Annotated in this window: 52 protein-coding genes and 2 pseudogenes (2 of these 54 cut by a window edge); 28 read left to right on the top strand and 26 right to left on the bottom strand. The window is 57.8% G+C overall.

Annotation, left to right across the window (positions count from 1 at the left end; all coding sequences use genetic code 11):
• The 9 genes from rfbD to KVG95_RS27355 form a co-directional block, all read left to right on the top strand.
• On the top strand, nt 1-367 hold the final stretch of the coding sequence (gene rfbD, locus KVG95_RS27395; protein ID WP_217858633.1) for a dTDP-4-dehydrorhamnose reductase. 527 nt of this gene lie to the left of the window's left edge; only the last 367 of its 894 coding nucleotides appear in the window; its start codon lies off the left edge, out of view; its stop codon occupies nt 365-367.
• A 450-nt stretch (nt 368-817) separates the two neighbouring features.
• Entirely contained in the window at nt 818-1,090 is a 273-nt protein-coding gene (locus KVG95_RS27390) for a hypothetical protein (RefSeq protein WP_217858632.1), read from the top strand.
• A gap of 87 nt (nt 1,091-1,177) precedes the next feature.
• Nucleotides 1,178-2,290 (top strand): polysaccharide biosynthesis/export family protein, encoded by a 1,113-nt coding sequence (locus tag KVG95_RS27385; RefSeq protein ID WP_217858631.1) that lies wholly within the window; start codon nt 1,178-1,180, stop codon nt 2,288-2,290.
• A 14-nt stretch (nt 2,291-2,304) separates the two neighbouring features.
• Nucleotides 2,305-2,964, top strand: a complete 660-nt coding sequence (locus KVG95_RS27380) for a YjbF family lipoprotein (RefSeq protein ID WP_367616797.1) — start codon at nt 2,305-2,307, stop codon at nt 2,962-2,964.
• A complete protein-coding gene (locus KVG95_RS27375; protein ID WP_217858629.1) occupies nt 2,961-3,728 on the top strand; it encodes a capsule biosynthesis GfcC family protein in 768 nt (255 codons plus the stop codon). The genes KVG95_RS27380 and KVG95_RS27375 overlap by 4 nt, the downstream gene beginning before the upstream one ends.
• Nucleotides 3,725-5,827 (top strand): YjbH domain-containing protein, encoded by a 2,103-nt coding sequence (locus KVG95_RS27370; RefSeq protein ID WP_217858628.1) that lies wholly within the window; start codon nt 3,725-3,727, stop codon nt 5,825-5,827. The genes KVG95_RS27375 and KVG95_RS27370 overlap by 4 nt, the downstream gene beginning before the upstream one ends.
• Nucleotides 5,824-6,183, top strand: coding sequence for a VanZ family protein (locus tag KVG95_RS27365; RefSeq protein WP_217858627.1), 360 nt, complete (start codon nt 5,824-5,826; stop codon nt 6,181-6,183). The genes KVG95_RS27370 and KVG95_RS27365 overlap by 4 nt, the downstream gene beginning before the upstream one ends.
• Before the next feature lie 141 nt (nt 6,184-6,324).
• Nucleotides 6,325-7,440, top strand: a complete 1,116-nt coding sequence (locus KVG95_RS27360; RefSeq protein ID WP_225923330.1) for an acyltransferase family protein — start codon at nt 6,325-6,327, stop codon at nt 7,438-7,440.
• Between the two features lie 203 nt (nt 7,441-7,643).
• Nucleotides 7,644-8,408: an SGNH/GDSL hydrolase family protein gene (locus tag KVG95_RS27355; protein WP_217858626.1), complete on the top strand. Its 765-nt coding sequence runs from the start codon at nt 7,644-7,646 to the stop codon at nt 8,406-8,408.
• 124 nt (nt 8,409-8,532) lie between these two features.
• On the opposite strand, the pseudogene KVG95_RS29960 reads toward KVG95_RS27355, so the two are convergent.
• Nucleotides 8,533-8,695: pseudogene (locus KVG95_RS29960) on the bottom strand (IS3 family transposase); the annotation flags it as partial.
• Between the two features lie 270 nt (nt 8,696-8,965).
• On the opposite strand from KVG95_RS29960, the gene KVG95_RS27350 reads away from it, so the two are divergent.
• Nucleotides 8,966-9,226, top strand: a complete 261-nt coding sequence (locus KVG95_RS27350) for a DUF6429 family protein (protein ID WP_008074738.1) — start codon at nt 8,966-8,968, stop codon at nt 9,224-9,226.
• A 245-nt stretch (nt 9,227-9,471) separates the two neighbouring features.
• Here the strand turns inward: KVG95_RS27350 and KVG95_RS27345 are convergent, their stop codons facing one another.
• The 6 genes from KVG95_RS27345 to KVG95_RS27325 form a co-directional block, all read right to left on the bottom strand.
• Nucleotides 9,472-10,866 carry an undecaprenyl-phosphate glucose phosphotransferase gene (locus KVG95_RS27345; RefSeq protein ID WP_217858625.1) on the bottom strand — a complete coding sequence of 465 codons (1,395 nt, stop codon included), beginning with the start codon at nt 10,864-10,866 and terminating at the stop codon, nt 9,472-9,474.
• Nucleotides 10,867-11,355: 489 nt separating this feature from the next.
• On the bottom strand, nt 11,356-12,024 hold the full coding sequence (locus KVG95_RS30255) for a winged helix-turn-helix domain-containing protein (RefSeq protein WP_007900813.1): 669 nt from the start codon (nt 12,022-12,024) through the stop codon (nt 11,356-11,358).
• Nucleotides 12,025-12,062: 38 nt separating this feature from the next.
• Nucleotides 12,063-12,818 carry an EAL domain-containing protein gene (locus tag KVG95_RS27335; RefSeq protein ID WP_217858624.1) on the bottom strand — a complete coding sequence of 252 codons (756 nt, stop codon included), beginning with the start codon at nt 12,816-12,818 and terminating at the stop codon, nt 12,063-12,065.
• Nucleotides 12,819-12,829: 11 nt separating this feature from the next.
• Nucleotides 12,830-13,141: a winged helix-turn-helix domain-containing protein gene (locus KVG95_RS29950; RefSeq protein WP_225923329.1), complete on the bottom strand. Its 312-nt coding sequence runs from the start codon at nt 13,139-13,141 to the stop codon at nt 12,830-12,832.
• 15 nt (nt 13,142-13,156) lie between these two features.
• Nucleotides 13,157-13,561 (bottom strand): response regulator, encoded by a 405-nt coding sequence (locus tag KVG95_RS29945; protein WP_225923328.1) that lies wholly within the window; start codon nt 13,559-13,561, stop codon nt 13,157-13,159.
• A gap of 601 nt (nt 13,562-14,162) precedes the next feature.
• Nucleotides 14,163-14,576, bottom strand: a complete 414-nt coding sequence (locus KVG95_RS27325; protein ID WP_217858623.1) for a VOC family protein — start codon at nt 14,574-14,576, stop codon at nt 14,163-14,165.
• Between the two features lie 246 nt (nt 14,577-14,822).
• Between KVG95_RS27325 and KVG95_RS27320 the strand changes: the two genes are divergently transcribed.
• On the top strand, nt 14,823-16,634 hold the full coding sequence (locus KVG95_RS27320) for an ABC transporter ATP-binding protein (RefSeq protein WP_217858622.1): 1,812 nt from the start codon (nt 14,823-14,825) through the stop codon (nt 16,632-16,634).
• Between the two features lie 14 nt (nt 16,635-16,648).
• Nucleotides 16,649-16,738: pseudogene (locus KVG95_RS30250) on the top strand (metal ABC transporter ATP-binding protein); the annotation flags it as partial.
• A 10-nt stretch (nt 16,739-16,748) separates the two neighbouring features.
• On the opposite strand, the gene KVG95_RS27315 reads toward KVG95_RS30250, so the two are convergent.
• Nucleotides 16,749-17,471, bottom strand: coding sequence for a pirin family protein (locus tag KVG95_RS27315; RefSeq protein WP_217858621.1), 723 nt, complete (start codon nt 17,469-17,471; stop codon nt 16,749-16,751).
• A 233-nt stretch (nt 17,472-17,704) separates the two neighbouring features.
• Here KVG95_RS27315 and KVG95_RS27310 point away from each other — a divergent pair, with 233 nt between their 5' ends.
• Both KVG95_RS27310 and KVG95_RS27305 read left to right on the top strand, forming a co-directional pair.
• Complete coding sequence (locus KVG95_RS27310) at nt 17,705-18,655, top strand: GlxA family transcriptional regulator (RefSeq protein WP_217858620.1); 951 nt, start codon at nt 17,705-17,707, stop codon at nt 18,653-18,655.
• 185 nt (nt 18,656-18,840) lie between these two features.
• Nucleotides 18,841-20,343, top strand: a complete 1,503-nt coding sequence (locus tag KVG95_RS27305; protein ID WP_217858619.1) for an ATP-binding protein — start codon at nt 18,841-18,843, stop codon at nt 20,341-20,343.
• On the opposite strand, the gene KVG95_RS27300 is transcribed toward KVG95_RS27305, so the two are convergent.
• A complete protein-coding gene (locus KVG95_RS27300; protein WP_217858618.1) occupies nt 20,264-23,068 on the bottom strand; it encodes an ATP-binding protein in 2,805 nt (934 codons plus the stop codon). The two genes, KVG95_RS27305 and KVG95_RS27300, sit on opposite strands and share 80 nt — an antisense overlap.
• A 334-nt stretch (nt 23,069-23,402) precedes the next feature.
• Between KVG95_RS27300 and KVG95_RS27295 the strand changes: the two genes are divergently transcribed.
• Both KVG95_RS27295 and KVG95_RS27290 read left to right on the top strand, forming a co-directional pair.
• Complete coding sequence (locus KVG95_RS27295; protein WP_217858617.1) at nt 23,403-23,978, top strand: flavodoxin family protein; 576 nt, start codon at nt 23,403-23,405, stop codon at nt 23,976-23,978.
• Nucleotides 23,979-24,012: 34 nt separating this feature from the next.
• A complete protein-coding gene (locus tag KVG95_RS27290; RefSeq protein ID WP_217858616.1) occupies nt 24,013-24,837 on the top strand; it encodes an alpha/beta fold hydrolase in 825 nt (274 codons plus the stop codon).
• Nucleotides 24,838-24,870: 33 nt separating this feature from the next.
• Here KVG95_RS27290 and KVG95_RS27285 read toward each other — a convergent pair whose 3' ends face one another.
• The gene (locus tag KVG95_RS27285; protein ID WP_217858615.1) at nt 24,871-25,335 is read right to left on the bottom strand and encodes a helix-turn-helix domain-containing protein; all 465 of its coding nucleotides are present in this window, start codon (nt 25,333-25,335) and stop codon (nt 24,871-24,873) included.
• Between the two features lie 274 nt (nt 25,336-25,609).
• On the opposite strand from KVG95_RS27285, the gene KVG95_RS27280 reads away from it, so the two are divergent.
• From KVG95_RS27280 to KVG95_RS27225, 12 genes are all read left to right on the top strand, one after another.
• Complete coding sequence (locus KVG95_RS27280; protein WP_217858614.1) at nt 25,610-26,605, top strand: MBL fold metallo-hydrolase; 996 nt, start codon at nt 25,610-25,612, stop codon at nt 26,603-26,605.
• A 46-nt stretch (nt 26,606-26,651) separates the two neighbouring features.
• Nucleotides 26,652-27,569 carry a LysR family transcriptional regulator gene (locus KVG95_RS27275; RefSeq protein WP_217858613.1) on the top strand — a complete coding sequence of 306 codons (918 nt, stop codon included), beginning with the start codon at nt 26,652-26,654 and terminating at the stop codon, nt 27,567-27,569.
• Between the two features lie 179 nt (nt 27,570-27,748).
• Complete coding sequence (locus tag KVG95_RS27270) at nt 27,749-30,205, top strand: RCC1 domain-containing protein (protein WP_217858612.1); 2,457 nt, start codon at nt 27,749-27,751, stop codon at nt 30,203-30,205.
• A gap of 64 nt (nt 30,206-30,269) precedes the next feature.
• Nucleotides 30,270-32,156 (top strand): RCC1 domain-containing protein, encoded by a 1,887-nt coding sequence (locus tag KVG95_RS27265; RefSeq protein ID WP_217858611.1) that lies wholly within the window; start codon nt 30,270-30,272, stop codon nt 32,154-32,156.
• A gap of 55 nt (nt 32,157-32,211) precedes the next feature.
• Nucleotides 32,212-34,092, top strand: a complete 1,881-nt coding sequence (locus KVG95_RS27260; RefSeq protein WP_217858610.1) for an RCC1 domain-containing protein — start codon at nt 32,212-32,214, stop codon at nt 34,090-34,092.
• 474 nt (nt 34,093-34,566) lie between these two features.
• The gene (locus KVG95_RS27255) at nt 34,567-34,935 is read left to right on the top strand and encodes a DUF6124 family protein (protein ID WP_217858609.1); all 369 of its coding nucleotides are present in this window, start codon (nt 34,567-34,569) and stop codon (nt 34,933-34,935) included.
• Nucleotides 34,936-35,207: 272 nt separating this feature from the next.
• Nucleotides 35,208-35,624 carry a DoxX family protein gene (locus KVG95_RS27250; protein WP_217858608.1) on the top strand — a complete coding sequence of 139 codons (417 nt, stop codon included), beginning with the start codon at nt 35,208-35,210 and terminating at the stop codon, nt 35,622-35,624.
• A complete protein-coding gene (locus KVG95_RS27245) occupies nt 35,617-36,222 on the top strand; it encodes an antibiotic biosynthesis monooxygenase (protein ID WP_217858607.1) in 606 nt (201 codons plus the stop codon). Before KVG95_RS27250 ends, KVG95_RS27245 begins: the two co-directional genes overlap by 8 nt.
• A gap of 9 nt (nt 36,223-36,231) precedes the next feature.
• Nucleotides 36,232-38,070, top strand: a complete 1,839-nt coding sequence (locus KVG95_RS27240; RefSeq protein WP_217858606.1) for an amidohydrolase — start codon at nt 36,232-36,234, stop codon at nt 38,068-38,070.
• 67 nt (nt 38,071-38,137) lie between these two features.
• Entirely contained in the window at nt 38,138-38,764 is a 627-nt protein-coding gene (ycaC, locus tag KVG95_RS27235; protein ID WP_123721083.1) for an isochorismate family cysteine hydrolase YcaC, read from the top strand.
• A 211-nt stretch (nt 38,765-38,975) separates the two neighbouring features.
• Nucleotides 38,976-39,881, top strand: coding sequence for a LysR family transcriptional regulator (locus tag KVG95_RS27230; RefSeq protein ID WP_217858605.1), 906 nt, complete (start codon nt 38,976-38,978; stop codon nt 39,879-39,881).
• A gap of 94 nt (nt 39,882-39,975) precedes the next feature.
• The gene (locus tag KVG95_RS27225) at nt 39,976-40,782 is read left to right on the top strand and encodes a class I SAM-dependent methyltransferase (RefSeq protein ID WP_217858604.1); all 807 of its coding nucleotides are present in this window, start codon (nt 39,976-39,978) and stop codon (nt 40,780-40,782) included.
• Nucleotides 40,783-41,034: 252 nt separating this feature from the next.
• Here KVG95_RS27225 and KVG95_RS27220 read toward each other — a convergent pair whose 3' ends face one another.
• The 16 genes from KVG95_RS27220 to KVG95_RS27145 all read right to left on the bottom strand — a co-directional run.
• Nucleotides 41,035-41,724 carry a hypothetical protein gene (locus KVG95_RS27220; protein ID WP_052965222.1) on the bottom strand — a complete coding sequence of 230 codons (690 nt, stop codon included), beginning with the start codon at nt 41,722-41,724 and terminating at the stop codon, nt 41,035-41,037.
• Between the two features lie 57 nt (nt 41,725-41,781).
• Nucleotides 41,782-42,594 (bottom strand): ChbG/HpnK family deacetylase, encoded by an 813-nt coding sequence (locus tag KVG95_RS27215; RefSeq protein ID WP_217858603.1) that lies wholly within the window; start codon nt 42,592-42,594, stop codon nt 41,782-41,784.
• Nucleotides 42,566-43,804, bottom strand: coding sequence for a GNAT family N-acetyltransferase (locus KVG95_RS27210; protein ID WP_217858602.1), 1,239 nt, complete (start codon nt 43,802-43,804; stop codon nt 42,566-42,568). Before KVG95_RS27210 ends, KVG95_RS27215 begins: the two co-directional genes overlap by 29 nt.
• A gap of 4 nt (nt 43,805-43,808) precedes the next feature.
• Entirely contained in the window at nt 43,809-44,498 is a 690-nt protein-coding gene (locus KVG95_RS27205) for a GNAT family N-acetyltransferase (RefSeq protein ID WP_217858639.1), read from the bottom strand.
• 92 nt (nt 44,499-44,590) lie between these two features.
• Nucleotides 44,591-46,510 (bottom strand): hypothetical protein, encoded by a 1,920-nt coding sequence (locus KVG95_RS27200; protein WP_217858601.1) that lies wholly within the window; start codon nt 46,508-46,510, stop codon nt 44,591-44,593.
• Nucleotides 46,507-47,811 (bottom strand): lipopolysaccharide biosynthesis protein, encoded by a 1,305-nt coding sequence (locus KVG95_RS27195; RefSeq protein WP_217858600.1) that lies wholly within the window; start codon nt 47,809-47,811, stop codon nt 46,507-46,509. Before KVG95_RS27195 ends, KVG95_RS27200 begins: the two co-directional genes overlap by 4 nt.
• Nucleotides 47,808-48,809: a polysaccharide deacetylase family protein gene (locus KVG95_RS27190; protein WP_217858599.1), complete on the bottom strand. Its 1,002-nt coding sequence runs from the start codon at nt 48,807-48,809 to the stop codon at nt 47,808-47,810. Before KVG95_RS27190 ends, KVG95_RS27195 begins: the two co-directional genes overlap by 4 nt.
• 12 nt (nt 48,810-48,821) lie before the next feature.
• A complete protein-coding gene (locus KVG95_RS27185; RefSeq protein ID WP_217858598.1) occupies nt 48,822-49,958 on the bottom strand; it encodes a glycosyltransferase family 2 protein in 1,137 nt (378 codons plus the stop codon).
• Nucleotides 49,951-50,919: a glycosyltransferase family 2 protein gene (locus KVG95_RS27180; protein WP_217858597.1), complete on the bottom strand. Its 969-nt coding sequence runs from the start codon at nt 50,917-50,919 to the stop codon at nt 49,951-49,953. Before KVG95_RS27180 ends, KVG95_RS27185 begins: the two co-directional genes overlap by 8 nt.
• Nucleotides 50,916-52,283, bottom strand: a complete 1,368-nt coding sequence (locus KVG95_RS27175; protein WP_201060078.1) for an O-antigen ligase family protein — start codon at nt 52,281-52,283, stop codon at nt 50,916-50,918. Before KVG95_RS27175 ends, KVG95_RS27180 begins: the two co-directional genes overlap by 4 nt.
• A complete protein-coding gene (locus tag KVG95_RS27170; protein ID WP_408980382.1) occupies nt 52,280-53,335 on the bottom strand; it encodes a glycosyltransferase family 4 protein in 1,056 nt (351 codons plus the stop codon). The genes KVG95_RS27175 and KVG95_RS27170 overlap by 4 nt, the downstream gene beginning before the upstream one ends.
• Nucleotides 53,336-53,367: 32 nt before the next feature.
• Nucleotides 53,368-54,963 (bottom strand): GumC family protein, encoded by a 1,596-nt coding sequence (locus KVG95_RS27165; RefSeq protein WP_217858596.1) that lies wholly within the window; start codon nt 54,961-54,963, stop codon nt 53,368-53,370.
• A 17-nt stretch (nt 54,964-54,980) separates the two neighbouring features.
• Entirely contained in the window at nt 54,981-56,003 is a 1,023-nt protein-coding gene (locus KVG95_RS27160; protein ID WP_217858595.1) for a polysaccharide biosynthesis/export family protein, read from the bottom strand.
• Between the two features lie 23 nt (nt 56,004-56,026).
• Nucleotides 56,027-56,671 (bottom strand): CpsD/CapB family tyrosine-protein kinase, encoded by a 645-nt coding sequence (locus KVG95_RS27155; protein ID WP_217858594.1) that lies wholly within the window; start codon nt 56,669-56,671, stop codon nt 56,027-56,029.
• The gene (locus tag KVG95_RS27150) at nt 56,672-57,418 is read right to left on the bottom strand and encodes a sugar transferase (RefSeq protein ID WP_217858593.1); all 747 of its coding nucleotides are present in this window, start codon (nt 57,416-57,418) and stop codon (nt 56,672-56,674) included.
• Nucleotides 57,415-57,671, bottom strand: the 3' end of a protein-coding gene (locus KVG95_RS27145) for an NAD-dependent epimerase (RefSeq protein WP_217858592.1). The gene runs 802 nt beyond the window's last position; 257 of the gene's 1,059 nt are visible here — the last part of the coding sequence; its start codon lies beyond the right edge, outside the window; it ends in the stop codon at nt 57,415-57,417. Before KVG95_RS27145 ends, KVG95_RS27150 begins: the two co-directional genes overlap by 4 nt.

Raw genomic sequence — 57,671 nt, 5'->3', positions numbered from 1 at the left:
GGATCAACGCGGTTGTCCAACTTCGGCCGGCAGCATTGCCGATACATTGTGGACCCTCGCGGCGATTTTTCAGCGCGACGGCGCGCTCAAATGGGGCCTGTACCACTACTGCGGCGCTCCTGCCTGCACCTGGCATGACTTTGCCGATGAGATTTTCAGCCAGGCCCTGGCGTTGGGCTTGCTGGAAAAACGCCCACGCTTGAAGGCCATCACCACTGCTGAGTATCCAACTCCAGCCAAACGCCCGGCCTCGTCAGTGCTGGATTGCCAAACTCTTGAGCAGGCTCACGGATTGGTGCCGCGAATCTGGGCAGGGGAGTTGCAACGAGTGCTTGAACAACTGGAGAAAGTAGCCTCTGAGGCCTGACTTCTCGCGGCCCCGATACTTGTGTCGCTACGAAGTCTTTATTTATTAGCGGTCTATACTTAATATTGAAATACTGTCTGCGGTCCGTTTGGCTGGAACTTACAATTACAATAAAGCCCCCAAGACTCTACGGCCGGGAGAATCCTGACTAATAATAACAATAAGCCTGTTCGGCGAATGATTCATCCTTGAAAGTCTGTGTTGAAAATGCCTTGTTATGCGGCCAAAGTCGTCAAAAAAGTCCATAACCTTTCGCCCCTCGCAAATGCTTTGTCCGAGGTGTGGGGAGGAGCGGTCTATGGCGTGCAACCCCCATAAGTGACATGCTCCAAAGGAGGCAATGCGCATGAATTGGCTGGTTCAATCGGTCAGCTTCATCGTTTTGCTGTTCCATTCCTGGTCCCTTAGTATCAAATCTTTTAGAGAGTTGATGTCGAGAAGGAGTCTGATATGAAGAAATTACTTTTAGCCAGCTTGCTGGCTGTCATGAGTACCGCAGCGTTGGCAGCGGATGAACCGGTGAGCGATACGGTGAGCACAAGCGAGCCACTGTCGTTGAACACCCCGCTGGTCGGGGGTGTGACTGTCGCCGAAACCGTGGTGATCGGCGCGGCTATCGCTGGCGCTGCAGTGGCCGCTTCAAACTCTGGGGGCAGTTCCAATGGCGGTACCTCTGGAACGGGCGGCACCACCGGTACTGGTGGTACTACTGGTACCAACTAATACCCCGCGAAGTGTGTTGTACAAGATCACTCAGAACTTTCTGGGTGATCTTGTTTTAGACTTGCCCTCGACTAGCGTAGTGCCATTATGATCCGTAGGTTTTCTGTTGTTATGCTGGCAAGTATCAGCTTGTCCGGCTGTATGTTTTCGCCTGGTCAACACATGGACACCAGTCAAATGGTGAGTGACGGCTCTCCGGAGAGTAGCCGTGTGGAACTTATTCCCATCACCCCTAAATTGATTGCCATGGATGCCGCCACACGCGTGCGCGAATCGGTCCCCTCGGAGTTGTTGTCTTATACTTCGGGCGGTTATCGCGTGGGTGCCAACGACCTGTTGTTTATTACGGTCTGGGATCACCCGGAGTTGACGGCGCCTTCCGGGCCCCAACAGCAAATCGATGCCAACGGTCGCCTGGTTCGTCCGGACGGCACGCTGTTTTATCCCTACATCGGTAATATTCCGGCGGCCGGTAAAACCATCGAAGAGTTGCGAGCTTTTATCGCCGAGCGCTTGTCGCAATTTGTCGAAAGCCCTCAGGTCGACGTCAGCGTATTGCGCTTCGCTAGCCAGACCGTGGTGATTTCCGGTGCGGTGATCAAAGCCGGTCAGCAACCGATCACCACCAACCCGTTGAGTGTGGTGGAGGCCGTTGGCGTGGCCGGGGTGGACCCGTTGAATGCAGACCTGTCAGGCCTGACGCTGACTCGCGATGGGCGCGAATACAAGCTGGATCTGGACACTCTCAATCGCCAGGACTCACAGCTGCAGGGCGTCTACCTCAAGGGTGGCGATCGGCTCTACCTACCTTATAACGATCTCAAGCGGATCTATGTCATGGGTGAGGTCAATCAGCCCCGCGCGTTGAGCTTCAAGAGCAAATCGATCAACCTGACCGATGCTCTGGGCACGGTGGGTGGCTTGAACCAGACCACCTCCAATGGCAACGCGGTGTACGTGATTCGCGGCGCGGACAAACTGGAAACCGAACCGGCCAAAGTGTTCCAGCTCGATGCCGAATCCCCTTCGGCCCTGGTGCTGGCCACTCGTTTCGACTTGGAGCCGCAAGACATCGTCTATGTCGGCCCGGCCGGCGTGACGCGCTGGAACCGTTTGATCAGCCAGCTTCTGCCTACGGCCGCAGTCCTCGGGACCGGCGCCAGCTCTGTTAATAACCTCAGCGAAGCTAACAGCAGATAAGGCTCTATCCCGCCGTGAAAATTTTGCCTACCTGCGCCTGTCTGACGATGGCGCTCTTGTTGTGCGGGTGTAACCCGTTAATGAGGGCCTCCTGGGACACTCTTGAACAGTCCGTCACGGGGCCTGCCTCCATCAACTTGACCCGAGCTCAGGTCGACGCCGTGCCATATCCGCAGATCCTGGTCACCACCGTCTCCAGCGAGGGGGTGATGGCCATGGCTCGTCGGCGGGGCGACCTGCAGTTTTGGGTCGCTTCCGGCAAGCAAGTATTGATGATGCGCGACGGTTTGGTGGTGCGCACCGTAGGGCTGGGTGTTTCCCTGGACGGCACTCGCTTCAATGATGAGTCGCCATTCAAACGCGGTCTTCAGCATTTACCCAACGGCTATGTCAGCACGCGCTGGATTGACATCTACGACGGCAACCGTATCGGCATTGCGGTCAACAGCCGTTTCAGTACCCACGATATCGAGACCATTCGCATTCTGGACAAGGATTACGCCTTGCTGCGCATCGACGAGCAGGTGGATGCACCCACCTTGAATTTTCACGCTACCAACCGTTACTGGGTCGACCCCCAGGACGGTTTTATCCTGCGCAGCGAGCAGCATCTGACGCCGCAGCTGTTCCTCAAAATCGTGCAGTTGCGCCCTGATCGGGGAGCTGGCCGGTGAAGTGTCCGAACCTTCTATTGCTTGGCTTGCTCTTGATCGGCCCGGGCGTGGGGCACGCTGGCGTCACGGTCAGCGGTGATGTGCGCAGCCCGGGTTACTTCGATGTCAAACCCGGGGCACGTTTGCTGGATGCCATTCACAACGCCCAACCCAACGCCGAGGGTTATTGGCTGGGGGCGGCCTGGCTGCATCGCTCATTGGAGGATCAGCAGGCCCGGCTGAAGGCCGGCGTACTATTCGATCTGAAACTTGTGCAGCGGGGGGCCTTGCTCGATGGCAGGGAAGCGCGAGCGGATTTGAGCGCGCGCCTGTATGAACAGATCGAGCGGTTGCCGGTTACCGGGCGCCAGGTCGCGGTGCTGGATCCGATCGCCGTAGAAGTGGGGTTCGCCCGCAATGCTCGGCTGGATGATGGCGACCGTCTGATTTACCCGATGCGACCCTCGACCGTGGAAATTCTCGGGGCAGTCGTGCAGCCCTGTCAGGTGCCTTACCGTGCCCTGCAGGAAGTGAGTACCTATGCGCGCGATTGCGCCATTCTCGACGGCGCCGAGCTCGATTATCTGTGGCTGATCCAGCCCGATGGTCAGGTGCGGCGCGTGGGCGTGGCGGCATGGAATCGCGAGGAGGGCGTCGTGGCCGCTCCCGGCAGCAGGATTCTGGTACCGATCAGGAGTGACGATCTCGAGACGCCGACCCCTGAACTCAATCAACAACTGGCCGAATTTCTCGCCACCCAACCCCTGGCTGAGGTGGCTCCTTGAAGTGCCCGTTTAAGTTACGTTTTGCTGCTGCATTGCTTCTGCCCTGTGGATTGGCTCATGGTGAGCCGCGTTACACCCAAAGTGATTTTGGTGGCGTCGGTTTGTTACAGACCCCCACTGCGCGCATGGCCCCCGCAGGAGAGTTGAGCGCCACCGCCAGTCGTACCGATCCTTACTCGCGCTACAGTTTTTCTTTGCAGCCGTTCGATTGGCTGGAGGGCTCGTTTCGTTACACGGCGATCACCAACCGCAATTACGGTCCCGAGGATTTTAGCGGCGACCAGAGCTTCAAAGACAAGGCCATTGACATAAAGGCGCGGCTTTGGGAAGAAACTCGCTGGGCGCCGCAAGTCGCCATTGGCGCCCGGGACATCGGCGGTACCGGGTTGTTTTCAAGCGAATATTTTGTCGCCAACAAGCGTTATGAAAACCTGGATTTCAGTCTCGGCATTGCCTGGGGCTATCTGGGTAATCGGGGGGATTTCAGCAACCCGCTGGCGGTCTTCGGCAGCAAGTTCAACGACCGGCCAGAGAGCTCGGCGGCTGTCGCCAGGGCAGGGGACGTGAACACCAATGCTTACTTCAGGGGGCACCCTTCGTTGTTTGGCGGTATCGCCTATCAAACGCCGTGGGCACCGCTGAGCCTGAAGATCGAGTACGAGGGCAACGATTACAAGAATGAGCCGCTGGACAACTCGATCAAGCAAGACCTGCCGATCAACATCGGCGTGGTCTACAAGCTCGCGGACAGTGTCGATCTGAGTGCTGGCTGGGAGCGTGGCAATACGGCGATGTTCGGCATCACCCTGCACACCAATTTTGTCAGCCGTAAGGCGCCGGTCAAAACCTACGACCCTCCCGCCGAGCCGTTGCCGGCGCAGGAGCCGTCGACTCCGGCTGACCAGGTCAACTGGGCCGATGTCTCCAACCGGCTGCAGCAAAATGCCGGCTACAAGGTGAAACGCATCACCCAGCGCGGTTCGGAGTTGATGGTGTATGGCGAGCAGTCTCGCTATTTTTATCCGTCCAAAGCCGTCGGGCGAGCCAGCCGGATTCTCGATAACAGCGTCAATCAAGACATCGACTGGTTCACCCTGGTGAACCAGCGTTATGACATGTCCATCGAGGAAACCAGCGTGCCGCGGGAAACGTTCCGCGCGGTTGTGAACAATGACCAGCCGCTGAAGGATCTGCACCGTACGACCGAGGTCAATCCGGCGACTGCACACCGGGAAACCACGCTCTACACCCAGGCGCTGGAACCGTTCAGTTACGGCCTCGGTCTGGGCTACAAACAGAACATTGGCGGCCCCGACGGACTGCTTTATCAGTTCACCGCCGATGCCGACGCGGAGTACCGTTTCACCCGTAATACCTGGTGGAGCGGCTTGCTCAGTGCCAACCTGTTGAACAACTTCGACAAGTTCACCTACGACGCGCCGAGCGGGCTGCCGCGAGTGCGCACTGATCTGCGCCAATACATGACCACCTCCGATGTGACGATGCCGACGTTCCAGTTTAACCATGCGGCGCAGCTGGATCGGGATTGGTACGGGATGGTCTACGGCGGCTATCTGGAATCCATGTTCGCCGGCGTCGGCAGCGAAGTGCTGTATCGACCCACGGGGAAACGCTGGTCGGTGGGGGCAGACCTGAACTTCGTGCGTCAACGGGACTATGATCAGGGCTTCGGCCTGCGTGACTACAAGACCGTGACGGGCCATGTCACTAGCTATACTGAATTGCCCAATGACATGCTTGCAGCGGTCAGCGTCGGGCGTTATTTGGCGCGGGACTGGGGCACCACCGTGGACTTGTCGCGGGTGTTCAAGAACGGCGTGAAGTTTGGCGCCTGGGTCACCCTGACCAGCGCGTCGAAGGAGGAGTATGGCGAGGGCAGCTTCGACAAAGGGATCTATGTTTCCATCCCGTTCGACGAGTTGATGAGTACCTCCACCATGCGTCGGGCCAACATTGTCTGGGCGCCACTGACCCGCGATGGCGGTGCACGCCTGAGTCGAGCTTACTCGCTGCAAACCATGACCGACGGACGTGACAGCGACCTGTTCTACAACAACTTCGAGAAAATTACCGAATGATCACGTGGCTCAAAGGCTTGGTCGAGTTGCCGTTCTGGTTCCGGGGCCTGGTCTTTGCCTCGGTGACCGTGATTCTGCTGTTCGCGGGTTTGCGCTCTCAGCCGATCCCGGAGCTGTTCGTCGAAGAGGACAAGCTCCATCACTGGATCGGCTTTCTGGTATTTGCGTGCAGCTGCCGCCTGGCCTTTCCCAATGTGAAATTTCGCTGGATCGCCGTGGGGTGTTTGCTCACCGGTGTACTCATCGAGGCCGCGCAAGGTTTGATGCCGCTGCGCACGGCCTCGCCCTACGACATGCTGGCAAATACTGTCGGCGTGTTGATGGGGTTATTGATTTCTAGGTACTGGGTGCGCTGAAAAGGCTTTAAGCACTAAGCAGTCTCCTGGCATGTTGTACCGTTGGCAACACCGGTTCGTTCACTGGCGACAACGGCTGGCATCGAATACGCCTGCGACGCTAAATCGATATCACAACAGAGTTTTTAGGAAATGGACCTCATGAAGAACTTATTAACTATGCTGCGCGAAACATACGACCCACCGGAAAGATCAGAAAAATACGATCTAATCCAGGTGCTACGTTTTATCGCAGCGCTAGCCGTCGTCCTATGCCATTCCGCGTTTTATGCGCAAGAACGACTAGATCCTGACGCATTCAGGTACGAACCCGGAACCCATGGCGTTTCCTTATTCTTTGTGATCAGCGGCTTCGTCATGATTCTCGCCTCTGAAAAACTGCACGGAACGGCCAATGGCTGGAAGCACTTCGCCACCCGGAGAATTGCCCGTATCGTTCCGCTGTACTGGGTTGCCACCACCATAAAACTGCTCGTGTTACTCTCAGCCGCGCACTTTGTGCTGCACGCCGAAATTGACTGGGGCTATATATTTAAATCATATTTTTTTATTCCTTCCGTAAATATTGACAACGAGGTCAAGCCGCTATTGGGCGTAGGCTGGACACTGCTATTTGAAATGTTCTTTTACGCTGTGTTTACCCTTTGCCTGCTGCTAAAGTTGAGTGCCATACGCTGGTGCGCCGGGCTGTTCGGTTTATTGACCGTCGCCTCGTTCTTTAAAACAGAAAACTGGTCAGCGGCGATGCAATTCTATGCAGACCCGATTGTCCTTAATTTTCTATGGGGAATGCTGGTCGCGCGTCTTATTCAGAGGCGTATTTACATGCCTAAGTCTATTGCCGTTATCTTAGTTATATTGTCATTGGCTTATCTGTTCCTACCACGCTCCACTGATTGGGGCGGAACAATACTCTACGGAATCGCCTCGCTTTTCACGGTATACGGATGCGCGTCCATCGAGAAAACCTGTAATGTTACTGTACCAAAATTACTTGTTTTTCTTGGAGCCGCCTCTTATGCCATCTATCTGTTTCACCCGCTGCTTTCGCCCGCGGCGCCGGAAATCTTAAAGCGTATTGGCCTAATCATTCCCTCGATCTCGGTAATCATCAGCGCTCTGATCGCCATTGTGGCCGGCAGCATTTTCTATGCTTTGATAGAGACGCCTGTGACCTCGCGGCTAAACGCCCTGATTAAAAAGCGCCTCGCAAAACCTACAGCCGACACTGCACCCGCCATAAAAACACCCGCCTAAATTCCTCCCCGCACGGCTTGCGATCCAAGCCGTGCGGGCGCTTCATGCTATGACCCTCAGGCATACACACCGATACCACCCAGCGCAATAATGGTGAATATGAATGCCCCAGTGGTCGCAACCACGGGTGTTACCGTTAGGTAATCGTTGGCAATGCTAAAGGTGAAAGATGGATGGTTAGTTGCTCTCCCGGCAGGTGAAAAATGAAAGTTATAATGAGAGTGTTGGTAGGGAGTGTTCTTGCCCTTGGTTGCTCTTTCTTGGCGGCTGCACCGTTGTCGCAACTAGATGCTGTTACGCAATGTGATACTAAAAATGTTAAGGCTTACCGGATATTGTTTGTCGGTGACAGTATTACTTTGCATGGCTTCAATGAAACTACAAAGAAGAATTTAGGATGGAGTCATACAAGTGGTATGGCCGCATCCTCTAGGCAATATGATTATGTAAGTATTTTAAGCCGAGAAATTAGTGGCGCCCGCGAGCAGCCGACGGTGGTTTGTTATCACACTGCAGGAGGAAGTGGCACAGTTGACCAGCGACTCCGAGCATTGGACTCTGTAATTAATACGCGCCCAAATCTTGTGGTAATTCAGCTAGGTGAGCACGAAGATATTAGAAGCGGAATTGGTAATTTAGAAGAAAATTACAGAAAGTTAATTACTGCTCTCCGTCGACTCGATAGTCGTCCGAGTATCATTGCCGTGGGCCCATGGTCCTTGTCTCGTCAGAATGGCCTTGGGCGTTACAGTGGCTGGTCCGGGGAGGTCGATAGAGTTATGGCGTCGGTCTCCTCTGAAGAGCATGTGCCTTACTCTTCAGTAGCCGATATCGCGGCTCTTCCACTAGCCCATGGTGCCGGTTCATCTGATGGGGTGCGCTGGCATCCGAATGATTACGGGCATGGCTTATATGCTAAACGTTTATTTTTGTTGTATCAGCAGGCAGCCTCCTCGGTGCGTGATTAATTTGGCGTTTGAGGATGTTGATAGTCGCGTCATTGTCAATCTGGTTTGTGTGACGAAGGGGGGGCGATATGCTTCTCGCGAAAAGTCGTGACATGTGCGCCACGTAGTCACGCTTGATCGTCTTCGTCTTCTTGCCCAGCATCCGTTGCAGTTCACGGATCTGCTTGAGCGCATCGTACCGCCCGGAAGCCACCACCGAAACACTTTGCTCTGGTTCAAGACTCTCGCGAACCAGGGCAATTTTTTTGCTTCGAGTTCCAGCGGCGTTGCCGCTCCCGGCCTAAAAGCTCCCACTAGTCATAAACATAACCGTTTGCCTATCCCTTATCGTAAGGGAAGCGGTGTTCTGTCTTTCATGGAGCTCGTTCAGATACTTTCAGATGGTCATACAGTCGAACCTGTAGTTCAGAATTGGATGTTGATACTGGAGCTCTAAAAGTTATGGCGTTTTAATAGAAGATCCTACAGACACCGTGAACGACACGAACCCCGTAGGAGCCGGCTTGCCGGCGAAGGCGTTTTCACGGTAGGCGCGCCATAAACCCGGAGCAACAATCATGGAATACGACGATAAACTGATTGAAGAAGCCGTGCTTGCCCTGTTGGCAGCCTTCAGTTTCGATAACGGCAATACTTGGAAAGGGTTCGACTTCGAGACGATGAACCGATTGCATGAACAGGGTTTCATCAGCGATCCGGTGAACAAGAACAAATCGATTTGGTTGACAGCTGAAGGGCTGGAGCGAGGTCGGCAGATCGCCGACCGGTTGTTTGGGATAAGAACTCAAGTGGAGCATATATCCGACTCGGATGCCTGACTTCATACCCCGGCCATACGGTAGGTGGGGTTTATGGATCGCTTAAACACCGGGTAGCGCTGAAAAATCTCCTGTATCACTGGCCTCAAAATTCACGACTGCTTCGTCCGAACGCAGCCTTTGGCAGCGGCAAAAAAAAGAAATGAAATGAGATGGAGGGGCTCCGGGCAGTCAGAGGTCTGACTGCCCGGGCTGCAGCGTTGTTAGCCGCAAGGTGAAGAATAGGCGGGGGTGAGTCGCGGGGATTAATAGATGTCCTTGGAAAAGAGCGTGAAGGGGGTCTTGATCAGGATCTTGATGTCGAGCCACAACGACCAATTGTTGATGTAGTTGAGGTCGATCTCCACACGCTTCTGCATCTTGTCGAGGGTCTCGGTTTCGCCACGGCAGCCGCTGATCTGGGCGAGTCCGGTGATGCCCGGTTTGATTCGATGGCGGGCCATGTAAGCCTGAATCTTGCCGGTGTAGTAGTCGTTATGGGCGATCGCATGAGGCCGTGGCCCGACCAGCGCCATATGGCCTTGCAGCACGTTGAAGAACTGCGGCAGTTCATCGATGGAGGTGCGTCGTATGAAACGTCCGACCGAAGTAATGCGCGGGTCTTCACGACCGGCCTGGCGTACCTGATGGTCGTCGTGCAGGCGCATGGAGCGGAACTTCCAGACTTTGATGATCTTGCCGTTCCAGCCATGGCGCTCTTGTTTGAAGATAATCGGGCCCGGCGAGGAGATCTTCACCGCGACGGCGATCACCAGAAGCAGCGGACTGAAGCCGATCAGCGCCAGGGCGGCGAGGCTGCGGTCGAGCAGGGTCTTGCTCAGCGCCGCTGTCGGGTAACTGGTCAACGGGCTTTCATTGAGGTGGATGGCGGGCTGGCCATCCAGTTCGCTGACGGAGTGATTGAGCAGCGTCATGCTGCCCAGGTCGGGAACCCAGACCACATCGACATTGGAGTCGAGAAGGTCGATGTACAGCGCTTCAACCTGTTTGGCTTCGCTCAAGGGCAGTGCGATGTACAACCGCCGGACATCGTGCACCCGGATCAGCTCACGCAGTTCCTGCAACTGACCCACGATTCTGTGGGCATTGACGTTGGTAGACAACTCGTTGGGTTTTGAGCTGATCAGGCCGACCAGCGGTGGAAACTCGGTTTTGGCCAGTTTGTCCGCCAGATTCACCGCCAGTTGGTCGGTGCCGATAATCAGGGTGTTGTTTTGGCTGTGCAATTGCCGATGGTAGTACCTGGAAAAGCTGTGCAAAGGCAGGTACAGCAAGGCCTGTACGCAATAACCGGCCATAGCCCATACCAGGATGATCTCCCGGGAGAACAATTCGCTGGTTTTGCTGATAAAACCGATGCTGGTCAGTCCGGTCAGCGTCAGCAGCCACCCCAGTAGCAGTCGACCCAGGCCGCTGAGGTAGCCATGCTGCTTGTGATAAACCAGCAGCAGGGAGTAGGAGGGGACCGAACCCAGGAGAGTAAGCACCGCTAACACACGATAATGGGCCTCTATTTCTCCTGTCTGATAGAGCGCAAGAGCAAATAACAGCGCGTTGACCGAAATGATGGCAATTATCCATTGCCCCCAGAAAGTCAGTCCTTTGGATATGCTATTTCGATTAATACGATTATGTACCATCGCGGTGTCCCTCGGGCATGCGCCACGTTGTGTATCAGTCGACGGTTAATAAATGGCAGCCACGCACAAAGGCTGAGCGAACGCGGTTCAGTCAGAAGTTATTTTTATTATTAGAAGGGAATAACGCGGGCTTATGGCTGGCCATCCTGGCGTTGTTTTCAAGTCAGCTGATACGGTTGTCTCAGTGCCAGGTTTTTATACTAGTACTTAAATCTCCATGTGTGTCTGACGAATTATAACGGCCACTCTTTCAGAGGGGTTGTTATAAAAGGTCGTGCTCTTTTGTTAGGAGGGTATCGCTCAATCGTCTATATAATTGCAGGATTCGATAAACGTTTGTCGGGTAGGTGAGGGGTGAAACGAAGTGGGCGCCATGGGAGAGTTTATGGCGACAGTCAGGATATGCAGTGCAAGGAGGCAGGTGGTGGGTGTGTGTATCAAGTGGAGTGGAGAATCGCGTTTATTGTTATTATTTTTGCGAATTCTCGCTCAGTAAGCGACTCTTATCCTTTGTGCCAGGCAGTAGCCACGGTTTCTAACCGAGCGGACCAGCCGTTCTCCATTGGCTGCCGTCTTGAACTTTTTCTGCAATCGGCTCAGGCACATTTCAAGACCGCTATATTGTTCCGGGTCTTTGTCGATGCGTAGAATAAGATCGTTTTTGCTGAGTACCCGTCGATCGCTGAGGACCAGTTGGGTGAGCATTAGCGATTCGGTACCGGTCAATGGGATAGTGATATCTTCTTTGACCAATGTTCGATCGTCAGCATTGAACCACCAGATATCAGGGTTGCCCTGGGACTCTTTAACCCGACTGACTGCCGAGATGAACTCTTCGTCGGCCACCGGTTTCTTGAGAAAGCCATCAACACCGAAGTGCGAAAAGTGATGGAGTTCCGAAGGTTCAGAGTTGGGCGTTATGAGGATGATTTCCGCATCTTTTTGATTTTTACGAATGAAACTGACATCGCTCAGCGATATGTCCGCCTGGTCGAGCAGGATGTGCGTGAATCGACTCTTTCGGATGCGTTCGCTGCTGAGTTTACCTGACTCGATTTCAAAAGATAAATACAGGCGTTGTGCGAGAAGCGATTCTATTGCTTGTCGTGCCAGTTGGTCTCGGGTGAAAATCAGAAAGCTGTTATTCGGCGTATTCACAATAAGGTTTCTTCCTAGTCTGGTGAAGTTTTCAAAACTTAAATAAGCTCGGTGGGTGAGTAGTACCTCCCCTGGAAAAAGTCGAAGGGCATGCTGCGAGCCAGTGTGTGTAGTGCTTTGTGCTCCACGCGGTCCGCCACGAATTTGATCTTGCTGTCATGGATCATGCCGCTCAGGCAGTCGTAAGACCTGTTGAAAAAATCCTGGCTGTTTTCGACCATGATGTCGAAATTGGATTTGGTCAGGTCCACTTTTATGTAATCGAAGAGGGCTAGGCTGATCAGTTTTTCGGTGCTGTCGTCGCTTAAATCATAGCCATCGAAAGCGATCTCGATCCCATTATCTTTTAATAGGTGAATGTGATTGATAATAGTTCTTTTTTCTTTCAGGTTGAACGACAGGAACGAGCTGCTGTTAATGCTGGGGATTAGCTGTTGCTCATGCTTTTTGAGTATCGCTTGAGCCTCATTCATTTCCTTGATAAGCGCTTTATCCAATAAAGCAGATTGATTCATGGTCACGAACAGTTTGTTTGGCGTCGGTGTGGAACGGGAAGGCGTCGCCTCAATCTGTGAGAGGGCATTCAATTGGATCCGTGTCAGGACTTCGTAATAAGTCGCCAGTGGATGATCGGAATGCAGTTGTTGATACCCCTTGTTCAGAGGTGTCTCCTGTTTGGTCGCCTTGGCATAGATTTCGCTGCCGAACAGTTCATCGTTTCGTTTCAGAATCGATTGCCTGAAGAATACCAGTGCGAAATTTTCGTGCACGATAGCTTGCCTGCTGGGCTCCATTACCTAGTCCTTTAAGAGTGAAAGTTTGTTTGATTGACTGAGACGACCCCTCGAAGCAGTCGATAACCATAACCACGAACACTGTGAATGATGTTAATGCCAAAGTGTTTTTTGATTTTATTTCGAAGCCGGCTTATGGACTTCTCCAGGACACGTGAGTCGTAGAGTTTTATATTCAAGCCCATGGATTCGGCCATGCAGTCGTGGTGCAGGATATTGCCTTCTGCGTTAATAAGCGCATCCAGGGCTTTCATTTCCTGATAGGCCAGATCCAGTTTGTATTCATTGTTGTATAAGTGCAGGCATGTTTGGTCCAGGGTCAACTTGACACTGGTCTGTCATTCAGGGGTTTCGAGCAACTCTGAGAGTAACCTGGCTTTTTCATCCTGATCGTTAGGTACATTGATGCAGTGATCGGCTCCGGCCAGGTAGCATTCAATTTTAGTTTGCGGAGAGCGATAGTTGATTGCAACGATAATGGACAGTTCTGTCGGATTCGTACGTAACTTCTTGATCAGCGCCAGGCAGTCATTAAGTATGGAGGAGCTTTCAATATCGATCAGTACGGTATCGAGTGTTTGCGTTTCGATATCCAGACTTGCCGGGTTTGGATAATCTAATGTATAAACATGTGTGAGATTGGGTACAAATAATTGTCGAAGTTTCTCTGTCGAGCGCCAAGTGCGCCCAATAGCGAGAATACCTCTCTGGCTATTTTCGGTTTTGCTCTCAGTACTCATCATGTAAATTACTCATATGTGCTGGCGTTGCAATCTTAATACACAAAATACTGACGTTATCTGACTTTTTATAACATTTCCCGTCGTGAACACACGTCACTCCATCCTCGGTAGTTTTAGCTGATTCAATGACATAGGCAAATGCTGAGGCTTAAGCCCATTTGATTTGTGATATCGGGCTTAGTTGGTACGCCCCTTTCAGTCGGACTAGGCTCTTTAGGTTGACTTTTCTATAAGCAATACAGATGCGATGGCTAATTGCCCATCTGGCTGCAGAACGAAGCACAACTGATGAAGCCTTGCGTATGAACTGTGCGGGTGTCCGCTTTTTCGAAAATTGGAGTTGATTTATAAGGATATTCCACGGTGTTCTAGGGGGATGTAGGTGCACGTTGGGGAGGCGATCAGTACAACGATCGCCTCTTTTTAGGGCGAATGAGAGGGAGGCTATATTAATTGAGTCTTTTTGCATTATATTGGTAATATTTTGGTCAGGGGGGAATTTGTGGATGTGTAGTTATTCTGTTTGGCTATTGAAAAAAAATCCCCAAAGTTGATATTAAAGCGCCAGTAAATTTTATGTACTAACCAGAGGGTAGCCCGGTCACTGATCCTTTTCGCAATTAACCATCCACGCCACACCAAACCGATCGACCAGCATCCCGAAACGTGCCGCCCAGAACGTCGCCTCCAGCGGCATTTGAATACTGCCGCCTTCCGCCAATGCAGCAAACACCCGCTCAGCCTCCGCCACACTGTCGACATTCAATGAAACCGAACAACCGCTCATTTTGGTGGTGGGGCGATCAGGTGTGGTGTCCGACCCCATGATTGCCTGGTCTGCGACCAGCAGGCGCGTATGAATGATCAGGTTATGACAGTCCGTTGGAACATGGTCGCGGGCCGGAGTTTCGCCGAAGGTCATCATTACTTCTATCTGGCCTGGCAGGCTTTTGGCGTAGAACGTGAAAGCGGCCTTGCAGTCGCCGTTGAAGATCAGGTAGGGATTGATTTTCATGTTTTTGCTCCCGGTTATGGAGAGGGCACATCAGCTGGACGTTCAGGTTCGTCCTCGAATCTCGATGGGCATTGACTCCCCATATCAAAGCGCTAAAACGTAGCGAGTGAGGGTGTTTTTTTAGATGTTTTTACGATGGGCGTGGCCAGCCTTATCGCATCCTGTCCCCGTAGAGCGGATGGCTCATTCCACGTACTGTAGAACCTGCCGCGCTCCTCCGACATCCGCCACCGAGTCCATCACCCTATGTCTGTCCTGACCCGTTTTGCCTCTTTGCTCGACCAGGCGAGACGTGCCTTGTTGCTGGTCTGGGGAACGTCCCGTGGGCTGTTTCTGGGGTTGGTAGTGGCGACCCTGATTGCCGGTGTATTGCCGGCGCTGGCGGCCTGGCTGGGGCAGCGAATTGTCGACGCCGTAGTCACCGCCATGCAGTTGCACACACAGCAAGGCAGTGCGCCGTTATGGCCGGTTGTGCGGTATGTGCTGTTTGAAGCGGGCGTGCTCGCGTTGCTGTCCGGGACACAGCGCGCACTGTCGGTTCAGCAATCGCTATTGCGGGTGCAGTTGGGGCAGAAGGTCAACACGATGATTCTGGAGAAGGCCCAGACGTTATCGTTGGTGCAGTTCGAGAATTCCGAGTTCTACGACAAGCTGGTACGGGTGCGGCGCGAGGCATCGACCCGGCCGCTGGCGCTGGTGATGAAGTCGCTGGGGCTGATCCAGAACCTGATCGTGTTGATCAGCTTCGGTGTCTTGCTGGTGCATTTTTCGCCGTGGGCGCTGGTGCTGCTGGTAGTTGGGGCGTTGCCGGTGTTCTTTGCCGAAGCGCATTTTTCCGGGGATGCCTTTCGCCTGTTCACGCGCCGGGCGCCGGAGAGTCGGCAGCAGAATTACATCGAAACGCTGCTCTCCCATGAGGGCTACATCAAAGAGGTGAAGCTGTTCGGCTTCGCGCCCCTGTTGTTGCAGCGTTATCGGGACACGTTTGCTCGTCTCTATGCCGAAGACCGGCGCCTGACATTGCGTCGCGATGGCTGGGGTTTTGTTCTGGGGCTGCTCGGCACCGCTGCGTTTTATCTGGCCTATGCCTGGGTCGTGGTCGATACCGTTCACGGCAATATCACCCTCGGGCAAATGACCATGTACCTGGTGCTGTTCAAGCAAGGTCAGGCCGCCGTGAGCAGCAGCTTGAGCGCGATCAGTGGTCTCTACGAGGATGGCCTTTACCTGTCGAGCCTCTACGAGTATTTGGCCGAACCGGTTATTGCCGATAGCGCAAGCCTTACCGTGGGCGCGGTGCCCGGCGATGGTTTGCGTTTCGAGAACATTGGTTTCCGTTATCCGGGGGCGAGCCACGCCGCTTTGCAGGGCATCGATCTGCACCTGCTGCCGGGCCGCAGTGTCGCCCTGGTAGGGGAAAACGGGTCAGGCAAAACCACGCTGATCAAGTTGCTGACTCGGCTTTATCGCCCCGATCAGGGCCGTATTTTGCTGGACGGCAGCGATTTGCAGTCTTGGGATGAAGAGGCGCTGAGACGACGCATCGGCGTGATCTTCCAGGACTACATTCGCTACCAGTTCTCCGTGGGCGAGAACATTGGCGTGGGCGATACGTTGGCGTTCAACGATGAAATGCGTTGGCAGCAAGCGGCCGCCGAGGGCATGGCCGCGCCCTTCATCGAGCGCCTGGATCGCGGTTACGCCACGCAATTAGGGCGGTGGTTTGCCGGTGGGCAGGAATTGTCCGGTGGGCAATGGCAAAAAATCGCCTTGTCTCGCGCTTACATGCGCCGTGACGCCGATATCCTGATCCTGGATGAGCCAACCTCGGCCCTGGATCCGGCGGCGGAAGCGGCGGTGTTCGAGCATTTCAGTCAACACACCGAAGGCCGCATGACGTTGCTGATTTCTCACCGCTTCTCCAGTGTGCGCAATGCCGACCACATCATCGTGCTGGATCAGGGTTCGATCCTTGAGCGAGGTGATCACGACAGCCTGGTCGCGGCGGGTGGGCGTTATGCGCAGTTGTTCAACGTGCAGGCTCGTGGCTATCGGTAACGCCTTAATCCCCTGTGGGAGCGGGCTTGCTCGCGAAGGCGTCGAGTCAGCCAACATTAATGTTGAATGACACACCGCTTTCGCGAGCAAGCCCGCTCCCACAGGATTTAGAGGTCATGGCATTTCCGGCAACTCTTGCGGCCGCAAATCGAACACCAGTACCTCGGCATCAACACCGTTGCTCAAGGTCAGCACTTGCTCCTCACGCACCCGCACCCCATCACCTTCCTGCAGTTGCACGCCGTTCAGCTCAACACTGCCGCGCGCCACATGGACATAGGCGTAACGATCGGCAGCCAGTTCCAGCGTGGCGCTTTCCTTGCCGTCGATCAGGCCGGCATACACCCGAGCGTCCTGCCGAAGTTTCAGCGAACCGTTCGCCCCATCAGGGGAAATGATCAGCTGCAAGCGTCCGCGTTTTTTCTGCGTGCTGAAGTGCTCTTGCTGGTAACGCGGTTTGGCGCCGCTGACCTCTGGCACGATCCAGATTTGCAGGAAGTGCACCGGTTTGTTCGCCGAGTGGTTGAACTCGCTGTGAGCCACGCCGCTGCCAGCACTCATCAATTGCACGTCACCGGGACGGATCACCGAACCGGTGCCCAAGGTGTCCTTGTGTTCCAAAGCACCTTCGAGCACATAGGAAAAAATCTCCATGTCGCGGTGAGGGTGCTGGCCAAACCCCTTGCCGGCCGCCACGCGGTCGTCGTTGATCACCAGCAGGTCGGAAAAACCCTGCTCCCGCGGGTTGCGGTAATTGGCGAAGGAAAAGGTATGGAATGACTTCAGCCAACCGTGATTGGCCGCGCCGCGATCCGAAGCTTTACGAAGGGTCAGCATGATGAAATCTCCTGTCAGGACGTGAATTCGTCCGAGTGAGGAGAAGGTTAATATTTACCGTTTGGTGCAATAAGTAGATTAAAATTGAAATACTGTCTCTTTTAAGTTGACAGTTATTTGCGCGGATTCACGTATCCTTGTTGTTACACTTGGCCATAATGCCGGGCGCTCCCACAGGGGTTTGTGTTCGGCGCAATGGTATTAAACAGTTCTCTTTTAGTGACCTTGAACCCATGAAAACCGTGGCAATGGTGCTGTTCCCCGACTTTCTTCTGCTCGACATGGCTGGTCCCATGGAAGTGTTTTCCATCGCCAATCGTTATCTGGCACCGGGCGATCGTTACGAACTGTCGACCATCGGCACCGAGTCGGGTGCGCTGCGAGCCTCAAACGGCGTCAACGTCCAGGCCGATTTGCACATCGATCAGGCGAACGAACGTTATGACTTGTTGCTGGTGCCAGGCGGGCCGGGAGCCTACAACGAAAAACATCCACCGCTGCTCGACTGGCTTCAGGGCGCCGTCAACCGCGCAAACTGTTATGGGTCGATCTGCACCGGCGCCTTCATCCTCGGGCATGCCGGGTTGCTGGATGGTTATCGCGTGACCACTCACTGGCATTACACCGAGCGTCTGATCAAAGGCTTCCCCAAGGCCACCGTCGAGACCGATCAGATTTACGTGCAGGATCGCAATCTCATCACCTCCGGCGGTGTCACCGCTGGCATCGACCTGGCGCTCGCGGTGGTTGCCCAAGACCATGGCAAGAAAGTCGCCCAGGATGTCGCTAAGGTGTTGCTGGTGGTGATGAAGCGCCAGGGCGGGCAGGCGCAGTTCAGTCCGTTGATGGCGGCGGTCGCGCCCCATGAAACGCCGATCACCCGGGTGCAGAACCATGTGCTCGAACACCTCGATGAAGCATTCAGCATCGAACGCATGGCCAGTCTGGTGAACATGAGTGCGCGGCACTTCGCCCGGGTTTTCGCCCGGGAAGTGAACATGACGCCGATGGAATTTCTGCAAAGCGCGCGCATCGACTGCGCCAGGAATCTGCTGGAAACCAGCGACCTGCCGCTCAAGACCGTGGCCTACAAAAGTGGCTTTGGCAGCGTGCGGCATATGCGTTTTCTGTTCAGTGAAAAGCTCGGCCTGACCCCCACTCAATACCGCGAACAATTCAGTTAGGGGGCGTTGTCCGTCACGCGCACCGTGATGGCCGTAACGCTCCTCCCGTGGTCGTTGTACCGACACCCATGCCTGCCAAGATACCCCTGAACTCTTTGCCATGGAGGTGCGGGAACCTGGATGGATGGGCGCGATGGATTTTGCGGTACCTTGAGCCGGGCCAGGTTTTCAGCGCATGAACGTGCATGAATAGCCTCAGAAATATAAATAGCGATGCGGTGCTGCGGTTCGGGCCCTACGCGTTTCACCTGCGTCAGCGATTGATCCTGGAGGTTGATCGCCCGCTGCGCATGGGCGGACGAGCCCTGGATATTTTGCAGGTTTTGGTCGAACGCGCCGGCTCAGTGGTGAGCAAGGATGCCCTGATTGCCCTCGTCTGGCCGACCTCGGTGGTCGAGGAAATCAACCTGCGCGTGCACATCGCCGCCCTGCGCCGGGCACTTGGCGATGGCCAGAACGGGCAGCGTTACATCGTCAATATTCCCCAGCGCGGCTACAGCTTCATCGCTCCGGTGCAACGCGACGGGACAGGCACGCCGGTGCCGGTCGAGACTGTGCATAAGCCTCAGCACAATCTGCCTGCGCGGCTCACTTCGTTGACCGGTCGCGACTCGATCGTCAGCAGTGTGGTCCGGCAGTTGCCGTTTCGACGTCTCATGACCCTGGTGGGTCCCGCCGGTATCGGTAAATCCACTGTGGCGTTACGCGCAGCCGAGTTGCTGTTGCGGCACTATCGGGACGGTGTCTGGATGGTTGATTTGGCGGCCATCGATGACCCGGCGCAACTCGTCGAGCATCTGTCGCGCATTCTGGAACTGGACGTCGGCGAGGCGGCGCCGCTGCAACGACATGCCTTGCTGGTACTCGACAATTGCGAACACCTGCTCGAATGCTGTCGGGCAGTGGTGGACAATCTGCTGGCCTCGGCGCCACGGCTGTCGATTCTCGCCACCAGTCGCGAACCCCTGCAAGCGGCGGGGGAAACGCTGCTGCCTATACCGGCCCTCGCGATACCGCCGGCCTCAGCGATATACAGCGTGGCCGAGGCCATGGGCTATTCGGCGGTGCAGCTGTTGGTCAGCCGCGCCCGAGCCCGTCAGCTAGGGTTTACCCTGCGCCAACAGGACCTCAAGGCGGTGCGCGAAATCTGTCGGCGGCTTGATGGACTGCCCTTGGCCATTGAACTGGCGGCGGCGCAGATCGATGCGCTGGCGCTGGTGGGGTTGCAAGCGCAACTCGGCACGTGTTTACAGCTGTTGACCCAAGGCCGGCGCACTGCCGTGCCACGGCATCAGAGTTTGAAAGCTGCATTGGACTGGAGCTATGAACAGCTGAACCCGTTAGAGCAAACCGTGTTGCAGCGGCTGGCGGTGTTCAAAATGGCGTTCACGCTGGACGCGGCGATTGGCGTGATCAGTTGCGCGGTGCTGCGGCCCACTTGCCTGGTCGAAATCGTAGAGCGGCTGGTGAGCAAATCACTGCTGTCGGTGGAGCAGGGCCACGGAGTGATCCGTTACCGTCTCCTCAACACCACCCGCATCTACGCCTTGGAGAAACTCGAACACAGCGGTCATTTGCATGCCTTTGAACTGCGTTATACCCGCTATATCAGCCGGGCAGGTGTCGCTGCAACTCGTCGAGTAGCCGACGGACTTTCGTCAGGTCCGGCGTGGCAAAGCCTTCGGTGAAACGCTGGTAAATCGGTGCGAGCAACTCATGGGCCTGTCGGAAGCGGCCCTGACGCTGCCACAGCTGGGCCAATGAGGTGGCACTACGCAGTTCCCAGGCCAGCGCTCCCTGGGTCTTTGCCACGGCTAAAGCTTTGAGCAGCACCGTCTCAGCCTCACTGACCCCGGTCGGGGAATCCTCGGTCAGCAACGTGTCGGCCCGGGCTCGCAGAATTTCCGCGGTGCTCCAGCCCGCCGTGCCGTTTTCGACCCGTTCCAGCAACGCGTGATTGATGAAACGGTTGTCCAGCGTGACCATGATTTCCTTGATCAATCCGGTGTTTGGTAGCGGGGGCAAGGGCCCATCGACAGCGTTAATTACCTGCGCGTAATGTTTGGCCCAAGTGTAGAACAGCAGCACTGAGTGTTTCTGTGCCTGCTCAAGCAGCAGGCCCACGAGTTCGCGAGCGACCGAGTTGTCGCCGTTGTAGTGGGCAATCAGGCAACCGGACAGTGCCAGGGTGTAGCAGATGGACGTGCCGTGATCGATCTGGATCGCAATATCGAGCGCCTGCCGCGCGGTTCGCCAGGCTTTTTCCGGGTGCCCTTGCAGCCAGAGGATACGCGCCAGAATCGTCAGGGCCGCAACGCTCTGGTCGTACTGCACGCCAAAGCCGTGGGTAAAGCGGTTGAGGTGACCGCTCTGGGCCAGGCGCTGAATGACCTGCTCGGCATTCTCCCGCGCCAGTGCCTGATCCCCGGCAAAGTGCTGAGCCAGGACCCGCAAGCGGTGAGTACTGAGGGACAATACCGCATCGCCGTGCAGGCCCAGTCGATCGAATTGTCGGCTTTGTTCCAGGGCCATTTGATAGTTGCCGCAACTGAGGTTGACCGCCATGTGTCCCGAGACAGCTCTGAGCTGACCCACCGCATCGTTGCACTGTTCGGCCAGATGTTTGGCGCTGACGAACGCTTCGATAGTCTCAGCAGTGCCGCCCTGAGTGTGGTAGCAAGAGCTGCCGAGGGCGAGTTTCAAGGTCATTTGCAAGCGCGGGCAGGGCTGATGCGTCGCTTCAAGCAATGCCAACGCTTTGCGCACATACACGCCGTGCTCCTTGAGCAGCGACAGTTCCTGCCAGAGCGGTGTCGAGGTCGCGGCGAGACGGATCGCCAACGCCTGCGGCCCTTGAGTATTCAACCCCCAATCGAGCGCAGCACGAATGTCTTCCAGGCTGCGAGCGTAACGCTCAGTCCAGCGATCGCTTGAGATCTGCTCCCAGTCGTTCTGGGCTTGCTGCATCAACGCGAGGCAGCGCTCGGCGTGGCGCTCGCGGGTGTCCGGCAGCTCTTGGGCCTGGGCGAGTTTTTCCAGTGCATAGCCGCGCGTGGTGTCGAGCAAACGGTAGAACGCCTCTTCATCGCCGACTTCGACATTCAATAACGACTTGGCGACCAACTGGGTGATCGAGGCGAACACCATGCAGGGCTCGATGTGTTCACCGACGATCACGGCGGCCGCCGACTCCAGGGTGAAGCCGCCCCGGAACATAGCCAGTCGACGCAGGCAGGTTTGCTCGCAGGCGTTGAGCAGCTCGAAGCTCCAGTCCAGCGTCGCGCGCAGGGTCTGATGGCGGCCCAAAGTTGTCTGGCAGCCTTGGGTGAGCAGGCGAAAACTTCCTTGCAGTTGTGACAGCAACCCACTCAAACCCAGGCTGCCCACTTGCGCTGCCGCCAGTTCAATAGCCAACGGTATACCGTCCAGACGCCGACAGATTTCAATTGCCAGCGGCAGTTCGACTTCGCTCAGTTCGAAGTTGTCGTGGCTGGCCATCGCCCGCTCGACAAACAACTGCAGTGCCGAAAACGTCAGGGCCTGAGCGCGGTCAAGCACGGCGATGGGCGGCGGGCAGTCCAGCGATTCCAGGCGCTGCACGAACTCGCCTTCGGCCCGCAGGCTCTCGCGGCTGGTGGCCAGAATGTGCACGTGGGGCGCCGCGCGCAGGATGCTTTCGCTGAGTAACGCAATGGCGTCGATCAGGTGTTCGCAATTGTCGATGACCAGCAGCATTTGCCGTTCGCGCAGGAACGTGGCGAGACCACTCATGGGTTCGGCGTCGTGCAAGGACAAATCCAGCAGCGTTGCCAAGTGCGTGGTGATCATCAAAGGGTCGTTGATCGGTGCCAGGTCCAGCAGGCGAATGCCGTCTCGGTAGCGGTCGATCAATTGTTCGGCAACGCGCAGTGCCACCGTGGTCTTGCCGATTCCTCCGGGGCCCACGAGAGTGATGAAACGCTGCCGCGCCAGTTGTGTCACCAGGCTGTCGACCAGAGCCTGACGACCGATCATGCGGGTCCGACGGACTGGCAGGTTATGCCGGCTCGGTTCGTTCCCGTCGTTTTTCGGGCTTTGCTCGACTTGCTCCACAGAGAACGGCGCGACAAAACTGTACCCGCGTTGGGCGACGGTGATGATGTAGCGCTGGCCGGCCTGACCGTCGCCGAGGGCTTTGCGCAGCGCCGCCATGTGCACTCGCAGGTTGATGTCTTCCACCACGCTTTTGGGCCAGACCCGAGCGATCAGCTGCTGTTTGCTCACCACATGCCCGGCGTGTTCCAGCAGGATCAACAGAATGTCCATGGCGCGCCGACTCAGGCGCACGGGCTGATCGGCCTCCATTACCAGGCGTTGTCCGGGGTAGATCCGGTAAGGGCCGAAATGGATGGCCTGTTCGGGAGAAAGGGTCAACGGGTCACTCCTGCTTGCATCCGTCTATCACGCGGTATCCGGGCATATTCCTCAGGTTTTTTCGGCAGCGCAACGCAGCGTCGAGCACCTGGTGGCAGTGCGTATCGGTCACTGTGTTCAAGTCAGCCCTGGTCGGTCCCGTATTTATTGGGCGCGATGCCGCTAAAGGCGCCGCGGGGTCCATTGGCGCACCATTAAAAATTAACAACGTTTAACTCGTCGTGTGTCCGGTCTACGCTCAAAAATCCATCCCTTCAAGTTCAACCGAAAGCACCGACCTTCTTGCAACAAAAAGCGTGCCGAAAAAAGGATGAACACTTCTGGAGGAGCCGGAATGAGCAACGTGGTGGTGGTCTATCACAGTGGCTACGGGCATACCCGGGTCATGGCCGAAGCCGTGGGCCAGGGTGTGGAACGGCACTTGGGCAGCACCTGTCGGCTGATTCAGGTCGAGGAAGTGGATGAGCACTGGGAACGTTTGCACCGTGCTGATGCAATCATCTTTGGCGCCCCGACTTACATGGGCAGTGCCTCGGCGGCCTTCAAGGGTTTCATGGAAGCCACCGCATCGTTCTACCTGGCCCAGCCCTGGCGCGACAAACTCGCTGCCGGGTTTACCAATTCCGGCTGCCTGTGCGGCGACAAGCTCAACACCTTGCTGCAGATGACAGTGTTCGCCGCCCAGCACTCGATGATCTGGGTCGGCCTCGACCTGCTGCCGGCGCGCAGCAGCATCGGCCTGTTCGATGGGCAGTTGAATCGGCTCGGCAGTTCGCTGGGGGCCATGGCGCAGTCGAACGTTGAACAATCCCCCGACCTTGCCCCACCGCCCGAAGACCGCCGCACCGCCGCGCATTTGGGCGAGCGGGTGGCACGCCTGGCCGAACGAATGGCCCGCCCCCCTTATTAACCGCCGCAAAATCCATGCATGAGGAGACATCACCATGAGTACCTTTACCACCCGAGACGGCACCGAGATTTACTACAAGGACTGGGGCACCGGTCAGCCGATCGTCTTCAGCCACGGTTGGCCATTGAACGCCGACAGCTGGGAGTCGCAGATGATGTTTCTGGCTTCCAAAGGCTACCGGGTCATTGCCCATGACCGCCGTGGTCACGGTCGTTCGAGCCAGCCATGGTTCGGCAATGAAATGGACACTTACGCCGATGACCTGGCGCAGCTGATCGAGCATCTTGATCTGCAGGACGCCGTGCTGTTCGGTTTCTCCACCGGCGGTGGCGAAGTGGCACGTTACATCGGTCGTCACGGCACCGGTCGCGTGGCCAAGGCCGGGCTGATTTCCTCGGTGCCGCCGCAGATGCTCAAGACCGAAGCCAACCCCGGCGGCCTGCCGATGGACGTGTTCGACGGTATTCGTCAGGCGTCCCTGGTCGATCGTTCGCAGCTGTACAAGGATCTGGCCAGTGGTCCGTTCTTTGGTTTCAATCGCCCGGGTGCCAAGCCGTCCCAAGGCATGATCGACTGGTTCTGGCTGCAGGGCATGATGTCCGGCCACAAGAACGCGTATGACTGCATCAAGGCGTTCTCCGAAACCGACTTCACCGAAGACCTGAAGAAGTTCGACGTGCCGACCCTGGTGGTGCATGGCGACGACGACCAGGTCGTGCCGATTGAGGCCGCCGGCATCGCGGCGGCGAAACTGGTCAAGGGCTCCACATTGAAAGTCTACCCGGGAGCACCCCACGGCCTGACCGACACCCACAAGGATCAACTCAACGAAGATCTGCTGGCGTTCATCAAGGGCTGATCAAGATCAAAAGATCGCCGGCTGCGCCAGCGCCTACACGGTTAAGTGAACCCCTGTAGGACCTGGCGAAGGCTGCGATCTTTTGCTGTTGAGGGAGGGAAGAGAACTCACAGTTCGACACCGCCAGGCAAACGGTGACACGCCTTCGCTACGGGTGAAGATATGGGAAAAATGCGCCTGATCGCAGAAGCCGCATTCCAGGCTGATTTGCGTCAGGGTCAGGTCGGTGTTCTGGATCAACTGCTTGGCCCGGGCGATGCGTTGCCGGCGAATCCAGTCTTGCGGCGAGAGGCCGGTGCTGCACTTGAACGCACGGGAAAAATGACTGCGTGACAAGGCGCACGCCCGTGCCAGTTCGGTCACTTCCAGGGTTTCACCGAGGTGATCGAGGATCAACTGCTTGGCCAGATTTTCACGCCAGGGACTGAGCCCGCCCGTGGGTTTTTTTCGCGTTTCAGTGGAGGACGCGCTGATCGCGTTTTGCTGAAAGTGAGCCATGGCCAATGTCCGTGTCGGAGGGCGCGCGCGGGTGCGCTGCACGGTAAGTCAGCACGTTCCCTCTGAAAAAAGGTCTGCGCAGAGGGCTTCATTCTTGGTCGCGGGAGCTTTGGCTTGCGAGTTAAACGTTGTTAATTCCGCGGGTCAGGCCAAGCGTGAAAAAGCCTCAACTGAGCACATCGCTGCAATCGCGCCAACGCAGGGCCGTGCAAGATTGACAATGTGTAGCGGCCTGGACAGGGCCGCATTTTCTGGCTCGATCAAGGGTGATCTCATGAAGCTTTCCCACGTTTGCAGGCTTGGCGGACTTGGCCTGTCATTGGCGCTGATGTCCGGCACCAGCCTGGCCCAGGCACCGGCTCAGGTGAACACTCAAGTGCCCGGTTATTACCGACTCGCGGTGGGCGACTACGAGGTGACGGCGTTGTTTGATGGCTACAACGACCTGTCGCCCAAACTGCTCGACGGTCTGACCCAAAACCAGATTCGCGCGTTGCTGGCTCGTCGTTCGATTGAAACACCGGGGGTGCAAACCGCGTTCAACGCGTTTCTGGTGAACACCGGTAAACAATTGATCCTGGTGGATACCGGGGCGGGGCAGTGCATCGGTGCCACGGCGGGTCAGCTGTCGGCGAACATGAAAGCCGCCGGTTATCAGCCAGAACAGGTCGATACCATCCTGCTCACGCACTTGCATCTGGATCATGTGTGCGGGTTGGTGGACGGGCAGCACAAGCCAGTGTTCGCCAATGCAACGGTCTACGCGGCCAAGGCCGAAGCCGATTACTGGCTTGACCCTCAGGCCATGGCCAAGGCACCGGCCGGTGCCAAGGAATTTTTCAAGATCGCTCAGGACTCCACCGCGCCGTACATCGCGGCCGGCCGTTTCAAGACCTTCGCTGCCGGGCAGTCGCCAGTGCCGGGCGTTGTCGATGCCGAACTGGAGGCCGGGCACACACCGGGCAGTACCACGTACCGGCTCAACTCCCAAGGCCAGAGTATTTTGTTCATGGGCGATCTGGTGCATAACCTGGCGGTGCAGTTCGAGCATCCCGAGGTATCGATTCGTTTCGACGTTGACAATCAGCAGGCGATCAAGAGCCGCGCCAAGGTGTTCAGCGATGCGGCAGCCAGCAAGATCTGGGTCACGGCGGCGCATTTGCCGTTTCCGGGTGTCGGCCATATCAGCGCAGTGGACAAGCATTTCCAGTGGGTGCCCATCGAGTACGGGCCTTACAAACGAGCGGCGAAAGTGCCGATGATCGAGTAAAGTTCGACAGACTCGCGCCTGGCTGAACACCAAAGGAACCCCGCCCATGAACCGTAACGATCTGCGCCGCGTCGACATGAACCTGCTGGTGATTTTCGAAGCCCTGATGTTCGAAAAAAACCTGACCCGCGTCGCCGAAAAACTCTTCATGGGCCAACCGGCAGTGAGCGCTGCGCTGGGGCGGTTGCGTGATTTGTTCGATGATCCGTTGTTGCTGCGCCATGGTCGCGGCATGGAGCCGACGGCGCGGGCGCTGGCGATTCTCAAGGAGCTGCAACCGGCGATGGACACCATCTCGGGGGCGGTCAGCCGCGCCAAGGAGTTTGACCCGGCCACCAGCTGCGATGTGTTCCGCATCGGCCTGTCGGATGACGCCGAGTTCGGTCTCTTTCCTCCGTTGCTGCGGCAATTGCAGGAAGAAGCACCGGGAATCGTGGTGGTCGTGCGCCGCGCCAATTACCTGCTGATGCCGGCGTTACTGGCCTCCGGCGAAATCTCGGTCGGCGTCAGCTACACCACTGATCTGCCGGCCAACGCCAAACGCAAGAAGTTGCGCGACATCCCCTGCAAAGTACTGCGCGGTGACAACCGACCTGAACCGCTGACCCTGGACGATTACTGTGCGCGGCCCCATGCGATGGTGTCGTTTTCCGGCGACCTGAGCGGCAACATTGATCTGGACTTGGCCAAAGTCGGGCGCACCCGACGCGTTGTGCTGGGGGTGCCGCAATTCAGTGGGTTACGCGCGTTGCTCGCCGGCACAGAGATGATCGCCACTGTCCCCGATTACGCAGCCTGCGCGTTGGTTGAGGGATGTGCCTTGCGCGCCGAAGATCCACCGTTTCCCATCGATGCGGCGCAGTTGTCGATGGCGTGGAGCGGGGTGCATGACAACGATCCGGCGGAGCGCTGGTTGCGCTCGCGGATCAGTCAGTTCATGTCAGTGTCGCTGGAAACTCTGTGAAAATTCTGTGCCATCTCAGATGGCAACGTTCAACGCGTAAACCGATCAGTCAATTGAACGGCCTGCTTTAGTCGTTTTCATTTCACCGTTCGTCGCTACTAGCAGATATGACAGTAGCTAGAGATTCTGTTGCCGTTATCTCATGACGCCTGCATCAACATCTTGGCAGGGCAATTGTGATGGCTACATCTGGATCTTCCGAAAACGTCGTGTTGGCGCTCGATCTGCCTGAGGTGCTGAATTCCACCCGGCAAGTTGTGGGCGCAGATAGAGGGGTCCCTCTTTCTATCTACGATCTGGTCGAGGATGGCAAGGGTGCAACGGTCAGGGTCTCTCCACCATTGTCGGGAACGATGGACCCTGGGGATGTTATTAATCTGTGGCTAGTTGGGGACGGTGCGTTCCTGGACTACAAGATCGTCGAAGATCCGAACGCCATTACGTTCCTACGTATCCCATTGGGCCGGCTGCATCCGGATAGGGTCAATGAGCTGTACTACACCATCACCCGCAACAGCGGGAACATTGGCACTTCGACACCGCCACTAACCTTGCTCTACAACAAAGTCCGCCCGGGATTGGAAGACGCCAGCCCTGGCGATGGCAAGCATTCCAGGCTGGAGTTGCTGTTGCCCGATGCGATTAAGTATGGCGTCGGCCCGGAGTTTGTCAGTGCGCAGGTGTGCGTGAGATATCCGTATTGTCGGGCCTACGACACGATTACATTGAAGTGCAATAGCCAGCTCATGACTTACGAAGTCAGAAATGACCAGGCGCCACAGCCACCGGATCCGGGTTCCGCGATCCCAACATCAGTGTGTTTCACCGTCACCCGCCCGTTTTTAGATAGTGCCCAGCGACCGAGTAATGAACTGGAGTTTTCATATACTGTTACCGATCAGCTCCGCAATACACCGGACACTGTTGCAATCTGGTCGGCGTCATACGCCGTGGATGAGGACCTGGAAGGTACCCGCCTGCCAGGGCCGATACTGCGGGAAAAGGAGAACGATCCTACGGATGAACCCGGCATTATTGATCTGGAAAAACTCGGTATTAACCCGCTGCTACTCATTGTGCCGACGGCTGATCCACGTATCCACGCAGGGGACAAGATCCAGGCCCTCTACACCGCGAAAGTGGGCGATCAGCCGGATGTGGAGGTACCGGCGACGGGAATCGTTGATACGGACGAGTTTGGACAGAAACGAACGTGCGTATTGAAAGTCGCCAATGACAAGGTGTTTGTCCATAGCACTGTTACGGCGTCTTTTCAGGTGCTGCGCGGCGAAGAGGTCGTTGCCGCTTCCAGAACGGCTGCGGGGAGGGTGATCGGCGAAATCGTAATTCGGCTCGACATCGTCGGCCACAGGTCTCAGACGGGGCCTCACTATCATTCGAACCGAAGCCGATTGGTTGCATCCGCCTCGGCTGCAGATGAAATCATTTGGACTTATGCGGATGAGGCACAAGGGGTCTCAGGTCTGTCTTTCATTGACGACAATCCGGAAAAAACTTTGATCGTTACTGTGCGAAAGGATGGGGAAACGGTAGCACAGCGAGTGTTGCGTCCGTGCAACATCACTGGTGTTTTCAATCTGAGCGGCCGTCATAGTGGTTGTATCACCAAAGACGATGGAAGTGTTTTTGGGTGGAGCGACAGCAGTGAGATGTTGCCTCCCCCAGGATTGACGGATGTGCGTTGTGTGACGGCTGGCGGGCAAGCTTTTGCCGCATTGAAAAAAAACGCCACTGTCTTTGCATGGGGAGTTCCCTCCCATGGCGGAGCAATCGAGCTCAATATCGAGAAGGAACTTATTAACGTAAAGGAATTGGCAGCCACTGCCGGGGCTTTTGTCGCACTGCTCGGTGATGGAAGATTGGTGGCTTGGGGCCACAGGGACTTCGGTGGAGAAATCCCTGTATCTCTGATCTCTCAGCTCACCCCCGCAGCAAAAATTATTGGCAACACTGCAGATTTCACCGTTTTGCTGCGCGATGGCAGGGTGTTTAGTTGGGGAGATACCTGGCCCAACGGCCAATTAGTAGCAAGTGCCGGCGGTGCCACACAGATTTGCGCCAGTGACCGTGCATTTTGTGCACTCAAGACCAATGGCAGTATCTTCGCATGGGGGGCACCAACCCACGGTGGAACCCTTCCTGACAACGCACCAGCAGAGGTTAGGTTTCTCGCCTCTACCAGTGCTGCTTTTGGCGCCTTGAAAGTGGACGGCTCAGTCACCGCCTGGGGCAACCAACGGTTTGGTGGTGAGGGTCCCAGTGATTTGCAAGCGGTGACGCATCTGACGGGCTCGACCACGGCTTTTTGTGCATTGAAAGAAGACGGATCATTGGTCGCCTGGGGAGAGCCAGGCGAAGGTGGGAGAGTGCCATCGGGATTAGGCCCCGCTCTTTCAATATCCGCTTCATATGGTTCTTTCGCTGCAGTGCTGAACAATCGCCTCGCGGTTTCCTGGGGCGTCAATACTTCATCCCCCAGCCTCACACCGGTTGCCTGTGCATACGCTGCAGGTGCCCATGTGGTGCTTCTGAGCGCCGACAGTAACTTGCAGTCTGTGGGACCCAACGCACCTGATCTGGGCGCATTGACCGGATTGGTTTCGTATACCGAGTGAGCATGCCATTGCTCGACTGAGCCGTTCCCTGCGCGCAGGGAAATTCTTGTGAGGAGTTATCGTCATGAGTACCAGCGTAAACGCCATACCCACAGTCAAACAAGTTGCAATTATTGGTGAACCCCTGATCGGTGGAACTGTAAGCGGCAGTTATCTTTATGAGAACCCGAATGAAAATCCCGAAGGGGCCTCCCTTTTCCGCTGGTACGACGGCGGAGCCACCGGTACCGTTATTGCGACTTCCATTGATCTGACATTACTGCCTGTACATGCCGGAATGACCCTCAGTTTCTCGGTTACTCCTGTCGCAGCGACCGACGAAACAGGCGTTGAATCGTTTTCTGTTCCAATGGAAGTCATGCGCGATGGTTTCCAGAACATCTCAGATGAAGAAAGTGAGAACAGCTTTCTCAAACAGCGGGGCCAGTTCGCCTTTCATGCTAATGGACCCAAAGATGGAGTCTTCACGTCTACTGCTGGGGCATTTGCCCTGAAAAACAGACTCACACAAAACGTTTCTGTCATCGGTGCACAAAACTTTGGTGGCGTCGTTCCACCGGAGTTCGCGACGTACCTTCAAAATAACCCGGCCGTTACTATGTACACCACTCAGAACAGTTTCGGAGCTTTGGTACCGATAAGCGATCATAACCAGTTGCTGGTATGGGGGCCGGGGATACCGACGACATTACCCGATCTTCAGGACATTAAATCGGTCTACAGCAACGGCTCCTCTTTAGCCTTTATTTACAAGAATCCGCAACCCGGCGAAAACACGATTGGCGCGGTGGGGACTGCTGCAACGGGTGGTGAAGTGCCTGTCGGGATACAGAACAAACTGATGTTTGACCGCCCTAAGGCCATCTACGCCACCATAGATGCCTTTGCAGTGCTGACAGAACTCGGACGTGTGTATGCGTGGGGCAGCACAACGAATGGGGGGGCGATTCCGCTTGATATACAAACGCAGCTGAACAGTATGAAGGTGGATCGCATCATCGCTTCGCGCACGGCTTTTTGTGCCATGACGGCATCAGGAGAAGTTATTGCCTGGGGTTTGAACGGTGTCATACCTGCCGCAACCCTGGAAAAGATCTACGACGATAATGGTGCACTCAACGTGATCGCCAATGACAGCGCATTTGTTGCCATTACCAAAGGCCGGAGGAAAGCCGCAACGTGGGGACTGGCTGCGCACGGTGGAACCATGTCAGAGACCGCTGCCAGTCTGGCTGCTCGTGGGAATCTCGTGTTGTGTACTGCTGCGCCATGGGCGATGTGCTTCATCAATGAGAGCGGACAGGCCGCAGCCTGGGGGTCAGCCGGTCACGGAGGCGAGGCCATCCCCGTTCAAAGTGCAGATGAAGCGGCCTCCAATTTGCCGTTGAATGCCGAAGAGTTACTTGAGCAAGGAGACATTGAGACGCAGATCGAAGCCATATTCAGTGGTGCCAGATTTTCCAGAAGCTTGCAAAGCAGAGTTTCCTCCAGCACCACATTGCTGAGCGGTGAAGTAGTCGAGCTGGTGCGTAATGACGGCAGCTTTGTGTTGCTCAATCGGCATCCCGACGGTCGCACAAAAAGTTTGATCTCGTGGGGGTTGGCGGCTACGGGTGGCTCGATACCAAGTGATGTCAGGCAAACACTGATGGCCAGTCGCATTCGCAAAATTTACTGCAGCAATGGTGCTTACGCGGCGCTGGTTGACCAAGGAGCGACTGAAGGTGTGGTCGTTACCTGGGGGCGTTCTTCACAGGACGGCGGGGTGATACCTGCCGAGTTGCGCGGCGCATTGAGCAGTGGCGTCGTTGAAATTTATACCATTCAAGCCAGTCCAGCACCCTCGGCCGCAGCTGTTCCGGCCGCCTTCGCCGCACGTAAAACGAACAACAAATACGTGACGTGGGGGGCCCACGTTAAACAAGAAGAATTCGACCCCGGACGCAGTTGATCGCAGATTTATATCCCAGAGCCAGCGTCTCATGTGAACGTAAAGGAGCTTCGTTATGAGTACAACCGCCGAACCCATCGCACGCGACGTCATCATCATCGGAGAACCGGTGATTGGTGGCTTTGTACGCGGCAGTTATCGCTATGACAATGCAGATGAGAATCCTGAAGGGACCTCTCATTACAAGTGGTATCTCGATAATGTGCCAATCAGTGGACCGGAAGGGGTGGCCATCGATCTGAGAATTAAATCTGAATACAGCGAGCGATCAATTATGTTTGCCGTAACGCCGGTATCGTCTACGGGCGAAACCGGCCAGGAAGCCCGCTCTGCCGCCACGATTGTGAGCTCTGACTTTCAGGGAATCAGTCGCGGAGAAAGCGAGAGCAGTTTCTTGAAACAATGGGGCAATTTTTCCTTCTATGGCAATGAACCTTCGGATCGGGTGTTCGTATCAACGGGAGGCGCATTTGGCCTGATTGACCCGAATACCCAGGATATTTATTTCGAGGGGCAGACTGGCTGGGGGTTACCGGTACCGCCCGATATCATCAACTTTCTGAAGAACAATCCGGCCACTCGGCTCTTTACAACTGAAAAGGATTTTGCCGCGCTGGTGAACAATGGATCGAGCAATCAATTGTTGGTTTGGGGAGCCAACATTCCGGCCACCCACTCTGTAAAACTGACTGACATCAAGTCGGTTTACAGCAACCGTGTGTGTTTTGCTTTCATCTACAAAGACGCCACCGGTGATGCAAACAGAATAGGTGCAATCGGTTCAAGTGGCTCCGGTGGTGTCATTCCTGATCTTATCCAAAGAGCGCTGTGGTTCGATGCACCTGTCGCCATCCATTCCACGGAAAATGCTTTTGCGGTGCGGACCCAAAACGGCAAGGTCTATGCGTGGGGTAATCCTAACAATGGCGGTTCGATCAGTGCCGATGCTCAACTGCAACTCGGCAGTATGTTTGTCGAGCGGATTGTCGCCGCTGCTGCTGCTTTTTGTGCCATTGGCCGCAACGGCGAAATTGTGACATGGGGAAAGGCGGCCGACGGTGGCGCCATTCCGGCGAGTAAACTTGAAGCGATCCTCAATGACGGTGGAGTGAACTCGGTCACGGCGTCCACCACGGCATTTTGCGCAATTACCCGCGACCGACGTAAGGCAGTTAGTTGGGGGTTGTCAGGTGAAGGCGGTTTAATGTCAGAGTCGGCGTCTCTGATCGCGGTGCGAGGTGGTGTGCTGTTGTGCAAGGCAACACGCTGGGCATTCTGCATTATCTCTGAACGTGGCGAGGCGGAGGCTTGGGGGGCCCCGCGTTATGGTGGAGCATCGATTACCCAGGCTACCCGCAGTGAGATTGAAGCAGCGGTTAAGGAGATGCATCCAAAGCCGGAGGACGCTCGCGGTTATGTCGGCAATCGGGCTATCACGGTTCCAGGGATACTCAGTCTTTACTCAAATGACTTGAGCTTTTTTCTATTAAGCCAACAGGATGACGGCAGGACGCGTGCCGTGGTGGTGTGGGGGATGAATACGCATGGTGGAGCGATCACGTCAGGTATCCGCCAAACGTTGATGGCTAGCCTGATCACAGGTGTGTACTGCACCAATGGTGCGTATGGCGTCGTGGCCACGCAGGGGGGCGTCTACGGTGCGGTCATCGCATGGGGAGCGACTTTGGCGATGGAAGATGCGGGTGAAATTCCGCCGGAATTGGCTCAGTACCTCAGCAGCGATGTGGTCGAATTGTATTCGATCAAACGCTATCCGTTTTACCAGGCGCCCCCTCCGAATCCTCCACCCATTGATCCTTCTTTCGCCGCAAGGCGTCGAGACGGCAGCTATGTGCTTTGGGGAGGGAATGTGAAGAACCAGTATTACAAGCCAGTACCTGGACTGATATCCGGGACGCTGAAGGAATTACTGTAATAACGACGGAGTAAGGTGTTCGGTGGGCTGAGCTCATCGGACACCTGTAGTTTGCGGGTGTCCATTACAGGCTGGCGAAGGGTCAGTCGTCAGACTTGCTCCACAAAATGGGGAGATTGGCGGGCTGTGTTTAATGGTGTTTAGCGTTACTTCCTGAAAGCTACAGATCCTTGCGCCGTTGCCTACGACTGCGCCAGAATTCGCCGGCTTGTGCGCTTTGGGCCTGGTCTTTATCGTTTCCGCATCGCTGCCAATCAGCGATCGGGTTTAGCGACTCGGACTATTCAAAGTGCATCAGTGCTCCAGACTTTATTGCCGACTTTTGACGTCTGCAATTACGTTATGGTGGCTGTATGCGGGAGACCCTCGGGTCTACCGGGTGCCTTTGACCGGTTCGCTAACCTGCATACAGTCGCCACCCTTATTTGTTTAGCGACAGGTTCTGGTGGTGCTATTTTCCAAGGGAGATTCACCATGTTCAAAGCCACACCTAACCCGCCAGAAACCGACGACGTTTCCCCCTACGATCCCCTCGATCCCAAAAAACTCAACGAAGCCGCCGAGCGTGCTCTCGATCACTACCTCAAACCGTCCGACCCCAAGACCTCGCGCAAACCGAGCACGATTTACACCGTCGCCCCGGGCATAGACATCGAAGAGCTACTGGCCAATGCCAGCGAATCCTTTGCCTCGGCCAAGGTGATCGCCAGTGACTGTGCCGGGTTTCTGGAGGGGCCGCAGCGCAATACGATACTGGGCGTCGCGCAGCTCATCATGCTGGGTGAACTGGCTGTGAGTCGGGCGCTGGATAGCCTGGAATTGAAGGCCGCCCCGGCCGTCTGACCGGATTCAATACGAAACGGCCTTCGGGCCGTTTTTTGTGCCTGAGCAGTAGTGAGCACGCAAAAAAAACTGTGGGAGCGGGCTTGCCCGCGATGGCGTCGGATCAGTCAACATCACCGTTGAATGACACACCGCCTTCGCGGGCAAGCCCGCTCCCACAGGGTTTTGTGTCGTTCGGGCGTTCAACGCACTCGCAAAGAGAGCACGTACATTCAATTTTTCCCCACCCCTTGGCGGCACTATTCAGGTCAGTGATTGAACAAGGGTGAGCCATGAACGCTTCGCAACGGGATGAACAGGCGCGGGATGTCGGGCTGCTGTTTTTGCGGGTCAGTGGCGGTCTGTTTCTGCTGTGGGTTCACGGCTTGCCCAAGCTGCTGGACTTCAATGCGCAGCTGCAACTGATCGAAGACCCTTTCCACCTCGGTGCCGACCTCACTCTGAGCCTGGCGATCTTCGCCGAAGTGCTGTGCCCATTGCTGATCGTCGCCGGGGTGCTGGTGCGATTGGCCTGTTTGCCTATTCTCTTTGTGCTGCTGGTGGCGTTGCTGATCGTGCATCCGCAATGGAGTGTGGCCGAAGGGCAGTTCGGCTGGCTGCTGTTGATCCTTTTCACCTCTGTGTTCATCGCCGGGCCGGGACGGCTGGCGCTCAATGTCCGTTTGCCCGGAGTGCTCCGTTATGCCTGAAGCCCAAACTCAAAAAGCGCCGGGGTCCGATGAGATCGTGACGCTGATCGTCAAGCACCGAGTCAAGACTGGTTTCGAAGCGGCGTACGAGGCCTGGCTGCGTAACATCGTTAGCGTAGCGGGACAGCGGGAAGGGCACTTGGGGGTGGATGTGGTTCGCGGCAAGCAGGCGGGCCTGGATAACTACACCTGCGTGTTGCGTTTCTGTTCCACCGAGGCCATGCAGCGCTGGCTCGACTCGCCGCAACGCCAGGCGCTGGTGGACGAAGCGGCGCCGATGCTGGCCGATGGCGACCAGACCGAAGTCAACCCGGTCAATGAATTCTGGTTCTCACCGTTGGCTGAGGCCGGTTCGCCACCGCCGCGCTGGAAGCAGGCTGTGGTGACGTTGCTGGTGATTCTGCCGCATACCTTGCTGGTGCCGCTGCTCTGGGGGCCGCTGCTGCAGCTCAATGCCTTCCTGTCCAATTACGTGGTCGCCACTTTCCTGATCACCCTGACCATCGTGCTGTCGGTGGTGTACGTCTTTATGCCGCTGGCCACGCGCCTGTTCACGCCGTGGCTGGAAGCCGGTCAGTCCCATTCCACACAGCCTTAAGGAAACGCGATGAACGCCGATCTGATTCTGTTCAATGGCCAGTTCCATACCGTTGACCGTGAAAAACCCCTCGCCAGTGCCGTGGCGATCAGCGACGGCCGCTTCGTCGCGGTCGGCACCGATGCAGAGGCCATGGCCCTGCGCGGTTCCGGCACCCAGGTCATCGACCTCAAGGGCCGCTGCGTCATCCCCGGCCTCAACGACTCGCACTTGCACCTGATTCGTGGCGGTTTGAACTACAACCTCGAACTGCGCTGGGAAGGCGTGCCGTCCCTGGCCGATGCCTTGCGCATGCTCAAGGATCAGGCTGACCGCACGCCGACGCCGCAATGGGTGCGGGTGGTGGGTGGCTGGAACGAATTCCAGTTTGTCGAGAAGCGCATGCCGACCCTGGAAGAGCTCAACCAGGCAGCGCCCGATACACCGGTGTTCGTCCTGCATTTGTATGACCGCGCCTTGCTCAACCGCGCCGCATTGCGAGTTGCCGGTTACACCCGCGACACGCCGAACCCGCCGGGTGGCGAAATCGTGCGTGATGCCAACGGCAACCCGACCGGCATGCTGGTCGCAAGACCGAACGCGATGATTCTGTACTCGACCCTGGCCAAAGGGCCAAAGTTACCGCTGGAATATCAGGTCAACTCGACCCGCCAGTTCATGCGCGAACTCAATCGCCTCGGCCTGACCAGTGCCATCGATGCGGGCGGTGGTTTCCAGAATTACCCGGACGACTACGCGGTGATCGAGCAGTTGGCCAAGGATCAACAACTGACCATCCGCATCGCCTACAACCTGTTCACCCAGAAGCCCAAGGAAGAACTCACCGATTTCAAGAACTGGACCGGCAGCGTCAAGCTGCATCAGGGCGACGACTTCCTGCGGCACAACGGCGCCGGGGAAATGCTGGTGTTCTCGGCGGCGGATTTCGAAGACTTCCTCGAGCCGCGTCCAGACCTGCCGCAAACCATGGAAGATGAGCTGGAACCGGTGGTCCGCCACCTCGTCGAGCAGCGCTGGCCATTCCGTTTGCATGCGACTTACAACGAATCCATCAGCCGCATGCTCGACGTGTTCGAGAAGGTCAATCGCGACATTCCCTTCAATGGTTTGCCATGGTTCTTCGACCACGCCGAAACTATCACACCGCAGAATATCGAACGGGTGAGGGCGCTGGGCGGTGGTATCGCGATCCAGGACCGCATGGCGTTCCAGGGTGAATATTTCGCCGAGCGCTATGGCGCCAAGGCCGCCGAAAACACGCCACCGATCAAGCGCATGCTGGCCGAGGGTGTACCGGTCGGCGCCGGCACCGATGCGACTCGAGTGTCTAGCTACAATCCATGGACCTCGTTGTACTGGATGGTCAGCGGTCGCACCGTCGGTGGCCTGGCGCTGCACAGCGAAGGACTGCCCCGGCAGACCGCGCTGGAACTGTTCACCCATGGCAGTGCCTGGTTTTCGTCGGAACAGGGCAAGAAAGGCCAGATCAAGGTCGGTCAACTGGCCGACGTGGCGGCATTGAGCGCGGACTTTTTCAGTGTCGAGGAAGAAGCCATCAAGTGGATCGAATCGGTGTTGACCGTGGTTGGCGGCAAAGTGGTGTACGCCGCCGGCGAATTCGAAAAGCTTGGGCCGCCTAGCGTGCCGGTGCTGCCGGACTGGTCGCCGGTGGTCAAGGTGCCGGGTCACTGGCGTCCGGCTTCGCCGATGCAGGCGCAGGTTCACCAGTGCAGCGGGCCGTGCGCGGTGCATTCCCACAGCCATGAACGGGCGCGTTTATCGAACGCACCGGTCAGCGATTTCCAGGGGTTCTGGGGCGCGTTTGGCTGCTCGTGTTTTGCCTTCTAGTCATTAAAAAAGCGCCGGCCTGGCGTGTCGGCGCCCTATGCAACGTCAATCCTGCGAGGAGTTTCACATGAGCAACGTTCCTTACAAACGTCTGAACAAAGATGATGCAGTTGTATTGTTGGTCGATCACCAGACCGGCCTGATCTCGTTGGTGCAGGATTTCTCGCCCAACGAATTCAAGAACAACGTGTTGGCCTTGGGCGACGTGGCCAAGTTCTTCAACTTGCCGACCATCCTGACCACCAGCTTCGAAAACGGCCCGAACGGTCCGATGGTGCCGGAGTTGAAAGAGCAATTCCCGGACGCGCCATACATCCCGCGTCCAGGCCAGATCAATGCCTGGGACAACGAAGACTTCGTCAAAGCCGTCAAGGCCACCGGTCGCAAGCAACTGATCATCGCCGGTGTGGTGACCGATGTGTGCGTGACCTTCCCGACCCTGTCGGCGCTGGCTGAAGGCTTTGAAGTGTTCGTGGTCACCGACGCTTCCGGCACGTTCAACGAAACCGTGCAGCAAGCGGCCTGGGCACGCATGGCAGCGGCCGGCGCACAGCTGGTGAACTGGTTCTCGGTAGCCTGCGAGCTGCAAGGCGACTGGCGCAATGACATGGAAGGCCTGGCCAACCTGCTGTCGCCCCGCATTCCGAATTATCGCAACCTGATGAACAGCTATTCGGTGCTGAGCTCCAAGTAAGCCATCAGGCTGCCAGACTTGCGCTGGCAGCCTTTTAAAAGATCGCAGACTTCGCCAGCTCCTACATGATTGTGGACACCCGTCATTGACCGGCGAAACGCAATCTCTCGTAGGAGCTGGCGAAGCCTGCGATCTTTTGATCTTTAGATTTGGGGAGTCGGGAACGGAAAAAACGGCTATAAAGCGTTTTGCTGTCAATCAGGGCGCGACAATGAACCCGTTCGAGGATATGCGTATTTTTTGCCAGGTCATGGACTCTGGCAGCTTCACTGCGGCAGCCGATCAATTGGGGTTGTCCAAGCAGTTCGTCAGCCGCCGCCTGATGCAACTGGAAGAGCGCCTCGGTGTGCGCCTGCTCAACCGTTCGACCCGGCGGTTGGACGTCACGCCGCTGGGGCAGAGTTATTACGAATCAGCCCTGCGCCTGCTCAGCGAAGTCGAGCAAGTGGAGCAGGGCATCGCCGGCCAGACCACCGAGCCTCGCGGCGCTATTCGCCTGAGCGCGCCGTTGTCGTTTGCCGTGGCGCATCTGGGGTGTCTGTTACCGGAGTTTCTGCAGCGTTATCGCGATGTCACCGTGGAAGTCGATCTGAGTGATCGTCCGGTGGACTTGCTCGGTGAGGGTTACGATCTGGCATTGCGCATCGGCGTGCTGGAAGACTCGACACTGATCGCCCGACGCCTCGCCTCCATCGAGCGGGTGTATTGCGCCAGCCCGGTGTATCTGGCCGAGCGGGGCACGCCACTTAAACCCGAGGATTTGCACACCCATGATTGCCTGCCTTATGGCCACGGTCGTCAGGTGCAATGGCGTTTCGAGGGGCGGGGCAAGCCGCTGAACGTCACCGTCACTGGGCGGATGCGCGTCAACAATGGTGAGTTGCTCAAGGACGCGGCCATTGCCGGCATGGGGATCACCTACCTGCCGACGTTCATCGTCGGTTCGGCCCTGAAGGACGGCCGACTCGTGCCGGTGCTGGATGATCTGCGCCCCGAACCGCTGACCTTGTCGGCTGTCTACCCGCAACATCGCCAGAGTTCGCGACCGGTGCAGGCATTGATCGAGTTCTTGCGTGAGCGGTTGAATCAACGCGCAGAGGGTTCGCACTACCGCTGATTTACAAGTTCGCAACAAAGCTCGAATGGCGATTTTCTTGATGCTGATCCAGACTCGTGTCGGCCAATCAAAGGCCCGAATTCTGGAGCGTGCAATGGAAATGCCGACAAAAGAAAAAGTCATCGCCAGCAATCGCGATGCCTGGAATGACTCCGCCCAACACCATAAAGACACCCCTGAGTGGCAGGCCTGTTTGAGTGTCGTGAGCCATGGCGATTTTTCCTGCCTGGATGACACCCTCACCGGGTTGCTTCAACAGGTCGGCATCGATGGCAAGGATGTGGTGCAACTGGGCTGCAACAACGGACGCGAAAGTCTTTCGCTGTTTGCCTTGGGGGCTCGTCGTGTCGTGGGCATTGACCAGTCGGAGGCCTTTCTCGATCAGGCCCGGGAGCTGGCATCCCGTTCGCCCCATGAGCCTGAATTCATCGAGGCTGACATCCATCATCTGCCGACTGAGCTTCACCAGCGCTTCGATGTAGCGCTGATTACCATCGGTGTATTGAACTGGATGCCGGACATCGCCGAATTCTTGCGCCATGCCGCGCAAACCCTCAAGCCCGGCGGTGCGCTTGTGGTGTACGAAACCCACCCGTTCCTGGAAATGTTCGACCCCGAGTCAGCCGATCCCTATCGCCTGGACAGCTCGTATTTTCGCAGCGAACCTTTCGTCCAGAACCAGCCGATCGTCTATGAAGGCAAAGTCGAACAGCCGGCCTCAGCGTCTTACTGGTTCGTCCACACCCTGGGCGCCATCTTCACCGGTGCTGTTGAGGCGGCGTTGCAGATCAGCCACTTCAAGGAATACCCGCATTCCAACCGCGAAGAACTCTACGATCGGTATCAGCAGCAAACGGCGCAGTTGCCGTTGTGCTACACGTTGGTGGCGGTGAAACGCTGAGTTTCGGTTTTGCGGGCAAGCGCCAATGCCAGTCACCGGGAGCCGAACTTGTGGGAGCGGGCTTGCTCGCGAAGAGTGCGTGTCAGTCGATATTAATATTGCCTGGCACACCGCCTTCGCGAGCAAGCCCGCTCCCACATTGGTCTCAGTCGGCCGCAAAATAAGTGGCTGAAAGAGAGGGAGCAGACAAGCCCGCGATAGCGGCGACACAGTCCTCAATCAAACAATGACAATCGCTCCCACCAACCAAAATCACGCCTGCGCCGCAGTCGCCGTCGACTGCGCAGGTTTGCGCAGTTCAGTCAGCCGCGAGCCGCTGTAGTAGGTTTCGCGGAAGAAGCGAAAGCGGCCGAACAGGTCGTAGACGTGGGTGATGCGCCCTTGCTCCTGGTAGTCCATGCGCAGGTGCATTTTCATGGCCTGGATGTTGCGGGCATCGCAGACGTCCATGACCTTATCGCAACCTTGGTCCCGCATCGCACCCCAAATATTGTACTGGGCATCCACCGACAGGGCGGAGCCGAAGTATTGAGGGATCATCTCACCGCCGAACTGGAAAAACTCACCGGGTTGGACCCGGAACCAGCAGCCGTAATAGTGCTGGTCAAAGTAGTCACTGAGGCTGCCCCAAATGAATCCGATCGCATCACCTTCCTCGTCCAGATACATGTGCCCGGTATGACCTTCGGACGCGATTTGGGCCATGGCCTTGACGCGATTACCGTAATACTTGGTGAAAGCCTTGGCGTTCTCCTGGGTAATCGTCACCAGACGCAAGCCCGTGTAGGGCCGTAGTTTGTGCGGCGCTATTGGGGTGACCAGATCGCGTCCCAGCCACAGCAGCTCTCGGTGCAAGTACACATAGCGGTTCCAGAGCGTCTGGAGCGTGTGAAGCAGGCCTTTTTCTTTGATTCGTTCGCGAAGCTTGGCGATGGCGCTCATGAAGTCCTCCGTGGCTGAAGCCAGGGTGTGGTGGATAAGGTTTTCGATAGCGATAAATCAAGGTTGCAACGGGTGTAGCTCAATCGAGTACTGCTGTTCGTCTTTGAGCGTCCTCGGCACAACGGCATAGGACACTCTCGGAATGCCCGGGAGACGCTTCTCCAGAATGTGAGCCAGAGACTCTCCGGGGTTTAAATAGATATCGCCAAAATCGGCCCCGATAGGGGTCGGGTGAACAACGATTTCCAACAGGCCGTCGATCGGCATCGCCACGTTGCGCAGGTCTACCGGGGTGCATACGTACTGGGCGGTCGCGCCGGCCAGGCGGTTCAATCGATGATTGAACAGCGTCTTGTATACCCGCTTGGGCACACTCAGGTTATTTCCCAAATGGCGCGCCAGTCGCACGGGCACCCCTTGGCGGGCGGCGAAACGCGCGACGACTTCGCCGATGGGCCAGATGTTGTGCACGTGCTGATGGGAGTCGATGTGGCTTGGGCGCAGGCCATTGTCCAGGCAGCGTTGCCATTGGGCTTCGAGTTCCTCCAGCACCGCGTCGCGATCCAGGCGGTTGAGCCAGAGACTGTGGCGGGGCAGGCTGAGATTGAACACGCCCTGGCTGTCACAGAACGTCGAACGCGTGAGAATCGACGGGCTCAACGGCCGGCCATAGGTGAGGTTGAAGTGCAACCCGATTCGCCCCAGGAGCAACGGCTGCCGTGCCAGGACGCAGGCCTCCTCGAACGCCGGCATGTTGGCCATGGCAGTGGCAGAGCTGATGACCCCGGCCTGGAAGGCGCCGAGGATCACCGCGTTTTCGCTCGAGCTGAGGCCGAAATCGTCAGCGTTGACTATGACTTGGCGAGGCATGTTTGCCCTCCATGGTTTTTTCGGTGGGCGCAGGGCCTTTGTCGGCGGCTGCGGCGGCTGCGGCGGCGTCGGGTGCAGGGGTGGGTTCAGCAACAGGCAGCAGCGCTTCACGCCAGGCCCGCCACTTTTTCAACCACGGCTTGAAGTGATGCCAGAGTCGCATGGTCAGCCCCAAGGCGAGGCCGCTGGGGCGCCAGGAGTAAAAGCTCCAGCGCCAGTGCTCAAGTTGCCCGGTCATGCGCTCATGGAGTTGATGGCTGGAGCTCTTCAGGCTGACCCGCGAAGCGTCGATCCAGTGCCAGTTATCGTCCAGGCCCCAGCGAATCCACTCTTCGAGCAGCACACGACCGCTGCCCAGATCGGCGTATTTCGGCAGGAACGCCAGGTTGTAGTCGTACAGCCGGCCCTGTTCCAGCAACCCGAGCCGGTAACTGATGCAGCGTCCGTCCAGCTCCAGCAGTATCACCCGCAGCAGTCCCTGTTTGGCGAGGGCGGTGAAGGCCAGGTCGATCCATTGCCGGCTACGGTTGCTGGTGAAAATTCCCACGCCTTCGACGCCTTTCCAGCTCTGCGCTTCGACGTCGCTGAGGGCTTGCAATAAAGGCCCGATGGTGGCCGCGTCAGGGATTACGCGTCGGATCTGGGCACCATAGGCCAAGATGCGTTTACGCGCCCGGCGCAGTTTGTAGCGCGGGTCGCCGGAGACTTCCTGGTGGTCGGCCTCGCTGATCAAATGCACCGGCACCCGGCAACTGAGGCGGCGCTCGCCGGTCGAGCTGTGGGCCATCCATGCGGTCAGCGCGCTTTCTTCGCCGATGGGTTCGGACAATTCATTGAGTTGCAGCATCGCATGGGGCAAGTGACGGCGGATGATTACCAGCGCCTTGCGCATGCTGTCGGTATCGAGACAGGTGAGCAGGGCCAGGCGATCGGTGAGGGGATAACCGAGGTGACGCAAGACCCGAAATGGCAACCGTCCAAAGCGCTCCACGGACGCCACGAGCGGCAGGCACAAGGCCAATTCATCACCTTGCCAGCCGAGCAGAACGTGCAAGCGTTCCCCAGCGGTCAGTGCCTGTTCCGACGCGCACAGCCAGGCCAGGGTGTTGAACGGCGTGTGATCGGGCACGCGCAGGCGCAACCCCTCATAGGCAGCTGCCGGAAAGTCCGGGGCGCACAACGACGTGCGCCATTCGAATCGTGCCACCATAAGTTCAGGCCACCGCCTCAGGAACAGGTGAACGGGACGGTTTACGTAGCGCATCCAGGCGTGAGTCGCTGTAACGGGTCTCACGAAAGAAGCGCCAGCGACCGAATAATCGATAGACGTGCTGGATGCGTCCTTGCTCTTGATAGCCCATGCGAATGTGCAGTTTCAGCGCCGGTATATTGTGGGCGTCGCAGACATCCACGACCGTGTTGCAACCTTGGGCCTGCATGGCTTTCCAGAGTCGCAGTTGCAGGTCCACCGAAAGCGTGGTGCCCCAATAGGCACGGGCCAGTTCGCCGCCGAATTCGAAGAATTCGCCTTTGTTTACCGGGAACGTGCAGCCGTAGAAATGCCGGTCGTGATACTCCCGGGTGCTGCCCCAGATGAAGGCCACCGCGTCGCCGTTGCCATCCAGATACATGTGCCCGGTGTAACCCTCGGTGGCCAGTTCTTCCATGATGTTGATCCGGTCGCCAAAGTGACGGGCAAAGGCTGCGATGTTGTGCACCGTGATGGTCTTCACTTGCAGCGGTGGGCAAGGCTTGAGCTGGTGAGGCGGTACCGGGCTGACCAGGTCACGCTTCATCCACAAAAGCGCCCAGTGAGCAAACACGTAGCGCCGCCATACGACCCTGATCGTTGCACGCAGGCCTTTTCGTTTGATGTGTTGGCGAAGTTTCCCTAAGGCATTCATATCATTGCCTCCTGACAGGGACCGGTCGCGGATGGCGTCCTGCAGCGCGCAGTTGAGCGCGGCGCGGTCGTGGTGATGTAAGTTGACAGCGTTCATGAGGCGCTCCAGCTCAAGGCGAACAAGGTTTCGCCCGGCAGGTCGAAGCTGACGCGACCGTCGTGACAGTTGAATTGAGCGCTACGACTGCGGTTGTCGGCACCGAAGTACACCAGCGCGCCCTTGGCCAGCGGGCACGTCGCCCCGGCCAGATCGACACGCTGCAAGCGCACCCCCTTGTTGACCCCCAGTAAACTTCGCTGGCGTTCGGTGGCCATGGCCAGCACATCGACTTCGAAGGCGTCGTTGTCCAGGCGCATGACGTTTTTCAGCCAGTGCTGCTGGATGAATTGCTGGGCCAGGCCCACCGGCTTGAGTTCGAAACGATCGCCGCCCAGCACCCGCACCATGCCTTTGGGGTAAGTCGGTTCGTCGGCGGCCTGGAACCAGTTGAGCATGTCCAGCAACCCGTCCTGCGCCGAGTTGATGACCACCGAGGTCCACCACATCGAGGCAAAATGGGTTTCCTGATCATAGGGGCTCAGGCTCGAGCCGCTGGACAGGTTGGTCTGATCCAGCAGCAAGGCCTTGCGTGGCCGGCCCTTGGCATCGAGGCCCACCAACTCGGCGGCACGGCGCACGCTGTCGCGGTAGACCCGCGTCGCCAACAGGTCGCGAATCATCCATTCGTGCCAGGCGAGGGCGTCGATCTGCTCGCCGGATTCGGCCAGGAGGCGCCGCGCCCAATCGATACCGCGCTTGTCGACGGCGTTGTCGGCGAACGGGCCGTTAACGAAGCGCGAAGTGGCGGGCATCGCGATGCGCACACCGGCCTTGGCGTTGGCCGGATCGCTGCGCACTTGCCGGGCCATGCTGTTGAAGATCGCCTGGTAGTCGGCGTAGCTCGGGTAATTGAGGTTCGGCTCGTCGGCGAACGCGATGTAGTGCGTACCGTTGCCGCCGAGGGCGCGAGTGGCGGCGAGCCAGGCGTCGAGGCCGGCGTTGCTTTGGGTGTCGGCGCGCAGATCGGCCTGACGCTGGCTGCCGGCCAACAGCGTGAGGTCCTGCGTGATGCCGAAGCGGTTCTGATAGAGCTGGCGGAACGCATCTTCGTGGTGCGGATTTTGCGCGGTGACGTCAACGAAACTGTAATAGGTGCCTGCCTGAGGCTTGAGGGCATCGAGCGCTGCGAAGCTGGATTGAGGGGGCAGCACGTAGGGCAAGTAAATGCCCAGGTTCGGGGTGGGGCCGAGCAGCTCTTTGTGCAGGGTCAAGCGGGTCTGGCCATCGTCCTCGCGCAGCGGTTTTAGCTGCTGCGGGTTCTGGGCAAACAGGTTCGCCGTGCCATCGAGCCAGAATGCGACCTTGCCGCTGCCTTGCAGGCGCAGTCGCCAGACCTGTTCGTCCTGAGTGACGGGCAATGCCACCTGATCGAACTGCCAGTAGGCGCGATAGGGTTTCAGCGCCAGGGACAGCTGTTTGTTGTCGCTCACTCGCTGGGCTTGCAGGGTATTGATCCCACCGTGAAACTTGCCGGCCAATACTGCGTGTTCCCCCGGCGCGACCTTGAAATACAGCTCATCGCCGCCGCGGGTTTCGGCGCTGAAATGCACCTTGGCCGGGGCGAACAACGCCACGGTGTGCTCGTCGTGTTCGATCGTGTAGCGACGGAAACTGTAGCCCGGGATTTCCAATCGATAACTGGCGGCACTCGGCGCCAGCGGCCAGCTCTGTTTGCCTCGGGTTTCACTGGCGGCGATCAGGCGCTCGCCCTTGAGGTTGCCGTTGCCATCGAGCAGATACAGGCGTTCTTCGTTGGCGTCGGCCTGCCACGCCGGAGCCCAACGAATAGTCAGCGTGTCGGGGCGATCCGTTTGCAGGTACAAGCTGCCGTCGCGAATATCAGCCCAGCGCATGGGCGCCGCCTGGGCGCTCAAACCGAGGCCCAGGCTCAACAGCAGCATGAGGCGTTTCATGCCGATTTCCGTTGCAGCATCTGAAGCATCGGGGCCACATCGCTGGGCAGGATGATCAGGGTTTGCCAGACCGGTACGCCGCTCAACCGGCAATACATCACCAGCAGCGCGAGGGTGACCGCCAGGTAGGCGATGGACGATGCCGTCGCGGCGCCAACGATGCCGTAAATCGGGATCAACAACAGGTTCAGGGCCAGGTTCAGCAACGCGCCGAGGCCCATCAACAGTGAAATCGTGCCGGGGCGATTTTTGCCCAGCAAATCCAGGCGCAGGATGCTCGCATAGCAAAGGCCGAGCAGCCCCGGCAGCAGCGCCAGCAACGCCGGGTAGGCTGGCTGATAGGCAATGCCGAACAACGTGATGATCAGCCATTCACCGATCACCGCCATGGTCAGGCAGGCGCCGAGCATCACCGTGGCGGTCAGGCGTAGCGCCAACGGCGTCAGGCGATCCATGCCTTCGTCCTGTTGCAGCAGGCGTTTCATCAGCGGCGTGGTCACCGCTTCCGGGACGATCAGCAACAGCTCGGCGGCGGCGCTGGCCATGGCGTAATGCCCCAGCGCCGTGCTGCCGAGCAGGGCGCCGATGAACAGGAAATCGGAGCGCAGAATCACTTGTTGGAATAGCAGGTCCGGATGGCTGCGAGCGCTGTAGCGCAGCAGTTCATTCTGGCTGGCGCGGTCCCATTGCAACGCCAGGGGCTGAGCGCGCTTGAGCCAGGACCACCCGGCCAGCACCACCAGGCTGAGGCCGGCCAGCCAACTGATCAGCGCCGCTTCCAGGGCTGCGTCTTTCCACATCCAGAACAAGGCCAGAAACAGCAGCAGTGGCGCCAGGGATTCCACCAGCCGCAAGGCATTGAACGCCACCACACCGCCCGACGCATTGTGCAAGGTCAGCAGGCCGCTCTTGAGCACGGTCAGCGGCACCGCCAGCAGTAACAGCCAGGCGAGCAATCCCAGTTGCGTGGTGATGTCGAGTTCACCACCGAACTCCCGCACCAGCGCCACCACCAGCAACGTCAGCAAACCCGCCAGCAGGCAACCAAATACCAGCACCTGGCTCAGCAACAATCCCATGGGTCGTTGCTTGGCCGCCTGATACCCCACCGCCGAATTCAGCCCGCCGCTGGTGGCGGCGCTGATCAAATCGGGCAGGGTACTGAGCAACGCAAACAGACCTCGCTCGCTAGGCCCCAGAATCCGCGCCAGCAATACGTTGCGCAGCAACCGCAGGCCGATCATCGCCAGTTTGGTGCCCATGCTCAGGGCCAGGTGTTTGAGGTAATGACTGCGACTCATGGCCTGGCTCCGCGGTAGATGCGCCAGGACAACAACTCCGGATTGCGCGCGGTGCGCTGGCTGATGCCGATTCGCGGCAAGGCCAATGGATCGCTGATACCACGATAAATCCCGGCGACGGTGCCCAAGGCAAACGGGAAATCATGGTCCGCCACGTGTTCGCGCACCCGCGCATCATGGTCGCCATTGGGGTAGCAGTAGACCGGCAGTGGCCGGTTGCAACCGTTCAGCAGGGCATTGCGGCTGCGGCTCAGTTCCTCATCCAGACGTTGATCGTCAAGGCCGGTGAGTATCGCGTGGCTGGCGCCATGGGGACCGAAGCGGATCAATCCGCTGGCTTCCAGCGCGCGTACTTGATGCCAGTCCAGAGCCTGGGGCAACGACTCCTCGGGGCATTGATCGGTGAGCCGGTTCAGTTCGCCCGCAGGCAAGGTTTTCAGACTTTGCAGAAAATGCAAAAGCGCCAGGCTACGGCGCTGCACATCCAGATCATCGAGCAGCACCGGTAGCGGTCGCCCAAGCTGTTGCAGGTATTCAATCAAATGCGTCCGGGCTTTTTCACCGTGGCTGTGCCACAGGGTTTCCCCCAGGCTTTCCCACCAGAAACGTTGCCGGCTGCCAATGAAATCGGTGGAGAGAAAAATGCTCGCCGGCACCTGATACTTTTTCAGCAACGGGAAGGCATTCAGCGCGTTGTCGCGCCAGCCGTCGTCGAAGGTCAGGGCGACTTTTGGCCGTTCGGTTCTGATGGCACCGGGTTGCAAGATCTCCATCAACGGCACGCATTCGAAGTTTTTTTTCAACCAGGCGAGCAGATGCTCGAACGCCTTCGGCCCGACGCACAGTTCATTGCGATGGGGCAGGTCGGCGGCGCGGTCATTGGCCAGCACCCGGTGCAGCATCAGGATCACCCCGGCACCGTGCAATTGGTGACGGCCTACGGGCGAGTTGAGATAAAGCCAGCCACTGGTGCGTTTTAATAATTGTTTGATCGCCATGGCGCGGTCCTTTCAACGATTTTGCTCGGGGTTCCATTGCGCGTACCGCTGGCCGCGCAAGAACTGCCACAGACCGATACTCATCCCGGCAAGGGTCACCAGAACAAACGCGGCGAGGCGAAAGGGTTTGGGCAAACGGTGTTGCACATCCAGCAGGCCGACGATGGCCATCGCGTAACCGAGCAGTTGCGCGATCAGGCTCAGGCGATAGAAGCCATGTACATTCCACAGCCAGAAATTGCTCAGCAGCAACGGCAGCAACAGGATCGGTGCCAGGCGTCGAATCAGCTTGTGGCTGATCAGTGCAATCGCATACAGGCCATACCGCCAAGGGTTCAGCATCTCCCGGCGCTGGGCGAGGCTTTGCAGGCCGCCGACGGTGACGCGCTGGCGACGACGCCATTGCTTGGCGATTTCGTCGACACCCTGGTCGCTCACTTGTGCTTCGGGCACATAGACGATGCGTTTGAACGCCACCGGCGCACAGGTGCTGATAAAGAAGTCGTCATTGACCTCCGCCGGCACGTGCTGGAACAACTCGCGACGCAGGGCGAGCAGGGCGCCGTCGGCGGAGACCATGCAGCCGGTGCGATTTTCCATCTTGCGCAACCAGCCTTCGTAATGCCGATAAAGGCTGTCGCCCAGGCTCAGGCCCTTGCCCGGCACCGGGATCAGCATGTGCCCGGCACAGGCCCCGACCTCCGGATCGGCCAGGGGCGCGAGCAACTGGCCGAGGGTGTCGGTCGACCATTGGTTGTCGGCATCGGTGAACACCAGAATCTCACCCGTGCTCAGGGCGACGCCGGCATTCAAGGTGGCTGCCTTGCCCTGACGGGGCAGGTCGAGCACGCTGATGCGCGGGTCGATGACCTTGTGGGCGCAGGCCACGGTGTCGTCGGTGGAGCCGTCGCTGGCCAGAATGATGTGTAGCGAGCGCGCCTGATAATCCTGGGTGAGCAGGGTGCGCAACTTCTCTTCGATATGCCGGGCCTCGTTGTGCGCGGCGATGATGATGCTGACATTCATGGGTTGTGCTGGTGCATGACGCCGCACGCGAAACAACGGCGCGATCAGCGTCAGCAGCAGCGGGTAGCCGAGCCAGGCATACACCGGCAATAACAGGCACAACCAGAAAATGAGTTCAGCCACGGGCCGGCCTCCTGGCATTCCAATGACACAGGCTCAAAATGAGCGCGGCACCGGCCAGGTGCAAGCGCACCCAGTGCAGGCCCCACAGTTGCAGCATCAGGCCAATGTCACGGTGTTTAAGGCTCTGGCGCAGGCTCAGCACCAGCGCTGGCAGGCTGGTGATGAACACGATAAATAACGCCACTTGAGGGAAACCATTGAGCAGGGCGGATAGTGCGATGAAATCCAGCCCCCAGACGCCCATCGAAAAGGCCGGGAACCGCAACAAGCGCAGGCTCATCCCTTGGGTGCGCAGCAGTTGCAGGTGACTGCCCTGGCGCCACAATTCCTTGCCCATCCATTCGCGCCAACTGCCTTCGTAACCCCAATGCAAGGCGACGCTTTGGTTGACCGCGAGCAATCGTGCGCGGGCTTCGCTCAGGCGCAAGGTGAACGCCTTGTCTTCACCGGTGCGCAGGGTTTCGTCGAAGCCGCCGACCTTATCGAACCAGGTGCGGCGCATCAGCAGGTTGGCGCTGGGCAGCCATCGCACCGGGTGCAAGGTGTGAGTGGTCGGGCGGGCCATGCGGCGTTGCCAGGCCGTGGCAAACCACGGCGCTTGGATAGGGGTGTGCAAGTCCAGGGCAAGGACATCGGCCTGACCGCCGGACTCCAGTTCGAACAAGAGCGTCAGCCAGTCCCCGGGCATCTCGATATCGGCATCGATGAAGCCCAGCCATTCGCCTGTCGCCACCGCCGCCCCGCGATTGCGCAGGGCGCCGATCAGCAAGCCGGGCAGCACCAGCACCTGCGCACCGAACTGGCGAGCGATGTGCGGGCCCTGATCGTCGGAGCCGTTATCGACCACGATCAACTCGCATTCCAGCCCGGTGGCCTCAGCGGCTTTTTTCGCGGCGAGCAACGTACGACCGATGTGTCGGGCTTCGTTGTACATCGGGATGACGAGGCTGATGCGGCTCATGCCTTGGCCTCCGTCGGCGGACGTTCTTCAGCCTTGAGGCGCAACACGAAAGTCAGGGCGAGCATGATCCACAGGTATTTGTGATTTGGTGCGCTGAGGAACATCAAAAACAGCATCAGCGACAGATAGCTGATGCCCAGGTGTGTGATCAGGTCGGCCTGTTCCCAATCCCGTCGCAGCAACCAGGCATGACGGGCACGGATCAGGTTGTACATCCCAAGGCCCAGCATGCCGACGAACAACAGCCCGGCGGGAATCCCCACTTCGCTGAAGATTTCCAGGTAAGTGTTGTGAGCGCGGCGGTACAGGTCACTGGGCTTGCGGTTGGCGGAAAACACCTTGGCGTAACCGGTGGTGGCGTAGTGCAGCGGGAAGGTGCCGGGGCCGGAACCGAGTAACGGGTGCTCACGAATGATCTGGCTGCCGACCAGGATGTACGACGTGCGGCGGCCGAGGGATTCGTCCTGGCTCTTGGCGCCGGCCTTCAAAATGCTCAAGGACTGAATGCGTGCGATGTAACCGGCCGGCATTGAATAAATGGCCAGCGGGATCACGATCGCAAGACCAAGCATGGCAAAACCCAAGTGGCGCGGACGGATGCGTGGCAACTGCGCGCGGTAGTGCCAGGCGCCGATCATCAAGCTGATAAAAAGCACCACCAGCCCGGAACGGGAATCGGTCTTGGTCATGCCGCCCAGCAGCAAAATGCAGCAGCCGCCCCAGAACAACCGGTGCAACAGGTTCGGGCTGCGAATCACCAGCAGCAGAGCCAACGGCACGGCGAAGGCGATCAGCAGTGCAAACGAGTTCGGGTCTTCCAGCAGCCCGGCGGCGCGGCCCTGGTCCTGATACTTGGTGGAGAACATGGCCAGCGCGCTGGTCGCGCTGACGCTGAGGGTCACCAGCCGGGCGAACATATCGAGGTTCAAATCACGGCCGATCAGCAAGGTGATTACAAACAGAACCAGGCCGACACTCAGATCCCGCAGATGACTCTGGGACATGTCCAGGTTGTCGGTATTGATCATGCTCAACAGGTACAACACCATGAACCAGATCAAGTAGCGCCAGATGTTGCTGCGCAGGCGCTCGGACGGAATCTGGTGGATAGCCAGTTGCAACATCACGATCAGCGCCAGCGAAGCACCGATGAATTTGGTGCCCGACAGCGCATTGCCCTTGAAGAAACCTTCGAACGGCACCAGCGCCGCGATGCCCAACAAACCCCAGGCAGGTTTTCGGTACAGCACCGCGACAGCCACCAGGCCGAGCACCGCGCCTGGTGCCAGATAAGGATAAGGACTGGCCAGCAAACCAAGGCAGACCAGGGCGAGCAGACTGACGATCGAGAGCGGAAAGATCACGCGCGTGCCTCCCGTGCAGTACGGATATAAAGCTGCGACCAGCGTTCGGCCAAGGCCTTCAGGTCGTAACGGTCCAATTGCGTACGTCTTGCGTTGTCGATCAATTCGCGAGCCAGGGCCGGCTCACTCAGCAGCGTGTCGATCTGCCGGGCGAGGGCGGCGCTGTCGGTGGGTGTCGCCAGCAGGCCGTTGTGCCGATCCTCCAGCACATCGGGTATCCCGCCGACGCTGAATGCCACCACCGGCACTCCGGCCTGCATCGCCTCCAGTAAAATCATCGGCGTGCCCTCGGTGCGCGAGCTGATCACCAGCGCATCGAGTTGCTGCCACCACCGGTTCATGTCGGTCTGATAACCCGGCAGGGTGATGCGTTTGTGCAAGCCGACAGCGGCAATCCGCGCCAGCAGGGCTGCCTGTTCCGGGCCGTCGCCGAGCATCACGGCGTCCAGTTGCGAGTGTTGCTGACAGAGCGGAATCAGGGCATCGAGAAACAGGTCCGGGCCTTTTTCATTGCTCAGCCTTCCAACGTAGCCCGCCAGCCAGCGCGGGTGTTTGACGTTGTTGGGCAGCAGGTCGCTAGCTGCTGGCAGACCATTGGGGATCACTTGCAGTTTCTCCGCTCGAACACTCGCTCTGCGATGCAGTACGGCGATGCTTTCAGCCACGCAAACAACCCGATGCACCGACGCCGTGCGGCACAGTTGCAAACTCAGCCAGCCGTAGAGGCGTTGCTTGCGACTGCGTGGGGTGAAACCGTGTTGGGTAATCACCAATGGCAAGTCCAACAACGTCGCACTCACCCAACCAAATAACAGACCCTTGAAATTGTGCGTATTGATCAGCGGCTGTTCAGCCCGCCGCTGACGTAAATGACGCAGCAATTGCCTCAAACCCGTGAAGCTGCGGCAATCGACCCCAGCCTCGCGAAATCGCGCGATCAGCACTGGCGGCGCATCGAGAAACAGCACTTGGTGCCGCCCCGGCGTCGCCAGGCAATGGTCCAGCAGCATCCGCTCAGCCCCATAGAAGCCGCCGCTGCTGATCAAATGCATGATCGGCAGAGCGCTGGCGCTGAGCGGCCCGTTCAATGGCGCACCCAATGCACGAAGCTATCCACGGTCCAGTTTTTGTGCGGGTTGTTCGGCATAACGTCTTGCTCGTTGATCACCAACAGCACCGGCAAGCCCAGTTCATGGGTGATTTGCGCTGGGTGTTTGAAGCGGTGATCGAAGAACTCACGCACGTAGACAAAGGCAATCGCCAGCAGCAGACCGGTCAGCATCCCGAACGGAATGATCAGCAGCGGTTTGGGAAACGCCGCCTCGGTCGGTTCGTACGGCGGGCTGAGTACCCGGGCGTTGGACATATCGTTGTCCAGCAAACCGGCGGAGCTGCTTTCGGCAAAGCGTTGGGCGTAGGTGGAGAACGCCGCGTGCAAGGCATTGATCTCGGTGTCCATCTGCGCAAGCTTGCTTTGAGCCACTTGCAACTGATGGATGCGGTCCTTGAAGTCGGCGATGCGCGCGGTTTTCTGCTTGATCACCGAGGTGACAATCGCCAGGTCGTTGGTCCGCTCCTGAATCCGGTTGCTGACGATTTTCAGGAACTGCTGACGGGTGCGGGAAATCTGCTCGCGGGTCAACAGCATCGGTTCACTGCCCGGCTGGAACACCGCCAGGTCGTTCATGTAGCGGCTGACCTGAGTGGTCAGTTGCTCACCGAGCTGCCTGATCTCGCGGTCTTCGAACGCAATGTTGTCCACCGTGGTGGTGAAGGTGAAGGGGAAGGTGTACTCGCTGAGCCGGGACGTATTGGTGGCTGACGCCAGGGCGGTTTTCAGGTAGTCGAGCCAGCGCTGGCTTTGCAGCAGGCGATCCTGATACAGGTTCAGGGCCTGTTCCTCGGTATTGATGGCATTGAGGCGGAAGGTAATTTCTTCCTTCGGATCGGATGAACCCACGCCTTCGAGCAACGCCAGCCGCGTGCCTTCCAAGCCATCGAGACGCACCTGATATTGCTTCTTCTTGGTTTCGTAGAAGCTCTGCGGCAGGTCGATCGATTGCAGTTCCTGACGGCTGGCCAGGTAGTTTTGCAACAGCGCCGCGACAAACCGGGTGCCTTGGGCGGGATCGCCAAAGCTGTAAACAATGGAGATCACGTTGGAACCCGGCAGGGTTTCGATTTTCAGGTTATCGACGGCCTCTTGGGTGTAGGTATCCAGGGCGGTGTCCCGAACCGGATCGGTCTCAAGCCCGAATGCATCGCGCACCGGATTGACAACGTATTCACGCAAGGGGGTGGTCACAAAACGTTTGATCGGTTCGGTCACCAGTTTGCTGAAGATCCCGGGGTTGGGCGCGTACTCGCCTTTGTCCCGCAGGTCGCTGATGGTCTGACGGATCAGGGCCGGCGAACGCAGGATATTGCTCTCGGTTTCCATGTCCGCCAGTGACGGTGGAATGAAAGAGGCATCACCTTGGGTCAGGGACGTGGTGGCGTCTCCCTGGGAGAGTTTTTTGGACTGCACGATCACCTGCGCGGTAATGTCGAAGCTCTGCTTGAGCATCAGCGGCAAGATCAGGGCGATCACTGCAAAGATCAGGAAGACTCGTTTCACCAACTGTTTGTTAGCGAAGAAAATCCTGAAGAACTCATGCAGGTAGTTTTCCTTTGGGTTCATGGTCGGTCACCTGAGCGTTAGTTGTCGCTGTCTTTGTTGTCGACGCGGTAGGCGAAACCGAAGCCCACCCCTTGGAACAACACCACGTCCGCCAGTTGCCGCGCGAGCTCACCGGCGCTGGCCAGTTTGGTCTTGGGCACGTAGAGCATGTCGTCCGGTTGCAGGTAAGCAATCTGCGAGGCGTCACCGGACAAGGCTTTTTCAACGTCGTAGTGCACGGCCTGCACATGGTTGCCGGTGCGGCGCATGATCACCACCGAATCGAGTCGCGCCTTGACGTTAGTGCCACGGGCCAGGGTCAACGCTTCGAGTACCGAGACCGGCCGGCGAATCGGGTAGGAGCCCGGTTGCGCGACTTCACCCAGCACATAGATTTCGTTACCCGAGGTGGACTTGAGCATGACGTCGACCCTCATCCGCCCCGGCAGTTGCGCGTAACGTTGATTGAGGAACGTTTCCAGTTGGTTGACCGTCATGCCTTGCAGCGGTACGGAGCCTATTTCCGGGAAACTCGCATAGCCGTCGTTGCCCACGGTGATCTCCCGGGTCATACCGCTACCGGGCTGGCTCAGGTTGCTCTTGAGGTTTAGCTCGTTGCTCAGCGGGCTGGTGACCAGCACCGTCACCTGATTGCGATTGGGCTGAAACAGGGATTTGCGCTCATAGGCACGCTGGATCTCCTGCCGCGCTTCGACGGCCGTCAGCCCGCCGATTTTCACCGCGGTATTGGCCCCTGGCAGTTCGATGGTGCCGTCGGGCAGCACCAGTTGAGTGCCGTTAAGCTGGCTGGCCGCGGTGAAGTTCAGGGCGACCTGGTCACCGGGCTGAATGCGGTAAGCCCCCGAGCTACTGGTGCTGACGTGGAAGATCACATCCAGCACATCCTTGGGCCGCAAGGTCTGTTCAACCTTGGGCATGTCGGTGGCCTGGGCATTGGCCGGCTCGGCCGTGAGAATCTGTACCGGCATTTGCTGGGTTTCACTGGTGCTGGAGCAACCTGCAAGCGGCAGCAACAGCAGGAGAAGCATTTTGGCGTTCATGGCGTCATCCTTTCTGCGGTTGCTTACAGGTTTTTGTAGAGCCATTTGGGCATGTAGTACTTGCGCCGGTTGAAGACGCTGCCCACCAGTTTGGCGCCGGCCTGGGTCAGGCGCTGGACCGCGGCCTGGGCCACTTCCCAGCGCGTGTCTTCGGCGCGCACCACCATGATCACGCCGTCCACCAAGGTGCTGATGACCAAGGTATCGGCGGCCGAATACACCGCGTCGCCGTCGATCACCACGAAGCGATACCGATCGCCCAGCTGGTTGAGCAACGGGGCCAGCTGTTCAGTCGTCAGGTGTTCGGCGCCACGGATGTGCCGCCCGTTCGGCAGGATGTGGAAGGGCAGGCTGGAGACGTTCACCAGGCAGTCCTGCAGCAGCGGCGGCGAGGCGTTGAACAGCAGGTCACGAAAGCCGCGTTCTTTGGTCAGCCCCAGCTGTTGCGTGAGGTTGCTCTCCGATTGGCTGGCGTCCACCAGCAGCACTTGGCCGCTGCTCATTGACGCCAGTTGGCTGGCCAGCGCCAGGGCGCTGGTGGTGGTGCCGGCGCCTGGATTGGCAGCGGTCAGAAAGAGGATCCGCAGATCCAGGTCGAGCACGGTCGAGGTCAGGTTGGTCTCGCTCGGGCTGGCGATGGTCAGGCTTTTATTCGATGAACCGTCCATTTAACTCGCTCCGTGGCCGCTGAATACTTTGAAGGGGGTTTTCAACAGGATCTTCAGATCAAGCAAGAGGCTCTGCTCGGCGATATAGCTGAGGTCCAACTCAACGCGCTGGTCGAAGTCGATATTGCTGCGCCCGGAGATCTGCCACAGGCCGGTCATGCCGGGGTAGATGCTCAGGCGTGCAAGGTGGTTGTCTTTGTAGCGATAGGCGTTGAAGGAGGTCGGTCGTGGACCGACTAAACGCATGTCGCCGCTGACAACATTGATCAGATTGGGCAACTCATCGAGGCTGCTGCGCCGCAGGAAGCTGCCGATGGGGGTAATCCTTGGGTCGTTGTCGATCTTGAAATCGATGGCATCGGCGCCGTGCTTGTTCAGGTGCCGCAACGACTCCTTGAGCTCTTCGGCGTTGGTCACCATGGTGCGGAACTTGTACATGCCGAACAGGCGGCCGCGGTAACCGGTGCGCTTTTGCACGAACATCACCGGTCCCGGGCTGCTGAACTTGATCACCAGCGCCAGGCCCAGCAGCACAGGGGAGAGCAGCAGCAGAATCACCAGCGCGCCAAGGCATGCAACCACCCGGTTGGTTCGCGACAGCGTCCAGGGCCGGCCACCGTCGCGGCCGGTCATCCAGCCGCGGCCCTGCATGTGGATCGCCGTGTCCAGGCGCATTCGGTGTTCGGGGTCCAGGCGTTTGTCACGCTGCATGTGATTGAGCAACACGCCTTTTTCATGTCCAGTCATAGAGTCCTCCGCTGAAGCCCGGACGCGAGTGGCGAGTGGGCGTTGCGCAGTGGGTAGTAGTCACGGAACCAGGCGATGAATCGTCCGAGTCCTTCATCCAGCTCGATCCGTGGCTGGAAACCGGTGGCCTGGGCCAGATCACTGGCATCGGCGCAGGTGTTGAGCACGTCGCCCGGTTGCAGGGGCAGCAACTCGACGAGGGCTTTTTGTCCGAGGTGTTTTTCCAGCAGCGCCAGGTAGTCCTTGAGCTCCA

Source organism: Pseudomonas farris (assembly GCF_019145235.1).
Classification (GTDB): Bacteria; Pseudomonadota; Gammaproteobacteria; order Pseudomonadales; family Pseudomonadaceae; genus Aquipseudomonas; species Aquipseudomonas farris.
This window is presented reverse-complemented; position numbering and strand designations above follow the sequence as displayed.

Excerpts from the sequence above, each read along its gene's own strand:
- KVG95_RS27390 (WP_217858632.1), top strand. The coding sequence starts at position 818 with ATGAAGAAATTACTTTTAGCCAGCTTGCTGGCTGTCATGAGTACCGCA.
- KVG95_RS27385 (WP_217858631.1), top strand. The coding sequence starts at position 1,178 with ATGATCCGTAGGTTTTCTGTTGTTATGCTGGCAAGTATCAGCTTGTCC.
- KVG95_RS27365 (WP_217858627.1), top strand. The coding sequence starts at position 5,824 with ATGATCACGTGGCTCAAAGGCTTGGTCGAGTTGCCGTTCTGGTTCCGG.
- KVG95_RS27360 (WP_225923330.1), top strand. The coding sequence starts at position 6,325 with ATGAAGAACTTATTAACTATGCTGCGCGAAACATACGACCCACCGGAA.
- KVG95_RS27355 (WP_217858626.1), top strand. The coding sequence starts at position 7,644 with ATGAAAGTTATAATGAGAGTGTTGGTAGGGAGTGTTCTTGCCCTTGGT.
- KVG95_RS27350 (WP_008074738.1), top strand. The coding sequence starts at position 8,966 with ATGGAATACGACGATAAACTGATTGAAGAAGCCGTGCTTGCCCTGTTG.
- KVG95_RS27345 (WP_217858625.1), bottom strand. The coding sequence starts at position 10,866 with ATGGTACATAATCGTATTAATCGAAATAGCATATCCAAAGGACTGACT.
- KVG95_RS27335 (WP_217858624.1), bottom strand. The coding sequence starts at position 12,818 with ATGGAGCCCAGCAGGCAAGCTATCGTGCACGAAAATTTCGCACTGGTA.
- KVG95_RS29945 (WP_225923328.1), bottom strand. The coding sequence starts at position 13,561 with ATGATGAGTACTGAGAGCAAAACCGAAAATAGCCAGAGAGGTATTCTC.
- KVG95_RS27325 (WP_217858623.1), bottom strand. The coding sequence starts at position 14,576 with ATGAAAATCAATCCCTACCTGATCTTCAACGGCGACTGCAAGGCCGCT.
- KVG95_RS27320 (WP_217858622.1), top strand. The coding sequence starts at position 14,823 with ATGTCTGTCCTGACCCGTTTTGCCTCTTTGCTCGACCAGGCGAGACGT.
- KVG95_RS27315 (WP_217858621.1), bottom strand. The coding sequence starts at position 17,471 with ATGCTGACCCTTCGTAAAGCTTCGGATCGCGGCGCGGCCAATCACGGT.
- KVG95_RS27310 (WP_217858620.1), top strand. The coding sequence starts at position 17,705 with ATGAAAACCGTGGCAATGGTGCTGTTCCCCGACTTTCTTCTGCTCGAC.
- KVG95_RS27305 (WP_217858619.1), top strand. The coding sequence starts at position 18,841 with ATGAATAGCCTCAGAAATATAAATAGCGATGCGGTGCTGCGGTTCGGG.
- KVG95_RS27295 (WP_217858617.1), top strand. The coding sequence starts at position 23,403 with ATGAGCAACGTGGTGGTGGTCTATCACAGTGGCTACGGGCATACCCGG.
- KVG95_RS27290 (WP_217858616.1), top strand. The coding sequence starts at position 24,013 with ATGAGTACCTTTACCACCCGAGACGGCACCGAGATTTACTACAAGGAC.
- KVG95_RS27285 (WP_217858615.1), bottom strand. The coding sequence starts at position 25,335 with ATGGCTCACTTTCAGCAAAACGCGATCAGCGCGTCCTCCACTGAAACG.
- KVG95_RS27280 (WP_217858614.1), top strand. The coding sequence starts at position 25,610 with ATGAAGCTTTCCCACGTTTGCAGGCTTGGCGGACTTGGCCTGTCATTG.
- KVG95_RS27275 (WP_217858613.1), top strand. The coding sequence starts at position 26,652 with ATGAACCGTAACGATCTGCGCCGCGTCGACATGAACCTGCTGGTGATT.
- KVG95_RS27270 (WP_217858612.1), top strand. The coding sequence starts at position 27,749 with ATGGCTACATCTGGATCTTCCGAAAACGTCGTGTTGGCGCTCGATCTG.
- KVG95_RS27265 (WP_217858611.1), top strand. The coding sequence starts at position 30,270 with ATGAGTACCAGCGTAAACGCCATACCCACAGTCAAACAAGTTGCAATT.
- KVG95_RS27260 (WP_217858610.1), top strand. The coding sequence starts at position 32,212 with ATGAGTACAACCGCCGAACCCATCGCACGCGACGTCATCATCATCGGA.
- KVG95_RS27255 (WP_217858609.1), top strand. The coding sequence starts at position 34,567 with ATGTTCAAAGCCACACCTAACCCGCCAGAAACCGACGACGTTTCCCCC.
- KVG95_RS27250 (WP_217858608.1), top strand. The coding sequence starts at position 35,208 with ATGAACGCTTCGCAACGGGATGAACAGGCGCGGGATGTCGGGCTGCTG.
- KVG95_RS27245 (WP_217858607.1), top strand. The coding sequence starts at position 35,617 with ATGCCTGAAGCCCAAACTCAAAAAGCGCCGGGGTCCGATGAGATCGTG.
- KVG95_RS27240 (WP_217858606.1), top strand. The coding sequence starts at position 36,232 with ATGAACGCCGATCTGATTCTGTTCAATGGCCAGTTCCATACCGTTGAC.
- ycaC (WP_123721083.1), top strand. The coding sequence starts at position 38,138 with ATGAGCAACGTTCCTTACAAACGTCTGAACAAAGATGATGCAGTTGTA.
- KVG95_RS27230 (WP_217858605.1), top strand. The coding sequence starts at position 38,976 with ATGAACCCGTTCGAGGATATGCGTATTTTTTGCCAGGTCATGGACTCT.
- KVG95_RS27225 (WP_217858604.1), top strand. The coding sequence starts at position 39,976 with ATGGAAATGCCGACAAAAGAAAAAGTCATCGCCAGCAATCGCGATGCC.
- KVG95_RS27220 (WP_052965222.1), bottom strand. The coding sequence starts at position 41,724 with ATGAGCGCCATCGCCAAGCTTCGCGAACGAATCAAAGAAAAAGGCCTG.
- KVG95_RS27215 (WP_217858603.1), bottom strand. The coding sequence starts at position 42,594 with ATGCCTCGCCAAGTCATAGTCAACGCTGACGATTTCGGCCTCAGCTCG.
- KVG95_RS27210 (WP_217858602.1), bottom strand. The coding sequence starts at position 43,804 with ATGGTGGCACGATTCGAATGGCGCACGTCGTTGTGCGCCCCGGACTTT.
- KVG95_RS27205 (WP_217858639.1), bottom strand. The coding sequence starts at position 44,498 with ATGAATGCCTTAGGGAAACTTCGCCAACACATCAAACGAAAAGGCCTG.
- KVG95_RS27200 (WP_217858601.1), bottom strand. The coding sequence starts at position 46,510 with ATGAAACGCCTCATGCTGCTGTTGAGCCTGGGCCTCGGTTTGAGCGCC.
- KVG95_RS27195 (WP_217858600.1), bottom strand. The coding sequence starts at position 47,811 with ATGAGTCGCAGTCATTACCTCAAACACCTGGCCCTGAGCATGGGCACC.
- KVG95_RS27190 (WP_217858599.1), bottom strand. The coding sequence starts at position 48,809 with ATGGCGATCAAACAATTATTAAAACGCACCAGTGGCTGGCTTTATCTC.
- KVG95_RS27180 (WP_217858597.1), bottom strand. The coding sequence starts at position 50,919 with ATGAGCCGCATCAGCCTCGTCATCCCGATGTACAACGAAGCCCGACAC.
- KVG95_RS27170 (WP_408980382.1), bottom strand. The coding sequence starts at position 53,335 with ATGCATTTGATCAGCAGCGGCGGCTTCTATGGGGCTGAGCGGATGCTG.
- KVG95_RS27165 (WP_217858596.1), bottom strand. The coding sequence starts at position 54,963 with ATGAACCCAAAGGAAAACTACCTGCATGAGTTCTTCAGGATTTTCTTC.
- KVG95_RS27160 (WP_217858595.1), bottom strand. The coding sequence starts at position 56,003 with ATGAACGCCAAAATGCTTCTCCTGCTGTTGCTGCCGCTTGCAGGTTGC.
- KVG95_RS27155 (WP_217858594.1), bottom strand. The coding sequence starts at position 56,671 with ATGGACGGTTCATCGAATAAAAGCCTGACCATCGCCAGCCCGAGCGAG.
- KVG95_RS27150 (WP_217858593.1), bottom strand. The coding sequence starts at position 57,418 with ATGACTGGACATGAAAAAGGCGTGTTGCTCAATCACATGCAGCGTGAC.